Here is a 57671-nt window from a genome sequence, read left to right on the forward strand (position 1 = left end):
CGACGGCAGCGCCGAGGACGAGTCCGAGCGCTATCCGCACAAGGATGACGTGGATTTCCACGGTGAACTCCTAGAGCCAGGTCGCGAATCGACGGATGAACATTCCCTTGGCCACCTGCGTGACGACGCAGTAAGCCGCGAGAGTGAGGACCAACCACGGGAAGTAGTTCCACGGCAGTGAAACCAACCCGAGGGAATGGCCCCAGGACGTGAACGGGAACACCAGCGCGAAGACGCAGGCGGCGCCCGTGCTGAGCAGTACCGGAAGCGAAGCACGCGACTGGATGAATGGGATCTTGCGGGTGCGGATCATGTGAACGATCAGCGTCTGCGAGATCAATGACTCGATGAACCAACCCGATTGGAACAGCGCTGCATGCTCGGGAGAGTTGGCAGCGAACACGAACCACATCAGCGCGAAGGTCGAGATGTCGAAGATCGAACTGATCGGGCCGATGAACACCATGAACCGGCGAAGGCTCTTGGTCTCCCACTTGCGGGGCTTCGCGAGGAAGTCGTCGTCGACGCGGTCCCACGGGATCGTGAGCATCGAGAGATCGTAGATCAGGTTCTGCAACAACAGAACTACGGGAATCATGGGGATGAACGGCAGCAAGGCACTGGCGACGAGCACCGAGAAGACGTTCCCGAAGTTCGACGACGCAGTCATCTTGATGTACTTCTGGATGTTTCCGAAGGTACGACGCCCTTCGATGACTCCTTGTTCGAGTACGCCGAGGTCCTTCTCCAGCAAGATGATGTCCGCGGATTCGCGGGCGATGTCCGCCGCTGTGTCGACGGAGATGCCGACGTCCGCCGCCCGAAGTGCGGGTGCGTCGTTGACACCGTCACCAAGGAAACCAACCGTGTGGCCGACCCGGCGCAGCGATTCGACAATGCGTGCCTTCTGCATCGGATCCGTCTTCGCGAAGACGGTTGTCCGCTGCACCAACTCGTCGAGGGCGTCGTCGTTCAACGCTTCGATCTCGGCGCCGGAGACCACGGTCCCGACATCGATACCGACTTTGCCGCAGACGGTTTCGGCGACCAATTCGTTGTCACCCGTCACTACCTTGACCGCGACTCCGTGGCTCGCGAGGGCTTCGATCGCCCCGGCCGCAGATTCCTTCGGCGGGTCGAGGAAGGCCAGCAGTCCGACCAGGGTCATGCCCTCTTCGTCGGCCGTCGAGTACTCGCGGCGCTGCTCTTCGACGACTGTCTTGGTTGCCACCGCAAGCACTCGCTTGCCCTGACCGTTCAGTTCCGCGACCAGACGGTCGACTCGGGCCAGCCATCCCGGCGTCAATTGGTGGGTCACCCCGTTCAGTTCCACCGATTCACAGACCGAAAGGAGCTCTTCCACTGCACCTTTGGTGACGATCAGATCGGCGTCGCCGTGGTCGACCACCACGGAGAGTCGACGGCGCTTGAAGTCGAAGGGAATCTCGTCCACCAACCCGTGCCGACGCGAGATCTCCTCGACCACTTCGGGACCGGCGGCCTCGATCACCGCGTCGTCGAGAAGACTGCGCAATCCGGTCTGATTCACGGAATTGACTGCCGCTAGCCGCAATACGTCCTCGGACTTGCGTCCGGCAGTATCGAGATGCTCACCGAGAACGATGCGGTCCTCGGTGAGAGTTCCGGTCTTGTCCGTGCACAGAACGTCCATGGCGCCGAAGTTCTGAATCGCGTTGATCTGCTTGACGATCACCTTCTTGCGCGACATGTGGAGCGCACCCTTGGCCAGGTTCGCAGTCACGATGAGCGGCAACATTTCGGGGGTCAACCCCACCGCGGTGGCGACGCCGAAGAGTAGTGCTTGGCTCCAGTCCTTGGTCAGTCCGTTGATGATGAACACCGCGGGAACCATGATCAGCATGAACTTGATCAGCAGGTAGCTGACACTGCGCACCCCGACGTCGAAGCTGGTTTCGGGTCGCTTGGACACCAATTGTGCTGTCATGGAACCGAAGTAGGTTCGCTTGCCGGTGTGCACCGCAACGGCGGTGCCGCTGCCCGACACGACGGAAGTACCCATGAACCCGATGTTCTCGGCTTCGAGCAGCCGATCGACGTCGATCCCCGTCGACGGTTCCGCCGACTTCTCGGCCGGCATCGACTCACCGCTGAGCATCGACTGATTGACCTGTAGATCCTTGGCCCGGATGATGCGGACATCGGCCGGGATCATGTCGCCTGCGGCAAGCTGGACTACATCACCTGGCAGTAGCTGCTCGATCGGAATCTCAGCCGTGACCACGGTGTTGTTGATCTTGCGGGTGGCCGCGACAGTTGTCGTGACCATGGCCTTGAGTGCCTCGGCAGCCCGAGTCGAACGGTATTCCTGCCAGAACCTCAGGGACACACTGACAAAGATCATCAGCCCGAGGGTGATGATGCCCTCGTAGGAGGGACCGTCTTCCGGGTCTGCCCACACCACGTCGGTCCCGACCATGATCAGGGCGAGGAACACCAGGATCAAGATGAACGGATTCTTGAAAGCTTGCGCGAACTGCACGATCGCCGGTGCCGGGCGGTCGTGGCGGACATCGTTGCGCCCGTATTGCCGACGAAGATCGTCGATCTGATCGTCACGAAGGCCGTTGGCCGTCGTAGTCAGATCTGCGAGAACGGTGCGCGTGTCCGAGGCCGAGTAGTCGACCAATTCCTGTGCGCTTTCTTTTGCCAGGACCGTTGAAGGTGTTTGTTGTGCACTGTTTCTCGTGGGCCGTGGCCGCAATGCGAGAACGGAAAATGACATGACGAATCTCCTCGACTGCCAGCGTGCACGGGACAGTGCCAGTGCATGAGGGCAGCAGAATGCGCTGAACGACAACGGAAGTCGTCAGCGGACGCGACAAAGCCGCGCAGATGAAACCGAGGGTGCGAAGGTCAGAGACTGACGAGCAAAATGCCGGGGTGAGCACCGTCGGTAAGAACAGAAGGGTGGGTCGAATATCGACTCGGCGGGTCGTCCACGATGGTCACCTCCTGAAAGTTCGGGGCGTCCGATGACGCCACACAAAGTACATGCGCACAGCACACGCCAGGAGAACCGAATATCGACGTACTCTCGCCTTCGCCGGAAGAAACCGGCATCAAGCTGCGAAAACACCTCCACGTCCGAGTTTTGGCACTGCACGACGTGTCCCGATCAAGACCGGGAAGCCACTTTGGATCACCCCTTAAGCCGGGGAGATCTGTCCTAACCTTGGGCGTCTCTCGACGTCGTGAGATCAGTGGCCTGTGTTCGTGCAGAAGCCTCACCTAACGAGGTACTGCACCCAGAGGGTAGTTCTCAAATCTGTTGCCTGTCAACCGAGCAACTCAGACGGCGGGCAATCCTGCCCGTGCGACGGCGCCGGCGAAGAGTGCCGTCACGGCGGCACCCATCACGCTCTGATCAACTTCTTCCGGATCCACCGAGTGCTCGAGAACGAGCCCGGATATCAAGGCCATCAACGAGATTGCAGTGGTCCGCACATCGAAGGAATCGTCCACTCCCCATTCGCGGGCACGTTCACCGATCAACTCCACGAGTTGACTGCGCAAGTGGCGACGCTCACGTAAGTACGCCTGAGCGATCTGCGGATCACGTCCGGCGAGCACTCCGAATTCGAGGACGAGCAGTGACCACCCCGGGTCGTCGACCATCCACGTTGCAATGGCCTCGCCACCTTTGCCCGCCGCGTCGGCCGGGTTCATCCCGGCGATCTCGGCAAGCACACGGCCGGCCAGTTCGAGAGACCGTTGCGCGAACAGTTCGGCGAACAGATCCTGTTTCGACTCGAAGTTGGAGTAGACAGCCCCCTTGGTGAAGCCCGCTCGGCGAGCAACTTCAGTGAGACGTGCAGCACTGAATCCGCGCTCCGCAAACTCTTCCGCCGCAGCGTCGAGCAATCTTTGTCGCACCACGTCACGTCCGGGGCGGGTTACCGGCGTCCAGTCCGGTTGACGAGATTCAGTCACGATACCTAGAGTATTCAATACCTCGGGTATTGACAAGCTCTTTACTTTCGACAAGATCAGGACTCTTTCGTGACCACTACGCATCCGGCACACGCCGCACCAGACAACAGCTCCACCCACGACGAACACCACCACGACAATCTGCTGGTGAAATACGGCGCACCCAAGGTGATGGCCGCGCTGTTCGTCGGCGTGCTCCTGCTGCAGATGGGCTTCATCCTCAGCTACGTCGCCGCCTTCCATCAGCCGACTCCGCGAGACATCGAAATCGCGGTCATCGCCGATCAGGGCACACCGGACGGCATGGATCAGCAGATCGCCGACAAACTCAACGCCATCGACGGCAGCCCGCTCGACGCTCAGGTGGTCGACAGCACGGCGACCGCTCGCCGCATGATCAACGACCGCGAGATCCAGGGCGCGTTTGTCATCAACCCGGCCGGACCGGACACCCTGATCACCGCGAGCGCGGGAGGCAGCTCCATCGCGACGTCGCTCGAAGCGGTGTTCACGAAGGTCGAGGCGACGCAGGACCGACAGTTCGTCGTCCGCGACGAGATCCCCGTCGGAGCACACGACAACCGCGGACTCTCCGGCTTCTACCTCTCGGTCGGCTGGGTCGTCGGCGGCTATCTCCTTGCGGCAGCCATCGGACTGTTCATCGGTGCGCCGAAGACCCTCCGCCAGGCAAGCGCGCACACGGGCGTGATCGCGATCTACTCGATCATCTCGGGAGCCCTCGGCGCACTCATCACCTCACACGTCCTGGGAACTTTCGCGGGCCACTGGTTCCCACTCTGGATCCTGGGAACAGCCGTGGTGTTCGGCACCGCCATGTTCACACTCGGATTGCGCGCTGCCATCGGCGTTCTGGCAGTCCCGCTGGCTATCGCCGTCTTCGTGATTCTCGGCAATCCCAGTGCGGGAGGCGCATTCGGCTCCAACGTGATTCCCTCGTTCTATGCCGCCATCGGCCGATGGATCACACCCGGCGCCGGCACCGAAGGCGTGCGGAGCATCGTCTACTTCAACAACGTCGGCGTCGGCCAGCCTGCTCTGACGCTTTTCCTGTACGCGCTGATCGGTGCGGTCATGCTGTTCGGCTTCACGATCCGTCGTAACCGAAAGTCCACCGACACGACGCCGACTCCAGCTGTGGCGAACGCCGACTAGTCCTAGTCTGAACTCATGACGAGCCTCCTCCACCCCAACGCCTCGCACGTCGCCGAAACACTGATCTCACGGGGTCACCACGGCGTCATCGTCACGCAGCCCGAAGCCACGCACACCGCGGCCGAGGCAGCGGCGGCCGTCGGGGTGGAGGTAGGCGCGATCACCAAGTCGCTCGTGTTCCTTCTCGACGACGATCCGGTCCTACTGCTGGTCTCCGGCGCACATCAGGTCAATCTGAAAGCCACCGGCGAACGCCTCGAAGGCAAGCTCACGCGGGCGCCGCTGGAAATGGCGAAGTCGGCAACGGGCCAGCCGATCGGTGGGGTCGCTCCGCTCGGGCATCCCACCAACCTGCCCACCTACATCGATACCGCCCTCGAGCAGTACCCCGAATTGTGGGCTGCTGCCGGGCACCCGAACACGGTCTTTCGCACGACGTACTCCGAACTCCTCCGAATCACGGCCGGCCTCGCCGTCGACATGGACTGACGCACTTCAGCCAACCCGGTCCGAACCCACTCAGACGTGCGTCCACCTATAGTTGGACGCACCATGTGCACTGCAACCAGGACCCCGGCCGGTAACCACTGGCGTCGACGACACGTAGATCTGTGCCGCACCGACGCATGTCTGTGTATGCCGAGCGCAGTCACCTCGACCACACCGCACACCTCGAGTTCCAGCCGGAGAGTTCCCGTTGTCTGACAAGCCGAATGCCGTTTCCAGCCACACCACCCCCGACGTCCCCGAAGTAGCAGCGACGCCCGAGTTGTCCACCGGCATCTGCGCCGGTGACTACCGTGCAGCGCTTCGCCGCCACCCCGCCGGTGTCACCGTCGTGACCCTCGATTCGGGTACCGGCCCGGTGGGTTTCACCGCCACCTCGTTCTCGTCCGTCTCCCTCGAGCCGCCGCTCGTCTCGTTCAACATCGCGGAGACGTCGTCGAGCATCAATGCGCTCAAGGCAGCCGAGTCCTTGGTGATCCACCTTCTCGGCGAACATCAGCAACATCTGGCCCAGCGCTTTGCGCGTAGCGCCGATCAGCGTTTTGCAGACGAGTCACTGTGGGCAGTGCTCGACACCGGGGAGCCGGTTCTGCACGGCACCCCCAGCTGGATGCGCGTCAAGGTCGACCAGTTGATCCCTGTTGGCGACCACACGCTGGTCATCGGACTCGTCACGCGGGTTCACGCCGAAGAGGACGACGAATCCGCTGCCGCACCGCTGCTCTACCACGAGGGCAAGTACTACCGCCCCACTCCGTTAGGTCAATAGACAACTGTGCGCCTTTATTAACCGCCCGCGGTTAATAAAGGCGCACAGCAAGTTAGAGCGCTACGTACTTGGTATCGAGATACTCGTCGATACCCTCGGTTCCGCCTTCACGGCCGAAGCCCGATTCCTTCACGCCACCGAACGGCGCCGCAGCATCGGAGATCGCGCCGCGATTGACGCCGACCATGCCGGTGTCCAGCTTGGCCGAGACGCGCATCGCCCGGTCGATGTCGCGGGTGTAGAAGTACGCCACGAGGCCGTACTCGGTGTTGTTCGCAGCCGCGATCGCTTCGTCTTCGGTGTCGAAACCGACCACTGCCGCAACGGGTCCGAAGATCTCTTCCTTCAGCAGGCGCGCATCGGCGGGCACCTGATCCAGAACGGTTGGGGTGAAGAAGAAGCCGGCTCCTTCGGGCGCCGATCCACCGGTGCGAACGCGAGCGCCCTTGGACACGGCGTCGTCGACGAGTCCGGTGACGGTTGCGAGCTGCTTGGTGTTGATCAGCGGGCCGATGTTGGTGCCCTCGGCGTCACCGGCGCCCACCTTCAAGGCCGCAACCTTGGCGGTGAACTTGTCGGTGAACTCCTCGCGCACCGAGTTGGCGACGTAGATGCGGTTGGCCGCGGTGCAGGCCTCGCCGCCGTTACGCATCTTCGCGAGCATTGCGCCGTCGACAGCTGCGTCGATGTCGGCGTCGTCGAAGACGATGAACGGCGCATTGCCACCGAGTTCCATCGACGTGCGGAGCAGCTTGTCAGCGGCATTGCGCACCAACAGCTTTCCGACGCCCGTGGAGCCGGTGAAGGTGACCTTGCGCAGACGCGCATCTTCCATCAGCGGTCCACTGATGGAGGCCGCGTCGGACGTCGGGAGGATCGAGAGCACACCGTCGGGCAGACCGGCATCGGCGAACACCTGACCGAGGAGCTGCATGGTCAGCGGCGTGTCCTCGGCGGGCTTGACGATGATGGTGCAACCGGCAGCCAGCGCCGGTCCGATCTTGCGTGTGCCCATGGCGAGCGGGAAGTTCCACGGGGTGATCGCAAGGACCGGTCCGACGGCTTCCTTGGTGACCAGGATGCGACCGTTGCCGGCCGGAGCCTGCGTGAAACGTCCGCCGATGCGTACTGCTTCCTCGCTGAACCAGCGCAGGAATTCGCCGCCGTAGTTGACCTCACCGCGGCTCTCTGCCAACGACTTACCCATTTCCAGGGTCATCATCAGCGCGAAGTCCTCGGCGCGGGCGTGCAGCAATTCGAAGGCGGTGCGCAGGATCTCGCCGCGTACACGTGCCGGCGTGGCCGCCCAGTCTTCCTGCGCCGCAGCGGCGAGGTCGAGCGCACGGATACCGTCGGCAGCGGCGGCGTCGGCTACCTGGGCGAGTTCCTCACCCGTTGCCGGGTTGTAGACCGCAAAGGTCTTCTCGGCCGGGACGAGCTTGCCGCCGAGCCAGAGACCCTTGGGTACCGAGTCGAGAAGATCCGAGACGTTGGACATGTCAGTTCCCCTGTGCTGCAGTGCGAATAGCGGTCTCGAGGACGGTCAACGCGTCGTCGAGCAGCTCTTCGGAGATGACCAGCGGCGGGAGCAGACGGATGACGTTGCCGTAGGTACCGCAGGTGAGGATCACGACGCCGGCAGCGAGGCATTCGGCGGCGATCTTCTTGGTGATATCGGCGTCCGGCTCCTGCCCACCGGGCTTGACCAGCTCGATGGCGAGCATGGCGCCGCGACCGCGAACGTCACCGATGACGTCGAGTTCCTTTGCCAGTGCGTTCATTCGGCCGACGACGGTCGACTCGATGGTGCGTGCGCGGCCACAGAGGTCGAGCTCGCGCATCTGGTCGATGGACGCCAATGCAGCGGCGCAGGCGACTGGGTTACCGCCGTAGGTGCCACCGAGGCCGCCGGGGTGGACGGCGTCGATGAGCTCGGCGCGGCCCGTGACAGCGGCGAGCGGCATGCCGCCTGCGATGCCCTTGGCGAGAGTGACCAGGTCGGGGACGATGCCCTCGTGATCGCTGGCGAACCAGGCGCCGGTACGAGCGAAGCCTGCCTGAACCTCGTCGGCGATGAAGACGACGCCGTTCTCCTTGGCCCACGCGACGAGCGTCGGGAGGAATCCTTCTGCGGGAACGATGAATCCGCCCTCGCCCTGAATGGGCTCGATGAGGATGGCGGCCGTGTTGGCAGCACCGACCTGCTTCTCGATCATCGTGATGGCGCGCTGTGCGGCCTGCTCACCCGTGATCTTGGAGCCGTCGACGTTGAGGCCCTCGCGGTACGGGTAGGACATCGGGACGCGGTAGACCTCGGGGGCGAACGGACCGAAGCCGCTCTTGTACGGCATGGACTTCGATGTCAGTGCCATCGTGAGGTTGGTGCGGCCGTGGTACGCGTGGTCGAAGACGACGACTGCGTCGCGACCGGTTGCGTGACGGGCGATCTTGACGGCGTTCTCGACGGCTTCTGCGCCGGAGTTGAACAGCACGGAACGCTTCTCGTGGTCACCGGGGGTGAGCTCGGCGAGACGCTCGGCGACCTCGACGTAGCCCTCGTACGGAGCGACCATGAAACAGGTGTGGGTGAAGTGCGCGACCTGATCCTGAACTGCGGACACGACGGCCGGGTTGGAAGCACCGACGCTGGTCACCGCGATACCGGCACCGAGGTCGATCAGCGAGTTGCCGTCGACGTCGACGATGACTCCGCCGTCTGCGTCGGCGACGTAGACCGGGAGGGTGGATGCGACGCCGGCGCCGACGACCTTCTTACGGCGTTCGGCGAGCGCAGCCGAGCGCGGGCCCGGGAACTCCGTGACGATGCGACGCTCCTGCGGAAGCCGGTATTCGATTGCACTCATGTGACCACCCTCTCGGTTGTGTATTGCATTCGAGTATGCGACGCGCGAAGCATCGCAAGCACTGCCGAAATGGATACCCGAAGCTCCAGGGCTACTCCATATCGGCAACGACAGCTAGCCTTGATCAGGTGACGGTTCCGATCTCGTGGCTCTTGCGCCAGAAACACCTCTCGCTGGCTCTGCTCACCGACCGAGCAGCCGCCACCCACCCCGTCACGTTTGCGCAGGCCACAGAGCTGACGGACCCCACCCCGTGGCTTTCCGGCGGCGAATTGGTGCTCACCACCGGGCTGGCACTGGTGGGCGCGGACGCCACCGACTACAGCGAGTACATCGACCGTCTGGCCGCCGCAGAAGTATCGGCTCTGGGTTTCGGGACCGGCCTTTCCCACGAGAGTGTGCCCGCAGACCTGATTGCCGCCGCCCGCAGTCGCGGGCTCCCCCTGCTGGAAGTGCCGTTCACGACCCCGTTCGCGGCGGTCACGCGCGCGGTGATGACCCGTCTGAGCCAGCAGGAATACGAATCGGTACTCCGCGCGGCAGAAGTACAGACACGCATCACCCGCGTTGCGCTGCGCGGAGGCGTGTCTGCCATCGTGCGTGAACTGGCCACGGCCACAAAAACTTCGGTGGCGTTTGTCGGAGATCGGATCACCGCGGTGCATCCGGCAAACCAGAAGTCGTTGATCACCGAGGTTCGCGCGGTCGCGGCGACCACCCGCGATCCCAACGCTCCGGCGTCGATCTCGCAGAGCACACCCGAACGGACGCTGACACTGTCCCCCGTCGGCGTCACCGACAGCTGGCACGGCTACCTCGCAATGGCGGGCGCCGGGCCCCTGAGCAATATCGACAGAGTGTTGCTCGGGCATGCGGTCTCGCTGCTCACTCTCGAACTCGAGAAACCGGTTCGACTACGGGCCGAGCGAACTCGACTCAACGCCATGGCTTTCGGGCTCTTACTCGACGGCCGAATCCCCGAGGACGGTGTGCCGTCGTACTTGGACGAAGCGAGCGACACGCACGGCAATGTCCGTGTCGTCCACGTTCGCGGATCCGGACTCGGCCCTGTTCTTCGCGAACTCGACAACGCTCTCGCGCGAGCAGGCCGGCCGTTGTTCGCGCAATCCGAGGACGGTTCGCTGACCGTCCTCCTTCGCGGAACCGACACAATCGACACTGCCAAAACACTACTGGCGCAGCTCTCCCCCACCGAGGCGAAGACGGTGCGTGCCGGAATCAGCACCCCTCACCGTCTTCTGGACGCACCGCGCGCTCTCGTCCAGGCCCGCGCCGCGGCCAATCTCACGACGGCCACTGCCCGCATTCTCGAGTTCGACGCTCTGAGTGGTTCGACGATTCTGGCATCCGAGCCTGCCCGTGAGGCACTGATCGCAATGGCTGCGGACACCATCCCGGTGCTGACCGAACACGACCAGGCACACGGGACCGCACTGGTCGCGTCTTTGCGCGCCTATCTCGAGGCGAACGGCCAATGGGAATCGGCCGCAGCCGAACTCGGTGTTCATCGGCACACCCTCCGAGGTCGCATCGCACGCATCGAGGAACTGCTGCAATGCGACCTCGGACAGGCCAGGGTCAGAGCCGAACTGCTGCTATCGCTACTCGCCTGGGAGGGTCGCTGAACGCTCCGCGGCGTGTACCGAAGCGAAACTGGACGCACCGCGAACGAGTAGTTCGAGTTCGGTGTCGACCGTGCAGAGACGGGCGGTGTCCAGCGCTCCACTGCGGCTCACGCTCGACATCAAGGCCGTGAACCGGCGCACCGCTTGCGGATTGGCGGCGGTCCACAACTCGACGACCTCCGGAATACCTTCACCGAGCGCTCCGGACACGAGGTCCGCGAAACGCGCCGTCAACCTGGCGTGGACGGCAGCGCTGCCCATGACCTCCCAATGCGAGGCACCGACGGCAACGTCGACGCCCCCGAGAACGTCGCCCAGATCGAGGGTGTCGGAGAGTTCCCGGTAGATCGCAGCCGCGGCCTGAACCGTCGTATTCTCCTGCAACGCAATGTCAGCCAGGGCGAGCGCCCCGAAAGACGCCTCGATGCGGTCGCTGGCCGACAGCCCTTCGGTGAGAGCCCGCACCGGCGCGGCCCATCGATCGATGTCGGCTCGCGGGTTCACGGTGAACCGGCCGGCTGCTCCCGGACGACGCAACACCCAGCTCATCTCGGATTCCAACAACTGCTGCAAGCGATCGAGAGCCTGCAACTGCTCGGTGGCGCGCAGCTCAGAGTTCAAGATCTCGCGCCGAAGTTCCTCGGTGCCGAGCACTTCGCTGACCACTGCGTAGGCCAGAGCCGCTTCCGGACTGTGGACTCCGAGGTGTTCCTCCAGCCGGAACAGCACGCCGGGGCCGACGCGGTTGACCAGTTCGTCGACCACCGAGGTGATGATGATGTCGCGGCCCAACCGATGTGCGCGGATCGCGTCCGGTGCTGCCTCGACGACGGAGAGCGGGAAGTACTGCGGGAGACGATCGGCGAAGATCTGATTGTCCGGGACGGTCGACGCCCCCAATTCCGCCGTCAGCACGTTCTTCGACTGCGCCACCAGCACAGCAAGTTCCGGACGGAGTAGGCCCTGCCCGGCTCGCGCCCTGACCGCCAGCGCCTTGGCGTCCGGCAATGATTCTTCGAGGCGCTTCATCGCGCCCGCCGAGACCAGGTTCTCGATCAACCGTTCGTGCTGATCGAGTAGGGCGGGAGCGCGGTGCTCGGCCAGGCTGATCGCGAGGGTCTGATCTTCACTGGCCTCGAGTACCGATGCGGCTACCTCGTCCTGGGCCGCCGCGAGTAGTTCATTGCGCGAGGTCGCGTCCAACTCTGCGAGTGCGATCTTGATGTTGACCTCACGGTCCGAGGTAGCCACGCCTGCCGCGTTGTCGATGAAGTCGGCGTTGATTCGTCCTCCGCCAGCGGCATATTCGATGCGGGCACGCTGGGTGAAACCCAGGTTGCCGCCCTCACCCACCACGGTTGCACGCAACTCGTCAGCGCTGACGCGAACTGCGTCGTTGGACGGATCGGCCGCGTCGACGTTGCTTTCGGTCGACGCCTTCACGTAGGTACCGACGCCGCCATTCCACAACAGGTCCACCGGAGCGCACAGGATCGCTCGGATCAGTTCCTGCGGAGTCAGCTTCTCCTCGGCGATACCGAGGACCTGACGCGCCTCGAGCGGAAGGCGGATCGACTTAGCGCTACGCGGCCAGACGCCACCACCAGGCGACATCACGGTGCGGTCGAAGTCGTCCCAGGACGAGCGCGGCACGGTGAAGAGGCGAGCGCGTTCGGCAAACGTCGTCTCGGTGTCGGGGTTCGGGTCGATGAAGATGTGGCGGTGATCGAATGCCGCGACCAAACGGATCTTGTGCGAGAGCAACATTCCGTTACCGAACACATCGCCGGACATGTCACCGATGCCCGCGACGGTGAACGGATCGGTGTCGACGTCGAGGTCGCGCTCGGCGAAGTGGCGTCGAACCGCTACCCAGGCGCCGCGAGCGGTGATGCCCATCGCCTTGTGGTCGTAGCCGGCCGAACCGCCGGAAGCAAAAGCGTCGCCGAGCCAGAAACCACGCTCGACGGCGATGCCGTTCGCGACGTCGGAGAACCGTGCGGTCCCCTTGTCCGCCGCCACGACGAGGTAGGAGTCTTCACCGTCGTACTCGATTACTTCTGCCGGGTGCACCGCTGCGCCGTCGACGATGTTGTCCACCACGTCCAGCAAGCCGCGGATGAAGGTGCTGTACGACTCCTGCACCTGCGCCGGGGTCGGTGACGACGTGCCCCGAACCACGAACGCACCCTTGGCTCCCGAGGGAACGATCGGCGAATTCTTCACGCTCTGGGTCTTCATCAGACTCAGAGCCTCGGTGCGGAAGTCCTCGTATCGATCCGACCAACGCAGGCCACCACGGGCGACGGAGGAGCTACGCAGATGCACGCCTTCGACATTGGGTGCGCTGACGTAGATCTCGCGGAAAGGAACTGTCTTCTGCGGGGTGGAGAGCAACTGCGAGTCGATCTTGAACGACGCGTACGGCAGCGGTTCGCCGGCCTCACCGCGCAGGTACCAGTTGGTGCGCAGAGTCGCCTGCAAGAATGAACGCACACCGCGCAAGACGCGATCCTCGTCGAGAGTGTCTGCACCGTCGACTGATTCGTCGATGGCCGCCGCCGCGGTGGCCACGGCCGTCTCACGCGAACCTGCTACTGCGGGATCGAAACGCGCGGTGAAGAGTTCGATTGCCTGCCGTACGAAGAGCGGCTTCGCTGCCAACACTCCGACGATGTAGCTCTCGGACAACCCGATACGAGCCTGAGCGAGGAAACGGCACGCAGCGCGCAGCAACTCTGCGTCGCGCCACGTGATGTCTGCTCGTCCGATCAGACTGGAGAATGCGTCCATACGGGTCTGTCCGGCGATGACGGCTTCGAAGGCGTCCGCCATCTTCTCGAGCGCACTGCCGTCGAAGGTGCTCGGCTCGAAGGTGAAGTAGTGTGCCGAACCCAGAACGGTCGGAAGCGGGCGGTGCGTCGAAACTCGGAGTCCGAGGGACTCGAAGTTCTCGCACAGATCGGAGAGGGAGGGTTCTCCGGACGGCCACAGCACCACACAGGTCAGATCGTCACTGTTCAGGGCATCGCTGTTCAAGTCGTCGCTGTTCAAGTCGTCGCTGTTCAAGTCGTCGCTGTTCAAGTCGTCGCCCTGACGGAAGACGAGTCGCTGGCCCGCTGCTGCCAATTCGGCGACCAGTTCGAGCGCCGGGTCACCGGATCGATCACCGCCCGCGGGTCTCGATTCTGCAGCTGCGGTCTTGGTCGCCGATGATGTGCTCGCCATTGAACACCCTCCTGGAAATTATTGGATCCGAACACTTTCCAGTGTTGCGTGGATCACCGGAAAGAGGTCGTGCCCGATAGGAGTACCAACCCCCATCGGGCACGACATTTCGGCAGTTGCGGTGAGCTCAGTCGCCCAACCTGATCGGAGCGAGCTCCTCGAACACGTCGCCGGGTCCGGGATTCTCGGTAGGCGCAGCGCCGCCGAGATGGTTGACGACGCCCCATACCGCGTTGATCGCGGTCTGGATCGCGCCCTCGGCCCAGCCGGCAGTCCACGACACGTCGTCACCGGCGAGGAAGATTCCCCGATGACGCGGTTCGAGATCATTCTGCACGAAGTGAGAGAACAGGCGCTCCTGGTACCGGTAGTGCCCCGGAAGGTTCGCCTTGAACGCACCCATGAAGTCGCGCTCGGTTTCCCACGACAGCGTCACCGGGCTCGAGATGATGTGGCTGCGGAAGTCCACGCCTGGGTAGATCTCTTCGAGCGACCGCAGCATGATGTTCATGCGCTCGGTGGCGTCGAGCGCCAGCAGCTTCAACGAATCGTCCGACCAGGTGTACGACAAGCAGATCAGGCCTGGCTTGCCCTCGCCCTGATCGAGCAGGTAGGTGCCGCGACTCATACGGTCGGTCAGTGTCATCGACACCGAATCACGGCCGGTCACGGGATCCTTGTCCTTCCAGAACGGGCGGTCGACGAGAACGAACACCTTGGTCGAACCCATGTAGTGAGTTCGCTCGATCGCAGTCCAGTGGTCGATCGGGAACAGATCGTCGTCACACCTGATGTTATTCAGCAGCATCCAACTCTGCACTGTCACAACGGCACTCGCATACGTGCGAATGAAACCTCCGGAGTCCGTCACCGTGATGTTGCCTGGCTCGGTACGCCGGAGTTCGGTGACGCGGGGACGCGTCTCGCCGTCGTTGAGCGAAGCGACCGTCGTACCGGCAGGCCAATGCGCCATGTGCGCCGGGGCGCGGTTCCACAACCGCATCGGCAGCTGCTGCGATCCACCCACGATGCCGCGGTGGTCGTCGTCGGCGGCCGTGATGACCACACGAAGGATTTCGAGGATCGAGTTGGGGTAGTCGGTATCCCAACCACCCGTACCGAATCCGACCTGCCCGAACACTTCCCGCATGTGGAAGGACTTGAAGTGCTTCGACGCGGCGAGGAATCCGTAGAACGTCTGGTCGTCGTAGCGCACCACGAGGTCGTTCCAGATCCGCTTGATCTCTGCGGTGTCGCGGTCACGAATGGCCTGCTGCAACGGAATCAGATCGGCATGCTCTTCGAGAGTGCGCTGCCAGGCCTGCGCCACCTCGGTGTAAATCGGCGGCAGATCCTCGAGAGTGTGCGCGTAGTGGCTCTCACCCTTGAGATCGATGACGGTGCTCGGCGTGACCTCGGCAAGGGGATTCGGGAACTCCTCGGTCTGCAGACCCAGTTCGTTCAGATAGTGGAACAACGTCGTCGACGACGGTGGGAAACGCATTGCGCCCATCTCGGCGACAACCCCGGGGTGCCCGTCGAACTCGACCGACCGCATCCGGCCACCGATCTGATCAGCTTCGTAGACAATCGGTTTGAGACCGACCTTGAGCAACTCGTAGGCCGCGATCATGCCGGAGAGTCCACCACCGATCACGGCAACTTCTGTACCCAGTGCCAGATCGGGCACCGAGCCGAGTCCCGCCGGACTGGAAACGTAGTCGTCGTACGGGAACGGAAAATCCGGTCCGAACATCGTGAGGGGCGGCTGCTTGCCGGGTTCCGAGGAACTGTCCGGAGCTACTGGGATGGTCATCTACGGTTCTCCTTGGAGACAGTCGTGACAGAAAGGTCTGGATACAGATCGAGGCGTCGATCGTCGAGATGCGTGTTGAGGGTGCGCGATTGCGAGACGGTGGCGGCGGCGATATCCGCGAAGAGCAATTCCTGGCCGCCCCCGGCCCGCGCCAACTCGGCACCGTCGGGTGCGATGGCGCACGAGAGACCGCAGTAGGTCAGCTCGGTTTCGGCGCCGCAGCGATTGACGTAGGTGACAAACATCTGACTCTCGTATGCGCGGGCCGGAACCACTTGCTGCGCAATGTGTTCGTACGGAGTCATCAACCCCGTCGGCACGATGAGCCATTCGGTACCGGCGTCGGCATGGGCCCGAACCGCTTCGGGAAATTCCACGTCGTAGCAGATCAACAATCCGCAGCGGATGCCCTCGAAATCGAACCCGACCACCAGGGTCTCACCTGGCCGGAAATGTTCGCGGTCGAGCGTGCCGAACAGGTGTGTCTTGCGGTAGTGCGCAAGCGAAGTGCCATCGCGGTCCACCACCTGCACGCTGTTGTAGACGTCTCCCCCGTCGAGTTCGGGGTAGCCGTAGACGACGGCGATGCCTGCACTGCGAGCAATCTCGGCGACGGAATCGAAGATCGGGCCGTCGGCCGGTTCCGCGCGCAGCGACACCAGTTCGCCGATGTCGTAGCCGGTTGCGGACATCTCCGGCGTCAGCAGGATCTTCGCACCGGATGCCGCAGCCTCGCGGGCAGCGGTGTCGATTGCAGCGAGGTTGAACTCCACCGACGCAAAGGTGTCCGGGGTGGTGAGCGGACCTTGGAACAGGCCAACTCGAACTGAATCGACATGCATGGTGCGCTCCTTCAGGAGTTCCGTGACGCCAATTTTCGACGGTGTGTGTGACGGGGACAACTACCAGCGTGACGGGTGCCGCCAATCATGTCAACTCTTGTTTCCTAAGAATCAACATTCACGGATTCGTGTCTCACGAAGGCGACGCGCGTGGCCCTTCCGGCAATGCCGGATTCAAGACCCACAGAACCTTCGCCAGAACCGAGCCTTCGGCCTGAAAACTATGGTTGTGCGTCGGCGTGAATGTGAAGGAATCGCCCGCCGCAAGCACGACGTCTTCGGCATCGACGGCCTCACCGTTCGGATCCGTCCGACCGCCCTCGAACGAGACCCGCAAGCCGCCCTCCAGCACGTGCACGAAGTTCACGTCGATCGGCAGACTGTAGAACTCCTGACCACTTCCGCCGCCTGGTTCCAGCTCGCCGAGCAGCACCTGAATTCGACGCTCGTTGGTAGGCGTGAGCAGGTACTCCGTCATCTTTTCGCCACCGAAGCTGATTTGCGGCATGGCGTCGGCGCGGACTACTTCACCGGCGGACGCATTCTCGAACAGGGATCCGACGGGGATCTCGAGCACCGCGCACACCTTGATCAGGGTCGCCACCGACGCGTTGACGTGATCGCGCTCGAGTTTCGAGAGATACCCCTTCGTCACACCACAGGCCTCGGCCAGGTCGTCGAGGGTCAACCGCTTCGATTGACGTGCCGCCTTGAGCCTCGCCCCGATACGCGGTCCGACCGGCTCGACCGCTTCCTTCGCCTTGGCCACTGAACCCACTCCTTCACGACCGCCGTGTCCCTTTCAGGAAACAGGGGTTGACAACCGAGCCTCTTGAAGAAACCATACTTGCTCAGAGAGCTACATCACTGAAGGGCGCCCGGTGTGCGCCGAATCGAGAGCAGGGACCTCTGCACATGGCTACCAACAACCCCGGATCGTTCATCGGACCCGTCGACGCCACGCGCGTCCCCCGCTACGCCGAGCCGACCACTTTTGCGCGTCTGCCGCGCCTCGATGAGGTCTCGCGCGCCGACGTGACAATCCTCGGCATCCCCTTCGATTCGGGTGTCAGCTACCGACCCGGCGCTCGGTTCGGTCCGGGGCACATCCGCGCTGCGTCGAAGCTGCTGCGTCCGTACAACCCCGCGCTGAAGGTCTCGCCCTTCGCCAACCAGCAGGTAGCCGATTTCGGCGACATCGGCGTCAACCCCTTCGACATTCAGGAAGCACTCACGACGGTTCAGTCCGCCGTCACCGACCTGCGCGCCGACGGTTCCTCCGTGCTCACGCTCGGCGGCGACCACACCATCGCACTTCCGATCCTGCGCTCACTGGCCCGCGATCACGGCCCGATCGCCGTCCTGCACTTCGACGCTCACCTCGACACCTGGGACACCTACTTCGGTCAGCCTTTCACCCACGGCACCCCCTTCCGCCGCGCCAGCGAAGAAGGCCTGATCGACATGGAGCGTTCGCAGCACATCGGTATCCGTGGACCGCTCTACAGCGAGAAAGACCTCGAAGACGACCGCGTCCTCGGCTTCCAGGTGATCCGCAGTGACGACTACGAGGTCGACGGCGTCGCCAGCATCGTCGAGCGCATGCGTAAGCGCCTCGACGGTGGCCCGGTGTACGTCTCCGTCGACATCGACGTGCTCGATCCCGCACACGCTCCGGGTACCGGAACACCCGAAGCGGGCGGCATGACCTCTCGCGAATTGTTGAACACACTGCGCGGGTTGGTGGGACTCAACGTGGTCGGCGCCGACATCGTCGAGGTAGCGCCGGCGTACGACCACGCCGAGATCACCGGTATCGCAGCGGCTCACGTCGCTTACGAGTTGCTGTCGGTGCTCGCACTCAATCGCTGAAGCAGCACAACGGTATCCGTGGTGTGATGCATCTCGGGGTTCGCGGGAAGATCACGTTCCCGCGACTCCGAGACCAACACCTTCCAACCATCGGTGAACAGCGACTCCACGTATTCGGGTGTATGCAGCATTGCCCGATGATGTTCGGTGGGCGACTCGTGGGGCGAGTGGCCCACGATCAGCAAATGCCCGCCCGGCGCGACCAGATCTCCGAGAGCACGGAACAATTCCCCGCGCGCGGGTTCGAGCATGTGGAAGAACTGCGCGGACACCAGATCGAACGATCGACCCTGCGGATCCCACTTCGTCAGGTCGGCTTCCAGCCATTCGATGTCGACGCCCTCGCCCTCGACGTGAGCCTGGGCGCGACTGAGCGCTACCGACGATATGTCGGTGCCGGTGACCTTCCACCCGCGACGTGCCAACCACAAAGCGTCGGCGCCTTCGCCGCAACCGACGTCGAGTGCAGTGCCCGGTTCGAGGTCGGAGGCTTCGGCAATCAACTGTGGGTTGGGATTTCCGCTCCAGCGCGCGGGACGTTCCTCGTACAGCGAGTTCCAGAACTGTGCGTCCGCCTTGGCGTACGGATTCTCGGCGGTTTCAGAGTTTTCGTGGTGATTGTGGTGTTCGTGGCTCATGCACCCAGGATGAACGACCTTCCACAACTCACGCAACCATCTTTGCCGAAACAGCAACTTCTCCATTTCGACGCTCTGCTAACGTCACGCTTCGTGGCAGGTGGATTTCCCGTGTTTCGTCTCTACTGCAACTCAGAGGGCTCACACGTTTTGTGTTGTGCGCATTTCCCCGAGTTCAGCGGTTCGAACGCGGACGAAGAGTTCACCACTCAGCAGAGTTTCGACCGCGCAGTCGAGAAGATGCTGCGCGAGGCGTCCTTCGAACCGACAACCCTGACGTTGGTGGGCGAGCAACAGGGATATCCAGTCGGAGACCACCTGTTCGATGCGACGGTTCCGCGAACCGGCAGAGTCTCCTTTGCCTTTCAAGAAGCCGGACCGCCGTGGATCGTTCTCGGCCTCGATGTTTCTTCTGAAAAATTCTGGTCCGAGATCGACGAAGACGAAGATCTCCTCGCCCTCGGCCCGATCTCTCCGTTGACGTCGGTCCCTGCCGTTGTACTCACTGCAACCGGGTGGCCACGGCAAAATGACCTCGACTCACCGTGACCTGAACTGGTTCATCACCCCGGTTCTCGTGAGATCGAACAAAAATCGGCATGATTTTCGTGAAGATCGACCGAGATGCCCGTCACGTCCTACGCCAAGATTTAGCGGTCACACTCGACCGCGCCCTCTCGAATTTCGCTCGGGCCCTGGCTCCTTCACGGAGGCACAATGAAACACCGCTCTTATCCGGCACTTGCAACGGCCGCGGGGCTCGCACTCGTGTTGTCGGCTTGCAGCTCGGGAGGCACGTCCTCGGGCTCCGACGGCGGTGAACCTCTGACAGACGGAACCTTCCGTTATGCGTTGCAAGCCGATCCGGGTGCACTCAACCCGATCATGTCCGGCTCCGCGGCAACCGCTGACATCTCGAGGCTGGCCTACGACTCCCTGGTCTACCAGGATCCGGACACCAGTGAATTCAAACCGTGGTTGGCAGAGAAATGGGAAGAGACGCCGACCTCCGCATCCTTCACCATCCGCGAGGGAGTGACCTGTACCGACGGGTCGACGCTGAACGCGCAGACCGTCGCGAACAACATCAACTTCGTGGCCGATCCGGCCAACGGTTCACAACAACGCGGCACTACGGTCCCCGTAGGCGCTTCGGCCACTGCCGATCCCGCGACCCGCACCATCACGGTCACCACTCCGGCGCCGAGCCCCTTCCTCCTCCTCACGGTCAGTCGCCTCCCGATCATGTGCGACGCCGGACTCGCGGACCCGACCGCCTCGAACAAGAAGTCTCTCGGTTCCGGGATGTTCGAAGTCACCGAAGTCGCCGCCAACGACCACTACACGTTCGAGCGTCGTGACGGCTACAACTGGGGCCCCGACGACACCACCTCCGACACACCAGGTGTCCCCAAGACCGTCATCGCTGTCATGGCACCCAATGTCAGCACCGCCGCAAACCAGCTTCTCTCCGGCGAACTTAACGCATCTCCGATCGCCGGTCCGGACAAGGACCGGATCGAAGCCGCCAATTTCGCCTCGATCAATCGCCCGATGCCGTCCGGTCAGATGTACTTCAACCAGATCGCGAACAATCCCACCAGCGATCCCGCCGTTCGCAAAGCACTCATCCAGGGAGTCAATCTCGACGATCTGGCAGAAGTTATCACTGCCGGCCAGGGCACCCGCGCAACAAGTCTCGTCGGTGTAGAGCCCCGCGCCTGCGTGTACGACTCCGTCACCGGCAACATTCCGGACTACGACGTCAGCGCAGCGAAGGCAACCTTGGACGCGGCCGGCTGGACCGCCGGGTCGGACGGAAAACGAAGCAAAGACGGAAACCCGTTGACACTCCGCCTCTTCTACGCAGGAGGCGAAGAGGCTCGCAGCGCAGCAGCCGAACTCGCTCAATCTGCATGGTCGGATCTCGGCGCAAACGTCGAGGTAACGGGAGCCGACCAGACCAAAGTTGTCGACGTCATGCTCAGCGGTAAAGACAACAATCAGTGGGACATCGCATGGATCCAGATCAACAATTCGATTCCCAGCGGGTTCACCCCGTTCTTCACCGGACCTGCTCCGGCAGCCGGTAAGAATTTCTCTTCGATCAACAACCCCGCCTACGAAGCAGCGGTGGCCAAGGCTTCCGGGTTGACCGGCGACGCAGCGTGCGCAGAGTGGGCAGACGCCGAGTCGCAGATCACCAAGACGGTGTCCGCGGTGCCGTTCGCGAATACGAACATGAGCTTCTACTTCAACAAGGCCGGGCTCGCATTCGGTAAGTCCTTCATCGGGTCTGCACTGCGTCTCTACCAGTAGTCCGATCGATCGATACCCTGTGGCAACGAGATATGTCAGATCAGTGCGATCTGACGTATCTCGTTGCCACACCTATCGTCTCGTTGTCCAGCTCGACGTAGGTCAGCTGAGGAATCGTGGACGCAAGTTCCGTGAAAGCCCATTTCGCAACGTTCTCGAATGACGGACGGAAATCGAAAATCTCCGGCCAGATACCGCTCGCCAATCGCTCGGCGCACCGATCGACAGACTCGTCGAGAGCGTCCGTGTCGACAAACCATCCACGTTCTCCGAGTTGGTCGTCCTCGAACGAGAACCCGACTCGCATCGTCACGCGAAATCCCTCGACGGGCATCAGCGGCGGCAAATTCTTTGCGTCCCGCACGGGTGCCGGAAGCCCTTGCCTCACAGCGAATGTACGACGGATCTCGATGCTGAACATGACGACCACGGTATCAATGTTCGTCGAGCACAGTTCTACGAGCGAACGAGCCTCGCAATCGCGTCGGTCGCTTCCTTCACCTTTGCCTCCGCCTCGGGACCACCGTCAACGGCAGCTTTGACGACGCAGTGGCTGATGTGGTCCTCGAGCAGCCCCATGGCCACCGCGTGGAGAGCCTTGGTCATCGCCGAAACCTGCGTGAGAATGTCGATGCAGTACTTGTCCTCGTCGACCATGCGCTGCAGGCCGCGGGCTTGACCCTCGATGCGACGCAGGCGCCCTAGGTAGTCGTCCTTGGCGGTGATGTAGCCGTGGGAATCACCCGTGCAGCACACATCGCCGGTCGTATCATTGCCCGGGGCACTGCTTGGAGCGTTGCCCACTTCTGTCGCTTCCGACATTCGATGTCCTCCTGTTCGTCAACGCGTGACTTCGCAACAATTCTCGTTACCGGGGCGATGTGCGGATACTCTTCGAATTCCGTTGTCTTGCAGAGCAATCACTGCGCACATCGCCACGCATTTCGCTACTGCACGAACAGATGGGTGCATGGTGATCGCCCATGCCCGTTTTCCCGTTGCTGCGAAACTCATTCGGTCTCAGTGCCCGTGGTGCGAGCGGCTCGAGTGTTCGGCCCCAGGCGTGGTCGCATTGTCGGCAGTCAGAGTGAATTCCGCCGTACGCACCACTTCGCCATGTTTGAAGTCCAGGAACAACCGGTAGTCCTCAGCGCTCGGCATGTTGGCGTAGAAGGTGATTGCCGGTCCAGCCGGCGTGACACCGTCACCCGGATGACCATCCGGATGCACATGGAGATAGGCGAGGTCGGAGGCACGCAACGCGACCAGATGCCCGTACGCGGCAAGGTAGGGCTGCAAGTCTGTGACCGGGATTCCGTCACGACTGACCGAGAGCGTGAGCTTCGATGTCTGGCCGGCATGGGCCGCGCCTTCGAGAGAGACGGTATAGCCGTCGACCGTCGTGACGGCAGCAGCGGCGGGCAACGGCCGAGGATCATAGGACCCGGCGACGCGTGCATCCGCACTCAGCGTCATTCCGTCACCCCCGTCCGGGGTGAAGTCAGCGAAGACTCGGTAGTCTCCCGCGTGATCGAAATCGACTGACACACGCCAGTTTCCGTTCTCGTCCAATTCGGGATGCACGTGCTGGAATCCGGTCAGGTCCAGACCGACCACGATCAGATGCAACTGCTTGTCGTGGGTGTCGGTGTACCTGGTCAACGGAGTTCCAACCGAATCCAGGATCCGGAACTGCAAGGGGACATGGCTGCCGACGGCCGCCTCCGACGTTGCCAATTCCAGTGCGTAGCCGTTGCCGCTGAACATCTTGCCCTCCAAAGTTTGGGTCGGCAGCACTTCCGTTGCCGTCTGCGTCGGGTTCGACACTCCTTGAATTCGAACCTGTTGCAATTTGTACCATACCCCCCTAGGGTATGCAACGAACTACTCGAACACCATGAATTCACTCGAAGGAGATCCGATGCGCATCTACGCAGAGCGCCGGCCGAATGAGTTCCAAGAACAGCATTTCCCCGCGCACCTCAACGAAGCGCTGCGCCGATGTCGCCCAGGCTCGCTTTCGACACCCCCTGACCACACGAGCATCACCTATACCCCGTAGAGGTAAGGAACTCAGAATGTCCACACAACCGAAATCCACCCGTAAGTGGTGGGCGTTGGCGTTGATCGCCGCCGCTCAGTTCATGGTCATCATGGACACCTCGATCATCGGTGTCGCTCTCCCCCAGATGCAGAGCGATCTCGGCTTTTCCCAGGAAGGCCTGACCTGGGTCTTCAATGCGTACGTCATCGCATTCGGCGGGCTACTCCTCCTCGGCGGCCGCCTGTCCGACCTGTTCGGCGCCCGCAGAGTGTTCTCCGCTGGTTGGCTGATCCTGCTGATCGGTTCCGTTGTCGCCGGTGCCGCCGGTAACGTTGCCGTCGAACTTGCGGGCCGCGCCGTTCAGGGTGCCGGTGCCGCACTCATCGCACCATCGGCGCTCACCTTGCTGATGATGCTGTTCGGCAGCACGCAGAAAGAGATGACCAAGGCGCTGTCCATCTACGGCGCTGCCGCCCCGGCAGGCGGTACGGCCGGAGTGTTCCTCGGCGGCGTCATCACCGAATACACCAGCTGGCCTTGGGTGTTTTACCTCAACATTCCCATCGCCGTCATCGCGCTGATCGCTACTCCCCTCCTGATGCCGAACGCACCGGCACGTACCGGGTCGATCGACTTCCTCGGCGCACTCGCTGTCACCGCAGGTCTTGCTGTCGGAGTCTTCGGCATCGTCAGAGCACCTGATGTCGGATGGGGATCCGGGCAGACGTGGCTGGCGCTCGCCGTTTCGGCCGCTCTGTTGGGTGCATTCGTGTTGATCCAGTCCAAGCGTCGGGAACCTCTGGTGCGTCTGGGAATCTTCAAGGCGCCCAACCTCGGTGCCGCGAACATCGCTCAGCTCGTCCTCGGCGCTGCCTGGATACCGATGTGGTTCTTCCTGAACCTGTACCTGCAGCAAGTGCTCGGATACAGCGCCTTCCCGGCCGGTGCGGCGCTGCTGCCGATGACGATCTTCGTCATGCTCGGCATGGTCGTCGTGGCACCACGGGCCATGGCACGCTTCGGTGCAAAAGCGATGATCGTGACCGGATTGCTGGTACTGGGAATCGGTTTGGGTTGGATGTCGTTGATCCGGCCCACCGGCAACTTCTGGGTCGACGTACTGCCGGCGTCGCTCGTGGCTGCGGCAGGTATGACGCTGGCGTTCATTCCCTCACTCGGTACGGCGATTTCGGCTGCACGCCCGGAAGAGGGCGGATTGGCTTCCGGCATCGTCAACGTCAGCTACCAGGTCGGCTCGGCTGTCGGCCTCGCGGTGATGACCGCGATCGCAGCAGTGTTCGGCGCTGATCAACTCGGTGACCTGACGGAGTTGACGAACGGTTTCTCCGCCGTGTTCCTGGGAGCAGCCGCCATCGCAGTGGTGGGCGCAGCAATCACCGCGGTCGTGATGCGGTCGACCAAGGTCGACGATCCTCGAACCGTTCAATCCACCGTCAATTCTTGACCAACTCCGGTGGTGGGTTCGGCCGGCTGTCACCAGCCGAACCCACCACCGGCGGAACCACTTAGGACTCGTTATGTCGCGCCTTGCATCTCTCACACCCGCCACCGCTGTCGGTGCATCTAAAGACCTTCTCGCCGAACTCGTCAACCGTCATGGACAGGTCGGTGACATGGTCGCGACGATGGCTCATTCGCCCGCCGTACTGGGTGGCTATCTGCAACTCAGCCGGGCAATGAAGCGAGCGAAACTGAGCCGCAAGATCACCGAGCGAATCTCGATCGCCGTGCAGGTCCAGCAAGGTTGCGCTGTTTGCCTCGAAGCCCACGTTGCCGCCGCGCACGCCAACGGCGTCGAGGCGGACGAGATCGAGCGTGCCCGCGCGGGCACGTCCGCCGATCCCGCAATCGCGGCAATGATCGACCTCGGACTTCGCGTCTATCGGGAGCCTGCCTCGATTTCAGACGAACACATCGCGGGCCTTCGAGCGCACGGCTACGGTGATCGCGAGATCGCTGACGTCGTCGGAATCGTCGCCCTCAATGTCCTGACCGGAGCTTTCAATCTTGTCGCGGGAGTGAAACCAGATGAACCGGACCGCTAGGACCGCACCGGAACGGAACAGCATGCGTCTGTTCTTGATTCGCGACTATCGCCTGCTCTTCAGCGCCCAGATCATCGCGCTGTTCGGCACCGGATTGGCGACGGTTGCGCTGGGTCTACTCGCCTACGAACTCGCTGGGCCGAGCGCCGGAGCTGTGCTGGCCACCGCGCTGACGATCAAGATGTCCCTGTACGTCGTGATCGCTCCACTCGCGGCGGCGTACGTCGACCGGTTGCCGAGACGGGGTTTCCTCGTTGCCCTCGACGCCCTTCGTGCAGCGGTCGTGATCGCATTGCCCTTCGTCAGCGAGATCTGGCACATCTACGTGCTGGTAGGCGTTCTCCAAGCTGCGTCGGCAGCGTTCACTCCCACGTTCCAAGCGGTCATCCCTGACATCGTGACCGACGAGGCCGATTTCACCCGCGCACTGTCTGCATCGCAGGTCGCTTACACTATGGAAAGCCTGCTCAGCCCTGTTCTTGCCGCAGTCGCACTGTCCTTCATGACATTCAACCTGTTGTTCGTCGCCACCTCCGTGGGCTTTGCGGTCTCGGCACTGCTCGTGCTGGCCACCCGAATCCCCAACGCTCGCCGGAGTACTCACCGCAAGGCGTGGGATCGGATCGCGTCGGGGGTGCGAATCTTCGTGACCACACCGCGACTGCGCGGCATCATGGCACTCAATCTCGTGGTGGCAGCAGCCGGTTCGATCGTCGTGGTCAACACCGTCAACTACGTCCGCGACGAGCTCGGTGGAACCCAATCCGACGTGGCGTGGATGCTTGCCGCGTCAGGCACCGGCACGTTGGTGACCGCGCTGCTTCTTCCACGCGTTCTCGACAGAACCGCTGAACGCACTGTGATGACAGCAGGTTCCGTTGTCCTGGTCGTCAGTGCCAGCGCGGCAGCAGCCCTCGCCGTGGCCGGTGTATTCACGTGGATGCTCACTGCCGCAGTGTGGGCACTCGTCGGCGCCGGGATGGCCATGATCGTCACGCCGACCGGAAAAGTACTTCGGCGCTCCGTCGAGCCCGCAGGTATACCGGAGGTATTCGCAGCCCAGTTCTCCCTGTCACACCTCGCCTGGCTTGTCACCTATCCGATCGCCGGATGGGTTGGTTCGAGCGCGGGATTTGCGGTCACCTGGAGCATCCTTGCAGCGCTTGCCGCAGTGGGAGCCGTTGCAGGATTTGCACTTTGGCCTCGGGAGACAGTTGCTGAATTGCCCGTACAAGCGACGTACGAAACCACGCGAGGCGAATGCACCTTGGCGGCCACCCAGTGCGCATGCGCTCGCACCGTCTGATGTCGACGGTCTGCCCGAACCCCGATTGGGCCTCAACGAAAGTGGTGGTGCAGCCATCGCCTGCACCACCACTTTTCACTCAGCTCACGTCAGCGTACTTCCGCGGATTTGCGTCGAATCGAGGACCACAACCCTTGCAGCAAAACCAGTACCGATTACCTTCGTAGTCACGGAACAGGCCTTCCGCTTCGGCACGCGCCTTTTCGATCACACTGCCGGGCATGACCCGACATTCGACGAGTTCACTACTGCCAGAGTTGAGTAGGTCTTTCCCACCGGTCGGCATCGCCGTACCGACAGTGCCTACAGCGCCATTGGCGTCGGCCTTCGGGGTATTTCCACAGCCACAACTACTCATTGGGATTCCTGTTCTTTTGCTGGACGGATGTGGCCCGGAAAGCGAGCCCGACACAACCACCAATATACCCCCTATAGGTATATTGAAGATAACTTGAAGGTCTGCGCGTACAGCATCTCGACACATAAACCATTGCAGGAGAACGAATAATGCGTCCCCAGTCTCGGATCACCTACAGCATCATGACACAAGAAGCATTATACCTACTGGGGGTATAGGGTAGGTCTGGCATCGGCCATCCATGTCCGCGAGGTCGTCGACGAAGAGGCGCAATGAAGAACTGGAAAGCAATCGGCAGCAGCCGATTCGCCGTAGTTGGAGCTTTGCTGTTGGTCGGCGCGCTCTGGGGAAGCTCGTTCCCCCTCGTTGCGGTGGCAGCACCAACACTCGGCGCCGTCGGCACGACGCACGGCCGCTTCATTGTTGCAGCGTTGGTTCTCGCACTGATAACGGCTTCCAGCAGATCGACCTGGCGCGCGGTCGGTCACCGGTTTCCTGCATTCCTACTGCTGGCAGCCCTCAACGTCGCTGGGCCCCTGACGCTTGTCGCAACTGCGATCGTCGGCCTCAACTCGTCGACGGCGTCGATCCTGAATGCCACGACGCCGATGTTCACCGTATTCGTCGCCGCTTTCTGGCTTCGACAAAAGATCACCTGGCGAAAACTCTCGGGGGTCGCGATCGGCATCGTCGGCGTCTCGGTGCTCGTCGGTGGAATTCCTTCAGCGATCGACAGTCACGCAATGCTGGCCATTGGCGCATCTTTGACCGCGGCGCTGCTGTACGCAGTCGGAGGTGTCTACGCACGAAAGTCGTTCCAGGACACTCCGCCGATGACACTGGCCCTCGGACAACAACTTGCCGCGGTTGCCCTATTGGTTCCCGTGTCCGCCGTCGCTCCCCCACCGGGGCCCATAACCGTCGGTCCACTCATCGCCGTGGCAGCCCTGGGGCTGGGGGCTACCGCCGGTGGCTACCTGGTCTACTTCTGGATAATTCGTCAGGCGGGTCCAGTCGCGGCATCGGCCGTCACTCTTCTCGTTCCGATTTCGGCATCAGCCATCGGAGTGCTGTGGTTGAACGAGCCTGTTACCTTCGCGCTCGTTGGCGGTCTTGTCATCATTCTTGCCGGAGTGGGCTTGCTCCTGGATCTTCCGCCGACGCGAGATCCATTGCGCAGGGTTGCCCCGGGGCGGGCGGCTAGCGCGGACAAACGGCCGGTCAGCGGCTGATCGGAGCCGTCCAAAGTCCGACCAGCGCGTCGACGAGGTCGGTCGTGAAGTCCTCCCATGACGTGACCGCTTCCGGCCCCTCTTCGGCAAGCGTGCGCTCACGCTCGGCGAACATGTGCACGATCGCATTGCGTCCGATGTCCGCGCGGGCGCGTCGAACACTCATCGGCATGTCGGCCAGACAGTCAGAGAGTCCCCGAAGCGTCTCCTGCAGGGTGGGCGAGGCCAATACCTCGTCGTAGACGATTTTCCGCAGGACCGGGTCGGTGAGAATCTGTGCACTGAACCGCGCGTACCAAGTCGGGCCACCCATTTCGGCGTAGTGATCGGTCGACGCCCGAACCAGACACGAAATCCAGTCACGAACGTTTGTGGACCCTTCGATCTCACGCAGCAGTTCGCCACGCTTCTTCTCGACCTGCTGGGAATGCTTGTTCACGATCGCGCGGACCAGATCGGTCTTGGTCCCGAAGTGGTATCCGACGGCTGCATTGTTGCCCTGACCTGCCGCTTCACTCACCTGGCGGTTCGAAACCGCGAAGACTCCGTGCTCGGCGAACAGCTGCTCGGCGACGGCGAGAATGCGGTCTCGGGTTGCAGCAGAGCGCGCGGAATTTGCGGCGCCGCCGACGTCGGCCGACGCGTCCTCAGTCCTCGTAGTCATGGACACCATCATCCTCGACCATCCGAAGCTGCTCGGCACCGGAGATATTCGTCACGATCGGAGGCGCACCCTTCCGTTAAGTCAGTCACTTGATTTAACTTTAGTTCAATCAACTGACTTAAACCATTATTCGTTCTTCCTCCGATGGAGTTACCGCAATGTCGTCAACCACTTCTCCACCACCGACAACGCCGCCACAGACAACGAAGTCGCCAGCCACCACCGCAGTGGTGGCTGTTCTGGCGTTTTCCGGCATCGTCGTCTCGCTCATGCAGACGCTGGTCATCCCGATCATCCCGCATCTGCCCGAGTACCTGAACGCGCCGGCGTCCGATACCGCGTGGGCTGTGACCGCCACGTTGCTCGCCGCCGCCGTCGCCGTCCCGACCATGGGCCGCTTGGGCGACATGTTCGGCAAACGCCGTCTGCTCCTGATCAGCATGGCGCTGTTGGTAACCGGTTCCGTGGTCGGAGCCCTCAGTTCAAGCGTTATCCCCCTCGTTGCCGGCCGAATCCTGCAAGGCCTTGCTGCCGGTGTCATTCCGCTGGGTATCAGTGTGATGCGCGACGTGCTTCCACCCAAGAAGCTCGCCGGCGCTGTTGCGATGATGAGCGCTTCGCTGGGAGTCGGTGGCGCTCTGGGGCTTCCGATCGCGGCTTTGATCGCCGAGTACGCCGACTGGCACGTCCTGTTCTGGGCGTCAGCCGTGCTCGGCGCGCTTGCGGCCGTTCTTGTTGTCGTCCTGGTCCCCGAATCGGCGGTTCGCACAGGAGGCACGTTCGATTTCGGCGGAGCAATCTCACTCTCAGCCGCCCTCATCGCTCTTCTACTCGCAATTTCCAAGGGTGGCGACTGGGGTTGGACGAGCACGCTCACGCTTTCCCTGTTCGGCGCCGCGATCCTGATATTCGGATTCTGGGCATGGTGGGAACTACGCACCCCCAAGCCGCTGGTGGATCTACGCGTATCCATCCGCCGCCAGGTGCTCTTCACCAACCTCGCATCCATCGTGTTCGGATTCGCGATGTTCGCCGCCAGCATGGTCTTTCCCCAGGTAGTCCAGCTGCCTGAAATCACTGGTTACGGCCTCGGCGGTTCGATGCTCACCGCAGGTCTGGTCATGGCTCCCTCCGGCATCATCATGATGCTGATCTCTCCGCTGTCCTCACGCATCACCAATTCGCACGGCCCCAAGGTGACGCTCATGCTCGGCGCCATTGTGGTCGCAATCGGTTACGGCATCGGCATTTTCGCCATGCACTCGATTTGGGAACTGATCGTGATCGCAGTAATCATCGGCGCCGGTACCGGTATGGCTTACGGCGCAATGCCCGCTCTCATCATGGGGGCTGTTCCTCCGTCCGAGACCGGAGCGGCCAACAGCTTCAACACTCTGATGCGCTCCCTCGGTACATCATTCGCCAGCGCCATCGCGGGTGTCGTCATCGCCCAGATGACCATGTCCGTCGGTGGGGCAACGCTGCCGTCGGAGAACGCTTTCCGCGTCGTCATGGCCCTCGCTGCCGGATCCGCCGTCATCGCACTCGTCCTGGCCGGTTTCCTCCCTCGGTTCAACGGCTCGAACTCCCGCAAGGAGATTGGTAGCCAGCACACCGATACGTCCCCGACCACGTCGAAGGAATCCGTCCCGACGCACTGAGCAAGTGCGCAACACACACAGCACGGCCCCGGCGGAGTCCAACTCCGCCGGGGCCGACGCGTTTCACACATTTTGCGGTTGATACACCTGCAGACGACCGTTTCGTGACATGCTCCGTTGAGATGGGTGCTCGTTCGATACTCGGGGAAAGGATGCCGCGATCGCCGCTCCTCGTGCTGACGTCGCCCTTGCCGTCGCCGCTGCTGCCGTCCTGGGCATAGGCGTCGGTGTTCTTCTTGCCGATGTCGTCGCCGGCCTGGCTGCAGGTGCCGGTGCTGCAGTGGTATTTCGGTTTGCACTTCGGATGATCAATACCCGAAAGTGAGCGTTTGCCGAGGGTCCTACTTCAGGACACGGATCGCCGAGCCCGGAAGGATTCCGCTCGACGGCGGGTAGATCGACGTTGCGCCGTTGAAGAACATGTGAGCGGGAGTCGTGGATACCGGCAGCAGGTCGATGTCGTTGAACAACGCGCGCTCACTTTCCTCCCAGACCTTGCAGGACTCGTCACCGGGAAGAAGCGAAGCCTCAGTGGACAATTCGATGTACTTCTTGTTGTCGAGGGAAGCGAAGTTCACTCCTTCAGGTTTGGGCGGGCCGGTGAAGTACTTGGCAAAGATGCTCGGCGTATCACTCCCCAGCGTCAAACCGATGGAAACGTCCCACGACGACAGGTCGGTGGTGCTGAATGTGTTGGCAATGACGAAACTGTAGTCGCCGCCGGTCAGTTTCACCTTCGCGCCCAGTCCTTCCCACTGTGTTGCTACGTATTCCGCGGCGGCGGAGTTCGTATCGCGCGAGTTGTTGAAAATTACGTTGAGGGCAAGCGGTCGCCCGTCCTTCGTCAGGACGCCGTCGGACCCCGCCTTCCAACCTGCGTCGGACAGCGTTTTCTTTGCTGCATCGACGTCGAAATCGGGGATCGTCCCTTCGACACTGTTGTAGTCGCAGGCAAGGGGTTCCGAAACCGCGAGGGCGCGTGCACGGGTTCCTTTACCGCCGGTGGTGATCTCGGTGTAGTCGTCCAGGTCTACTGCCTGCACGAGGGCCTGCCGTACAGCACGGTCTGCCGTGGGTAGGGCCGCGAAATGATTGAAGATGAACTCGCCGGACAACGTGGTGTAGGTCTTCGAATCCAGACCCGCTGCCAAGACTCGTTCCTCGTCCGAACCGGTCACCGCCGCGGCATTCACTCCGCCGGTGAGAACAAGATTCGCCGTCGTACTCGGATCGGTGACAATCTTGATCGTCACTGTCTTCGGCACCCCGAGAGTGTCGGAAGTAGTCTCACCGTTCGGACTCCAGGTGTAACCGTCGCGGCGTTCCATCGTGATGTGATCGTTGGGAACAACTTCGGTGACCTTGAACAGACCCGTTCCGTTACTACTCGAACGGATACTGGCCGGGTCTTCGAGCGTCGCAGCGCACGGAAGCCGCATCGAGCCTATTCGGGAGAGCAAGAAGGGTGCCGGTTCGGCTGTAGTGACCGTCAGTTCGTCACCGTTCGCGGACGCGACCGTCGACGACGGCACGGTGGATCCTCGTAGCGGTGAAGCGTTTTCAGGGTCCATGACCCAGTTGATGTCATCGGCTGCGGTCTGTGCGGTGAAGGAAGTGCCGTCGGCACAAGTGACGCCCTTCTTGAGCACGAACTTCAGCGTGTTTCCTTCTTCACGCCAACTCTCCGCCAGATACGGACGCACCGTGCGGGTTTGCGCATCGATGTCGATCAACGAATCGTACGAGTACGCGTTCACGATCTGAGTCGACGTAAGGTTGGTGATCAGAGGGTGCAGATTTCCGGGATCGGCGTTGATGACAGTCGTGAAACTGCCGTCCTTTGCATACTCACCGACCGAACCTTCGGGGCCGGATACGCCGCCACACCCGGCCAGAGTGAATACGCCAACGCTGATAACTGCTGTCGCGGAGACAGAACGGGCTTTCATACGAGCCGCCATCTACTAGGAGTTGCCATGGCGACAATCGTGCGGGACTGACGTGGTCTGTATCTCGTTGAAGTTCCCCATACAGTCGGCCGTACTCTGTTCGATTGTCACTATCGACCGGGCAATCGCAGGCGCTAAGTGCGACGCCATCGTTGACGACTAAGTACGACGCTGCCGTTGACGGTGATTCGCGACGTTGATTCGGTTGCCGCACAACGCCGGCATGCAGTAGCGGCGTCGCCCTCCCCGGCTTGTATCGACAAACACCCCGTTGCACGTCGGCGACGCGCATGGGCGGAATCGTTCGTACCCCAATGTGCGCAGAGTCCCCAGCAACGAGTAGCCGATCAACAACGCAAGCTCACCCGTGAGATCGATTCTTCTGTCCGGTACCGCATTCCATCGATAGTCGTACTGGGCATCAGGCACGAGTCGAACGTGATGCGGGACAGTCTGCAGGAGTTGATCAGTGCGATCAACGAGCTCATCAGAAGTCGGAGCATCGAGAATCGAACGAATCTCCTCTCTGAGTGCCTGCACGTCGGCAAGTTCACCGCTGGTAAGCCGACGCCCGTTGCGGAGCGCATCCGGCGAGAGTCCATGTTCACCCAGTAGATCGTGAAGCGCCTGGGGGTCAGCCAACGCGTCACCTGCCTCCACCCAGACCCGGGGCGAGGTGTTGACCAGGTCGGTCGCGAACGACGCACCGACGACGTAATCGTCTAAAACTACTTGCATCCCTTACCGCCCTGCCTTACCGTAATTGAATAACCCAACTTTACACCTTACGGAGGCAGCGGGATGGAACATTGCGCAGACCACAGACTGCCCGAGATACTCCGAGACACTCATCACCGATTGCGCCGCGCCGGCACCGTGGCATCGGAGACGCCTGTCGTCGCTGCCGATCTCTACTGGTCGATCGGCGCGCTCGCCCAGTGCCTGACCGCGATGGACGAGGTCATTTCACAACTTGGAATCAATGCCCGAAAGCAGTTGCGAGCTGGAAAGTTCGACGTCCAGAGCGGACCGTTCGAAGGAGAGCCCGACGCCGCCTTACTCACCGCAGTTCTTGCGCTCGCCAGAGCATCGAGTAGTTGCGAACCGGTTCAGGCGGCAATCGGCAACGCCCAGATCGCGGTGAGTGATCTCGTCGTCGCAAGGTCCACCAGTGCCTGACGCCCGGGCGGGCCACCCGCTCCAGTAGAGACTGTATGGTTGGTTTTCGGCATCCGCCGAGAGCGTCGAACAGCAGGGACCGGGTTTTCACTGTGAGTACAGGGACATCAACGATCTACGAGGACAGGACCGTCCGGATCGACGATCAGGGCGTCACGATCCGCCACTATTACTTCCCGTTTGTCAGCAAGTTCATTCCGTACTCACAGATCGAATCCGTCGACCTCGGAGTCATGTCATGGCTGAGTGGGCGCCTACGAATTTGGGGAACAACAGATTTCAGCTCGTGGTACAGCCTGGATCTTTCACGACCGTGGAAGGAGACTGCGGTGGTACTCACCCTCGCCGGCCGCGGAGCACCTTCGTTCAGCCCCAAGGACGCAGATCGCGTCGAGACCGAAATCCGCAGTCGCATCGGATCGCACGCCGCAAACTGACTAGCGAAACTCGGATTCGACGGTAATGATGTCACTCCAGTCGGTGCGACCGAACAACCGCGACAGTGCAGTGAACAGAACTTCCGGGTCGATGACGCTCTCTGCTGAGTGCACACCGACCCGATCCCGAATCGTTCCGTCGGCCAGCCGCGACACCACCTGAGCAAGGCCGAGCGCCAAGGGGATTCCGGTTGCACCGGCCATGTCCGACAGTAACTCCGATACCGGTGAATCGTCAGCGATCCGTGCCACGACGCGCATCTCTCGACCTTCGCGCACCCCGGTCGCCGAGGCGAAAAACAACGGCAAGGATCCATGACCGGCACGCGTGAGCATTCGAGGCGCAGCACGGATCATCCGCCGGAGCGAGGGCTTGCCCAATTCTTCAGCAGCCGAGTCGAGATCGATTCTCCCCTTGTCGATATCTGAGCGGAGAACGTCGAGGAACGCCACGGTTTCCGGTGTGATCACCATCAGATTTGCCGAATGCCCTGCAGGATTGATGGTCCGATGAAACATCACCGGCTCCGGATGCCCGACCACGTAAGCGTTCCCCCGACGTCCGCCGGGCAGTTCGAGTGCGATGGAACGCAACGGTTCTTCGTTGACGATTCGCCCCGCACGAACCACTGGAACCGTGCCGCTGATCTGCTGCATCCAGTGAACGGCCGCTGCACTCAATGTGTCCACCGACTCGTCCTCGCCCTCGACATCAACCGGCCAGGCTGTATACAGATCGTCGACCACGTCCAATCGCGAGACTGCCATCGCGGCCAGGAGGTTACTCATCCCGGGACTTGCGCCCATGCCGACTACCGCACAGATTCCGGCTCCCCTCGCGGCACAGTCCAATTCCAGCATGTCGACGGCCGGCTCCCAGTCGTCGCAGATGTCGAGATAGTGAGTCCCGGTCTCGATCGCTGCCTGGAGAATGCCGACGCCGAAACGGAAGAACGGTCCGACCGTATTGACGACCACGTCTGCGCCGTCAAGCAATTCACGTAGCGTGCGACCGTCCGTGACGTCGATGCTGCGCGCCTCGACTTCCGCTGACGCCTGCGCCAGTTCAACTGAAAGACGCTTCGCAGCATCGATATCGCGATCGGCGACTACTACCTTGCCGATTCCCGGCAATGTTGCGGCCAGACGAACTGCTGCCGAGCCCATGGCACCGGCACCACCCAGTGCGACAACCGTGATTCCGTCAGCCATGAATTCCCTCCAAAAATGCAGTCTGATCCGCTAGATAGCCGGGAGCGAAGATCGAACGGGGAGCAAGAACGGCCACCAGAGCCGACATCAATTCCGAGTCTTCGAGGTCCTTCTCCACAATCGAGTGAGTGGCGTCGGGGTACTTCTTGACCACCAGTTGCCCTGGCGAGTCGAGTAATTCGCGGTACACCCTTTCGGTATCAGCCACGTCGACGTTGACGTCTTGTCCGCCGATGATCAAGAGCACCGGAACCTTCACGGTTTCGAGATCGGCTCGCGCATCCGATCGGTAGTTCTTTCGGATGAAGTTCCACCGGTCTTCGGCGAGACCGTCGGCCTCGCCGGAGGCCACGAGATCGTCGTACGATGCATCACGGGCCAACTGATCCAAGTTCCTCGCACGATCGACCCGCGCTTTCTCGAACTCGTCGGCCGACGCATTTCTCTCGGAAAGTTCGGCTAGGGTATTGAATTCGCCTTGTTGGAGCCAGTTGATCGCGGGACCCACGGCAATGACGAACGCTACGTCCGGGTCGAGGTTCACCACCTTGGGCATCACCCACCCTGCCTGGCTTGCACCCCACAGACCGATACGAGACGGATCGATATCCGAACGTCCCCGCGCCCACTCGATTGCCGCTTCCGTTTCTGCCGCGCGATCGTCCATGCTCTGGTCGAGCCAATTGCCCGGTGCCCCATTCACCCCCGGCTTGTCCCAGGAGAGTGACGCGTACCCCGCCTTTGCGAACGCCTCCCACACCGGTCGATAGAACGTCTCATGTGTTGCATCGACCGGGCCGTCTCCGTGGACGAAAACCACGAGCCCGAAGGGACCGTCACCGTGTTCGGGCAGTGCAAGGACTCCCTGGAGCGGCACCGATCCCCCGGTGATCGTCACTTTTTCCTCACGGATGTCATAGGTGTTCTGGTACAGCGTCCAGCCCACCAGAGTCGCGATCAGAACAACGACCACCGCCAGGGAGGTACCCACCCACCTGCGTAAACGAGGCTTACTCTTGCCCCCGCTCATCGATTCCGCTGCCATCTTCCCGTCCTAACGTACGAATTTGAAACGATCGTATTGCATTCGATAGTACAGTTGTGGGCGAAGATGTCGAGAAGCGAGGAAAGGACATGGCGATGACCGACAGGGACGTCGATGTACCCACGAGGATCTTGATCGAGGGACTACTGCGCACGGACGGAACTGTCGACGGACGCACCCTTTATGCCACCGCCGACGCCCTCGACAAAACTGATCAACAGGTTCGGCTGTGCATCAAGCGGTTGGTCACCGAGGGGAAGTTCACTCAGGAAGGTCGCGGGCGGCAGGCCACGCTACGAGCAACGCCGAAAGCCGTGCGCGAGATGGAACCCGACGTCGAATTCGTTCGGCTGGCCTATCAACAAGACCGCGACACTGTGACGCCGTGGGACGGGTATTGGCACCTGGCCGGGTTCGCAATTCCGGAGTCGTCACGGAAAGCGCGAGATGCGCTGCGCACCAGGGTCGTTTACCTCGGCGGCGCGCTCGTCCAGGGCGGTCTGTACGTCTCGCCGCACGCCTGGGAACCGTATATTCGCGATGCGGCCGCCGAACTCGACGTCGAACAGCACCTGTCTTCTCTCACCACTCGAGATCTGAAAGTGGGCATGCTCGTAGACCCCGTGAAGATTGCCGCGCAGTTGTGGCCACTGGACCAGATCGCTGACGGATACGAACGGCTGCTCGACGTAGCGACCGCACGCCTGCACAAACTGCAGAACGGTTCCGGTACCGATGCTGTCACGATGACCATCGAGCTCGCGGCGGAATTCACGCGAGCCATGGAACCGGATCCGCTGTTGCCGCCGGAACTACTGCCCACCAACTGGATCGGCACGAGGGCTCGGTCGATCACTGCGCAATGCTGGACGCTTCTGGCACAGGTGGACGGTGCCGACGAATTACCGTCGCTGTTCCACCTGTACGCAGATGCAATCGGTGACGATCAGGACGCAAGCGTGCGCTGACGGGGCGGCAGTCCGAAACGCCCGAGAACCTCGTCGACTGCGGTGGACGGTGTGACAAGTCCGCGATCCTGAAGCCACGGAATGGTGCTGTCCACCAGATGCTCGAGCGTGCGAGGCAATGCGAGAGGCAGCAACGTAACGCCGTCGGCGACCTCGGCAGCTCGGATATCGGCGATCAAACTGCCGAGACCGGAAGGCGTTCCGACGTAGTGAAGCGAAACGGGAACCCGCGGCGCCGTCAACGCGCTGTCCAACTGTGCAAGCTCTTTACGGGCGGAGCGAGCCTCCGGCGCGATCAGAATCTCGAGATCGACCAGTACTGCGACGCTGTCGGGATCGCGTCCTTCTTCGGCGACAGCAGCGCGTATCCGTGCACGTTCGAGCTGTGCCTCACGCAGGTCCGCAGCGCGAATCCGAACCACATTGGTAGGGAATGAAGCTAAATCGAGAGCCTTTTCGCCCTCGGTGAGGTCCACCCAGTAGTCGCCGCCGATGATGGGCAGGTTGCCGGGTGCGCCCTCAGCTGCCGGATGGTGACCGGATCCGGTCAACTCGACCGCTACGTGCAGCGAATGCGAAGCGCGTGAAGACATGTGAGACCTCCGAAAATCAGAAAAGTATGGGATGAGCGAGACGAATCGTCAGCTCGAACACATTCCTGACGAGGTGCGGCACAGATCGACATGGCGACGGCACCACTGACCGAGAGTGATGCTCACTCTCGAAGGGGTGGCGGGGAAATCCGCTGGTGCCATGGCTGCCATGCTAGTTGTCCGTTCGAGTTTTCGGGGACCGAGCTCAGCTCAGACGCACTCGGCTGCGCCGGCGTTGTCGTCTGCGGCTCCGAGGAAGGGGCGGGTCTCGGGCACGGGGTTCCACGCACCGGCAGTCTTGGCGTAGTTCCAATCACGCTGATTCGAAACCAGGATGTTCACGGCGTCTACCAACCGCGTCACGTCGTCCGAGCTGCTACCGAGGCCGAGGCTGGCGCGAACTGCACCGCCGGAGAGGCCGAGGCGTGCGAGAACCGGGTGTGCGCAGAAGCGACCGTCGCGAACTCCGATGCCGTGCTCGGCGGAGAGGAATGCGGCGATTTCGCCCGCTTCGAATCCGTCGACGGTGAAGGTGACGATTCCGACGGCGTCCGGTGCGTCATTCCACAGTCGCACGAGCGAGACGCCCTCGATGGCGGACAATCCGTCGGTGAGCTGGGCCGTGAGTGCCTTCTCGTGCTCGGCGATGACGTCGAAGTCCAGCGCGTGCAGGGTTTCGCATGCGGTCGCGATGGCTGCCGCACCGAGAACGTTGGGGGAACCTGCCTCGTGGCGGGCAGGCGCGCAGGCCCACTCCGTGGACTCGATGGTCACCTCACGCACGGCGCCGCCGCCGGCGAGGTACGGCTGAGCTTCGTCGAGCCAGTCACGGCGTCCGACCAGAACACCCGCGCCGAAGGGCGCATAGAGCTTGTGACCGGAGAAAGCGATGTAGTCGACCCCGCATTCCTGCAGGTCGATGCGACGGTGAGGAGCCAGCTGAGCTGCGTCGACGAGGATACGTGCGCCGCAACGATGAGCGATGTCAGCCAAGCGTGCAATCGGCAGGATCTCGCCGGTCACGTTGGAGGCACCGGTGATTGCGAGCAGCGCTGCAGGCTTGGTGCACAGTTCACCGATCAGACGCTCGATCGTCTCTTCGATGGTGTCTGCAGCGGTGACGATACGAGCGTCGTTCCACGGCAACAGGTTTGCGTGATGCTCGACATCGAGGACGACGGTGCTGCCGGGGACGCACTGCGCAAGCAGGTTCAGCGAATCGGTGGTGTTCCGGGTGAAGACGACAACCTGATCGTCGGCACAGTTCACGAAACGAGCAACGGATTCACGAGCGTTCTCGTAGGTGAGCGTGGAGATCCGAGACGCGTAGCCGGCACCGCGGTGGACGCTGGCGTATGTCGGCAGCAACTCGGCGATACGGTCGGTGACCTGGGCCAATGCCGGCGCACTCGCGGCGTAGTCGAAGTTGGCGTAGGAGCATTCGCCGCCCTGAACCAACGGAACCTGCAGGTCAGCACCCGAAACCTTGGCAATCGCGGTGGTGCGGCAGGTGTCGGCACTCAATACAGCAGTCATCGAAGACAATCCTCACGTTCAAGGACTCGTTCGTCGGGTGATGGCCCCGGAAGAGTCCGCGCTTGCCGCATTCGTTTTCGAACGCAGCCGGGTCGTCACCCGGAGCACCCCACCGCGGAGGAGGGTTGCCGACCAGCAAGCCGGGGCTGAACACTGGTACTCGTGACCTGGCAACGAGGATGGCAGGAACCTCCCGTGCTTGTCAAGACGAAGCCGCGAAGATCTCCGTCAGGGCGCGATGGTCCGGCAAGCAAGGTGGAGCGCGAGTCTCGTTTCCGGATCTGCGAGATCCACCGAGAGAAGGCGCTGAATTCTATCGATCCGACTCGATACGGTGTTGCGGTGCAAGCCCATTCGGGTTGCGGTGTGAGCCAGAGACGATTCTTCGTCGAGGTACGTCGACAGAGTCTCGAGCAACTCTCCATTCGAATCGCGTAGCGGCGCGAGCAGTGCCGCGGCTGCGGGCTGAAACGTGTCGGTTCGCGTCCACGCCAGCAGCAACTGCGCCAGACCCAGGCGGTCCACGTGCAGGAAGCGGCCTGTCTGCGACCTCGAACCCGCGAGCCGAGCGGCATCCCCGGCCTCAGACAGCGACGCACCGATTCCAGCCGGACCGTCGTGTGCGCGTCCCACACCGACCCAGGTCTCCATCGTGGGTTCCAACCTCGCCTGAGCTGCACGGATGCTCTCGGCGATCCGGGTGATCGACTCCGGTCGCGGCTCGCCCGGCAGAGTGGTCCACGCTGCCCAGCCGTCAGCCTGTTCCACGACATTGGCGTCGATTCCCTCGGCGGCGAGGGCGTCTGCGACCTCACTGCGCCTGGCCACCAGGTCGACCTCACCGACCGCCAGGACTTTGATGCCGATATGCCATCCGTCCAGTGCCCAACCCGCGTCGAGTGCGCGCCGGAGCAGTCCGGGTGTGGCGTCTGCTGACGTGTCGATCAGTTCACCGAGTAGCGCGCTACGCCGGCGCGCTTCACGCTCGTCGACCATGCGTGCAACGGCCAGTCGGTGCCCGGCAGCCAACGAGGCCACGTCGAGAACCACTGAGAGAGAAGCCTCTTCGACGCTTTGACGCACCGGGAGCAGCACCGCCAGCCAGGGCTCTCGGGCTGCGCCGGACATCACCGGGCACGCAATCAGGACCCCGCCGGAGTCCAATTCAACAGTGGTGGGCGCCCCGCGGCCCGACAACATACCGGCGGCTGCTCGATCAGCGTCGGACAACAAATCGGCGCCGGTCAGCGGGCGTCCGGACGCGTCCAGGAGGATGAACGAACGCTGAAATGTGTTCAGCAGCACCGACAGAAGATTCTCGACGCTTCCGCCGGCCCGCTGGCCCGCGTGTGTCGCCCGCAGTACCGCGTCGGCCATCACCGCCCGCGAATTCGAGAGAAGATCACGAAGATCCACGCTGAACTGCCACGGGTCGGATACTCCGAGCACCACCAGTCCGAGGCGATCGGCAAGCAACGAGAGATTCGCATCCTCCGCCGCAGTGCTGTGTACCGCGAGCACCCGGCAGCCGGTCGCCGCCGTGCGTCGAAGGAGAGCGTCGAATCTCCACTCCCCGACGTCGATTCGATCGAGAATCACCAGAACTGATCCTGCACCCGCCGCACCCGACACGGCCTCGGCTGACTGTGCCGATTCCCCGGTGAGCGCTCCCACTGTCGTCACGACGGGATCACCTTCGCCGGCAAGTCGATACAACCCGACAAAGATCGGGTTGTTCAGCAACGCCGAAACACTCGCGCTCATTGCGCCTCCATCAGCACTGCGTCGTGGTCGATCCCGAAGGCCCGCGGGCCGACAACTTTCAACCTGCTCACATCTTCCGCCCACCACTGAGGGCCGGGCAGAACCAACACGGCCACATCTTGCCCCTGGTGCACTGATTCGCACGAGACGAAGGCACCGGTCCGGACGTCGAGCAACGTCACGATGTCCGGACATGTCGCAATCATCTCGCCGTCCGACGCGACGGTCAGGAACTCACTTTCGAATTCGACTCGTATCACCGCAGAATCGTGTTCGAGAATCACGTTGCCCCGACGATCGCCGGCGTTCGGGCGACTACGACGCACCGCACGCACCCGGCCTGTCCCCATTACTCGCCCCCCGGAGCTTTCGGCGATCTCCCGCCAACTGCCGAGTGCCCCGATGTGCTGACCCAGTTCATATGCTCGGGACAGAGTTCCCGGAATGCACGCCTCCTGCACAGTCCGCGCATCGATCGACGCGATCGCCAGAGCACCCCAACCGCTGGTTCTCCCGATCAACGACCGCACTGCTACCTCGGCGCCCAGCACATCCACTCCGTCGACGACGGTAATGAGGCCGCCAGGCTGGGCGAGGGTGACCGGGCACAATTCCAACCCGGCTGCGGCGAGAGAGAAGTGATCGAGCCGCGGCATCGCTCGACCGAGCAGGTCCGCGTCGACCACGGGAATTCCCAACGCCAACGCCGCCGCAATGCCGGAGAGAGCGTTGAGTCCACCGCCTTCGAAAGTCATCACCGCGGTCGGACGCTTACCAGTCCACCGCGTCAAAGCTGCTGCAGTGTCGGCAAACTCATGCCCGGAGGGCAGTTGCTCTTCCAAAGCCAGGGCCGATCCGACGATTCCCACCGGCATGATCATCGCCCCGGACGGCAACTGGTCCGGCGCGATGACTTCTACCGACGTTGACGTCATCAGTGGACGCAGCATTTCCACGAACAGGCGTGGATCGCCGCCCCCACCGCAGCCCAAGACCACCGCCCCCGCTGCGATCGCGTCGAGGTCGGCCTCCCGGACCGCGTGCAGCCTGCTCACGGCTCGCTATTCTGCCAGTACAGGTTGCTCGAGTGTCTCCACCGGCAGGAACGGGCGATCGAGTCCGAAGCTTGCCGGGCCGAAGACCGCCAGTGCCTCCGGTGTTCTCATGATCGGCGGAGTCGCGATCCCGATGACCGCAACTCGCTGCCCGTACCGCAATCCCTCGGTGGTGATGGGCTCGGCAGTGTCGGCCTCGACGATGCAGATAAGGTCTGGCACGATCGCCACCATTACTCCGGATTGCACGGCGATCAGATTTTCGTTCTGGAATTGAACTTCCAGCTCTTCGTCTCCGACGCCGGCGATCCGCACCGAACCTCGAGCGAACCCCTCATCGGTTCGCCGGTCGACATCGATCACCTTGCCGTGAAAGAGAACTCGCCCGTATCCGTAAAGCGTGTCGGAGAGACCGTCCACCAGCGCCTGAACCGGGTCCACCCGCTGCTCACGTGAAAGCCTGATGGACCGACCGATGGCCAAGGCCAACGACAGAGTCCGTGGGATCGCCGTCCGCTTCACATCTGCACCCGTCATCGAGTACTGCGCGATATGCGCCATCCCACCGAACCTCGACGTCACCCCGCGAGCGAGGCCCTCCAATCTGGCGTTGTCGCTGCCGGTGTCGAAGATCGCCACCTCGTCGTGCTCGTTCGCCATGGCGAGCGGACTCGCCGAAATCCCGTACACCGAGAAGGTTTCCATCTCGAGCTGAGGAAAGGCTCGTCCCATCCCGTCGGCGTCGACAACCGGCAGTCCGCGCCGCGCTGCCACCAGCAACGGAATCATCGAATTGATCCCGCCGCACTCCATCGGCATCGTGGCATCTGCAGTTCGCCCCGTGTGCTTCTCCAATGTGATCAGCGCCAGGTCGGGTTCGGTTCCGCGCGGCATCTTCTCGACCACGACGGTCGGTGCACCCATCTGCGCGACGGGGATCACCCACGCGTCGTCGTCGAGCTCCGCCGGATCCAGAATCGTGATTTCACCGGCTTCCCCGAGCGCCTGCGTGACCAACATCTTGCCGACGAACGGATCTCCCCCGCCGCCGGTCCCCAACAAAGCTGCGCCCCTGGCGAGGTCGTCGAGGTCTGCCGTTCGTAGTGTCCAACTCATCGTGAGCCTTCCTGACCGGTGGAGACCAGACCACTGTGCCTTGCCAGATCGCCACTGTGCAGTGCCAAGTCACCGACTGCCTTCACTCGAATACGTGTTGCGTTGCCCGGCAGATACGGAATCGGGACCTCGTCGAACTCCACGATCTGCACCGACTCGGGCCGTGCGCCTGCTGCGACTGCCCGATCGATCGCCTCTTGGCGAGCGTCGTCGGCAAGAATCTGCCTGCGCCCGTCCCGTACCGCTTCGACTCGATCTACCTCACCACTGACCTGCGCGATCGCAGCGCCGATCGCATTGGCAACGTCGAAGCGCTCAGGACGAATCACCGTTCCCAGGCCGGGAAGTTCGTGCTTCAGCAAAACCGATCCCCCGCCAACCGCCACAACGGGAAGTGGATCCGACGTGGTCCGCATCTGTTCCACGGCGTCGGCGACCCGGCGCGAGATCCGGTCGAGTGCCGTCGACACCAGACCGCGGTTGAGGTGCGCCACCGCACTGCGATCTCCGACGTCGGCCAAGCCTGCCGCGACGGCTATGTCGGTGGCCGTCAACGTGTCACCGCCGAATACGAGTGCCCGTGAACCCAATTCGTATCCCACAGATTCGGGTCCGACTGTGAGTCCGTCCGCATCCACCAGCGAACCACCACCGATACCGATCGAGAAGACGTCCGGCATACGGAAATTGGTCCGTACCCCCGCGACCGTCACCTCCGTGGTGGCTTCTCTGGGGAAACCGTTGGTCAGTACGCCCACGTCGGTTGTGGTGCCCCCGATGTCGATCACCGCACAGCTGGCCAGACCGGACAGAACAGCGGCGCCTCGCATGGAGTTGGTCGGTCCCGACGCGAAAGTCGCCACCGGATAACGCCTTGCGTACTCGATGTCCATCAAGGTTCCGTCGTTCTGGCTCAGATACAGCGGTGCGGCGATGCCGTGCTCGACCAAAGAACTGGCAAGACCGTCGACGATGTGATCGGCAAGCTCGCGCAGCGCAGCGTTGATGATGGTCGCGTTCTCCCGCTGGAGTAGACCCACTCGACCGATCTCGTGAGAGAGCGAAACTGCGACGTCCGGACCGAGTTCCTGACGCACGATCTCCGCTGCCGCCGCTTCGCATTCGAGATTGACCGGAGAGAACACCGACGATATTGCGACCGAACGAGTACCGCTGCGAGCCATGTCGGCGGCATGGCGACGAATCTCGTCGGGATCCAGCGGTGAGATACGACGACCGTCGAACTCGTGCCCACCGTGAGCGAGGTAGTGCCTTCCTTGCACAGCGGAGACCAGGTCTCGCGGCCACCCCACCATCGGCGGAAGCGCTGCGGTCGCCGGAAGCCCCAATCGCAGAGCCGCCGTTGGTGCAAGTCCTCGCTGCTCGATAAGGGCGTTGAGAAAGTGCGTCGTGCCGATCATCACTGCTTGAACAGCGCTGGGAGAGAACGAGTACTGCTGCTGCAGCGCCGTCAGAGCTCCGCCGATTCCGCCGGTGATGTCCTTGCTGGTCGAGTGTTTTACATGCCCGATGACGGTGGTCCCGTCCATCAGGACCGCATCGGTGTTTGTACCACCGACGTCGATTCCGATTCGCATCGCGAACTCCCTTCTACAGTGTTTGCAGTGCTAGTGCGTGAGCGCCGATGTTCCCGAAGGCTCTTGCGGCGCTTCGGTTGTGGTGCGTCCGACCCCGCGAATCAGGCCGAGTCGACCCGCGACGACGTAGAGAACGAATGCCGAGGCCACCGCGTTGATGGACGGCAAACCGAAGGTGCTGTAATGCCCGATCAGCGCCGAGACGATCCAGATCACCAACGTGGCAGGTACCCAAGTGGGCGCCGAGTTCGGGAGGGTACCCGCGGCTCGACTCTCTTCCAGGTCCTTGCGCCAGGTCTTGACGATGAAGTACTCCGCCACCATGATTCCGGCGATCGGCGGGAATCCGACGCCTAACAGGATCAGGAAGTCGGTGAACGAGTTCAGGATTCCGGCAGCCGCGAGGATCGAACCGGTCACGCCGACCACAGCGGTGACGACGGCGCGATTGATGCGTCGCCCGAACACGACGTCGATGAAGTTCACGATGCCGAGCCCCGAGCTGTACAGATTCCAGTCGTTGATCTTGAAAGTTCCGAGAACAATGATGAGAACGCCGACCCAGCCGACCGACGACAGGATGATCGTGGCGATATCGGAACTGCGAACGGCATGTGCAAGAAGAACACCGGTCAATCCGATCACGTATTCGCCTAATGTGATTCCGACGAGTGTCTGCTTCACGACGTCACCCGCCGTGCGATTGAATCGCGTCATGTCGGGTGTGATCACTGCTCCGGCAATGAAACCGCCTGCGACGATGGTGGTTCCGGCGAGGAAGCTGAGCTCCGGTCCGGCTGGAGCAGATGCCATCAGATCGGACAGCGAGTGATTACGCAGTTCGGCGATGACGGCCCAACCCACCAGAAGCAAGAACAGGGGAACGGTGATGTTTGCGATCAGTTGCATGGAGCCGAACCCGCGAAGGACTATCGCGGTGATCAGAAGGCCGAAGACCAGAGCCCACGCCCACTGCGGCAGAAACGGCATGATTCCGTGCAAACCTGATGCAGAGACAGCAGATTGGATGCCGAACCAACCGATCAGGCTGACTCCGATCACCAAGCCGATCACCGCGGAACCCGCGTGCCCGAATCCACACCAGCGTGCGACCACCGACGTGTTGAGCCCTTCACGAACCCCGATGATGCCGATGAAAATACAGACAACCTCGAGAATCACCGCCCCGACTGTCAATGCCCAGAAGGCATTCCAGAACGTCATGCCGTAGCCGAGCGTCGCACCGAGCAGGAACTGTGCGAGTGCCGATACCTGACCGAATCGCTGTACTGCCACCGAGAACCACGAATACCGTGCTTCGTCGGGAACGCGGGTGAGCGCGTAGTCGTCACCGTCGGACACTTCACCGCCGGCGGCGGTCGTTGATGTGTTTTTCATGACGGACTCCTCGAATAGTTGGGAAGTGTTCTCGGAGAAGACGGTACGAATGTGGTCGGGGTCACGCCTATGGGCGAATTGGCGTTTCTTCGTGTTACGACAATGCATTTCGCACAGTCGTCATTTCACACAGTCGTCAAATGGCACGGGTCTAGCGCAACGCGTACCCGCCGTCGGGGTACAGCGTGGAACCCGTTGTGTACGTGTTGGTGAAGAGATAGAACACCGCTTGTGCGATCTCGTCTTCGTTCCCGACGCGGCCGAGCACGTTGTTCTCCGCACTCCAGGTGAACGCCGCCTCCCGAACCTCCGCCGGACGCTGAGCCCACAGATGCCCGTCGATGGTTCCGGGAGCAACGGTGTTGACGCGAATCGGCGACAGCTCGACCGCCAGTCCCCGTCCGAGCCCCTCGATTGCCGCATTGGCCGCAACGTAGGCCGCGGCAGCCGCGGGTGGCCGCACACTGGCAGCACCGGACATGAGGACCACCGATGCGGTGGGTGTCAGCTTGTCGAGCGCAGCGTGCACGACGCGGTACTGCCCCCAGAACTTGGAGGTGAACGGCGACGCCGCTTCCTCGACGCTCTGTTCGCGGAACGAGCCGACCTGGTAATCGGCAGCCGTGGTGAAGAGAGCGTCGACGCTGGGGATGTTGGTGAAGAACGCTTTCACCGAGTCGTCGTCGGAGGTGTCGACTGTGAACCAGTGCGCCGCCTCACCCAGCTGCGTGGCCGCTGCTTCCAGCTTGGATGTGGTTCGGCCACCGAGAACTACCTGCGCGCCGGCGTCGACGGCAAGCTGCGCCACCCGCAGCCCGATGCCTGTTCCGCCACCGATCAGTACGACGGTCTTGCCTGAGAGAGGAGAAGGTGTCGTTGTCATTTAGCGACTGTAAGGCTCACCGAATTGTCCCGACATGTGCAGAATGCACAGATTTCACTACGCCACGGTGCTAAGTATCCAGACTAAGCCGGTAGAGACTGCCGCCCCCAGGGATCTCACTTGACTGAGTTTGCTGCGTCGAAACTGCCGTCACATGCACTCCTCCTTCGAGTTCGCTTGTAACAAAACAACTCCCACGACCGAAAATGTCGGTGAACCACAACCGCGAAGGGAAGTAACGAATATGGGATCAGCAGATGTCATGGCCTGGCTCGCCGAGGGTTACCTCGCCGGCGACCCGATTCGCTATCCGCTCTACGTCGGATCGATGTTCCTCGCGATGCCGTTCCAGTTGATCGGCGTAATTCTGGGTCACCCCTTCTGAGTCGCCCCTATTGAGTCACCCCTTCCGAATCGTCACATCAGGCCAGGGCGGTCGACGTAGAACGGCCAGGGTTGCGATCACCGCGGCCGCCAACCCGATGAACTCCCCCATCAAAGCCGCCCTGGTGTGATCGACGGCCGGTGACCACGACGGCTCACCCTCGTGGATCGAGAACACTCCCACTGGCACCGGTATCGGGTCGCCCCGCCACCGCCGGTGTAGACGCGAAACCGTGATGATCGTCGATCCGTCGCTGGTCTGATGCGGTTCACCGAAGATCATCGAGGTCCCGGAATCCGCTCGAAGTCGCTCCACCGCATCACGAATCTCCATGATCACCATGTTCGCACCGAAACAGCAGCCCCGTGCGAGTATCGATCGATGGCCGAGTGGTGGGTACCGAGCAGGCGCGTCGAGCGATGGGGCCAGACGATTGGCCTCGTCCTGCTCGTAGTCGTAATCGGTCCGAGCACCATCCATACAGTGGCCACGGAACCGACAACCGGTAATTGGGTTCGCCTGGCAATCTGGCTTTTCGCGACGGTCGGATTTGCCTACGGCACCGTCCAAGCCTGGCGAACCAGGAACAATCCTCAACCGGCGTGGGGGGGAAGGGACAACTGCCCCCACCGAAATCCCCGCCGACGACGTCCGTAGCGCACTCGCGTCGACTGACGACCGCATTCCGGCAATCAAGGCACTACGCGAACTGCATCCGGGCTTGGGCCTGAAGGATGCGATGGATCTGATCGACGCTCAGCGGGGCGAACAGGGCCCGCATCACTGATAGTTGCGACCATCACAATCACAGTTAGGTATCGACACCTGACCGCCACGATCGGGCAAGCACGCCAGGAGTTAACCACCTGACAGACAGGCTGTTTCGCCGAGTTTGACAAATGTGGTCAATCGGTGAGCGTCGACTCGACCGATTCAACTCACCGTACCAATCGAATTCGCCGTTCAGCATTCCACTCATGGCCCAATGCCACTATGACCCAACGATTTACAACCGGAACTACGGCATCCAGTGAGAACTTTCGCGACAGTGCAGCATCTTTCGTCCAGTTGAGTTGACCGAAACTTGACGTTACGTTGAATTTCAAAGCAATAGCCCGGTCTTGACCTGCGATGGTGTGAGCGAAACGCCCACCTACGCGTGACACGTGGCCGCCCTGATGGGCGCTGTGAATGCCTGAACGTTCGAGGAGTGGAATGACTGCGGTCAAAACTGCGTGGCGTGAACTACGGAAACCCGTGTTCATCCCCGCGTCGATAGTGATCTTTGCCCTGATCGCCTTTGCCGTGATCTACGCGGGAACCGCCGCGGATGCTTTCGAAACACTCAACAACGTGATCAGCGACGGCGTCGGCTGGTGGTACATCCTCTCGGCCACCGGTTTCGTGATCTTCGCGCTGTACTGCGGAATCAGCCGCATCGGCAACATCCGATTGGGACGTGACGACGAGCAGCCCGAGTTCGGGATGCTCTCGTGGTTCGCGATGCTCTTCAGCGCCGGCATGGGCATCGGGCTCGTGTTCTACGGAGTAGCCGAACCACTTTCGCACTACGTGACCCCACCCGTCGCCGGGCAGATCGCCGGATCCACGGACGCCGCAGCCAATCAAGCCATGGAACTGACGCTGTTCCACTGGGGCTTGCATGCATGGGCGATCTACGTCGTCGTCGGCCTTGGTCTGGCGTACATGACCTACCGAAAGGGTCGCCCGCTGTCGATCCGTTGGCTGCTCGAGCCGCTCCTCGGACGGGCTCGCATCGAAGGAAAGATCGGCCACGCCATCGACGTCGTCGCCATCGTCGGCACGCTGTTCGGTGTCGCGACGTCGCTGGGCTTCGGTGTCCAGCAGATCTCGGCCGGCCTCGACTACCTCGGCTGGGTGGAGACCGACAACTGGTTGGTCATCACCATCATCGTCATCGTGACGGGCATGGCGACCTTCTCGGTCGTCTCCGGTGTCACGAAGGGCCTCAAGTGGCTCTCCAACATCAACATGATGCTCGCTGCCGCGCTGGCACTGTTCGTCCTGATTCTGGGACCGACGCTGTTCCTCATGCAGTCGTGGGTGCAGAACCTCGGCGGATACGTCCAGGCCTTGCCCGAACTGATGCTGCGCACGTCCCCGTTCGCCGAAGACGGCTGGCAGGGCGCATGGACCATCTTCTACTGGGGTTGGTGGATGAGCTGGGCACCGTTCGTCGGCATGTTCATCGCGCGCATCTCACGCGGCCGCACCATCCGCGAATTCGTCTTCGGTGTGCTGCTGGCCCCGACGCTGGTTGGTTCGTTGTGGTTCACGATCTTCGGTAACTCCGGCATTCTGCGTCAGCGCAACGAGGGCACGATGCTCGACGCATCCGGCGCAGTGGACACCAACACGTCACTGTTCACGCTTCTCGACGGACTTCCGCTCGGAACGATTTCGAGTGTTCTCGCGATCGTCGTGATCGTGTTCTTCTTCGTCACGTCCGCGGACTCCGGCTCGATCGTCATCGACATCCTCGCGACCGGTGGCAGCTTGGAGACCTCCAAGATCACGCGTGTCTACTGGACGTTCCTCTCCGGTGCCGCGGCCGCAGTTCTCCTCATCGTGGGTGGCAGTGGATCGCTCACGGCGCTGCAAACCGTTGCCATCGCCACGGCGGTACCGTTCTCGGTCATCATGGTGCTGGCATGTCTGTCGATGCTGAAGGCGTTCCGATACGAGGTCGCGTCGGCACCACGCTACCTGCGGGTTTCTACAAATGCCTCGGCATCGACCGACGTTCCGCAACCCACCGAAAAGCGGCTCCGCGATCTGAAGATCTCGTCGACCTTCGCCGGGCTCACCCCGTCACAAAGCGGAATCATGACGGATCCCTCCGACGCCCACATGCTCGTCGCGGTCCACGAAGTTCCCGCCCATGCGGTCAACATCGACCCGGATACCGGCGCCGTCGACTTCTCCGAGGAATCGAAGGTCGTCGATCCGCTGGGCGGAGAGGTGTTCGACACACCCGAGTTCGCCGACTCTGCAGAAGGCCACGCGCAAGCCGCCAGTACGGACTGACCGGCACGTTCGGCATGTTGCATTAGGCATATCTGTTCACCAACTCGCAAACTTGTCATGAGACTTTCAACTCGACAGTTCGCAGGACTCTAAGTTTCGTGAGTAGAACAGGACCAACGGGTTTGCCACTCCAGTCGCAGTCGGAGACGGAACAATCTTTCGGGATTCCGTCCGTATTCCTACGGTCGGCGCATGCACCTGCGCCGCGCACGCTCATCGACATCGTGCGGGCCTCAGCCGAGGCCAACCCGGAAGCACCTGCCATCGACGACGGCGACACCACACTGTCGTACTCGGAGTTGCTCGACGAGATCGCGCTCGGTGCGCGCTGGCTCGGTGATGCCGGCGTCGGCGCAGGTGACCGCGTCGGAATCAGGATGCCGTCAGGTTCGCGTTCGCTGTACGTGGCGATCCTGTCGATCCTCGCTGCGGGCGCCGCGTACGTGCCCGTCGACGCCGACGATCCGGAAGAGCGCGCCGAGTTGGTGTTCGGCGAGGCGCAGGTAGCGGCGATCATCACCGGCGACGGAATCCAGCCGGGGACGGCGCCGAAGCGGCTCGAACATCCACCGGTTCGCGAACCCGAACCCGAGGACGACGCCTGGATCATCTTCACCTCAGGATCGACGGGCACCCCCAAGGGCGTCGCGGTCACTCACCTCAATGCCGCAGCCTTCGTCGACGCCGAGGCGCGCATGTTCCTCCAGGACGAGCCCATCGGGCCTGGTGACCGCGTCCTCGCGGGGCTCTCCGTGGCATTCGACGCGTCCTGCGAGGAGATGTGGCTCGCGTGGCGCCACGGCGCCTGCCTCGTCCCGGCTCCTCGTTCGCTGGTTCGCAGCGGCATGGACCTCGGCCCGTGGCTGGTCTCGCGTGACGTCAGCATCGTCTCCACTGTGCCGACGCTTGCGTCTCTGTGGCCGGCCGAGGCCCTCGAAGCCGTTCGACTCCTGATCTTCGGCGGCGAAGCCTGCCCACCCGAACTGGCCGAACGCCTGGCCGTCGAGGGCCGCGAGGTCTGGAACACTTACGGCCCCACCGAGGCAACCGTCGTCGCCTGCGGCGCACTGATGGACGGCAAGAGCCCCGTCAGCATCGGCCTCCCCCTCGACGGCTGGGACCTTGCCGTCGTCGACGCCCAGAGCAATCCCGTCGCGGTCGGCGAGGTGGGCGAGCTGGTGATCGGCGGCGTCGGCCTCGCCCGTTACCTCGACCCCGCGAAGGACGCCGAGAAGTACGCGTCGATGCCCTCACTCGGGTGGGAACGCGCCTACCGAAGCGGCGACCTGGTCCGGCTCGAGACCACCGGCCTGATGTTCCAGGGCCGCGCAGACGATCAGGTCAAGCTCGGCGGCAGGCGCATCGAACTCGGTGAGGTCGACAACGCCTTGCAGAATCTGCCGGGTGTGAGCGGCGCTGCCGCAGCCGTGAAGAAGACGGCAGCCGGCAACCAGCTCCTCGTCGGGTACATCGCCAGCACGGATCCCGACTTCGATCTCAAGGCCGCTCATGCACTGCTCAGCGAGCAGCTACCAGCAGCCCTCGTGCCGCGTCTGGCGTTGATGGACGAACTTCCGACGCGTACGTCAGGCAAGGTCGACCGCAATGCGCTGCCGTGGCCGTTGCCCGGCGCCGGTGAAGATGCCGGGGCCGCGTTGGGCCTCGACGGCACCGCCGCCTGGGTTGCCGGTCTGTGGGGATCGATCCTGGGAGCCCAGATCACCGGACTCGACGACGACTTCTTCGAAGTGGGCGGCGGATCCCTCTCTGCTGCTCAGTTGGTGACCGCCCTGCGCGAGCGGTTCCCCGAAGTGACCGTCGCACAGCTCTACGACCATCCACGGTTGGGATCGCTCGCCGAATATCTCGACGAATTGGCACCCACCGAAACTGTGGAGCCGCGCATCGTCGCTCCAACACCCTTGAAAACTCAGCTGGCGCAGATCGCCGTCACCGTTCCACTCACGACGCTCACCGGACTGCAGTGGGTGACGTGGCTGGCGATCGCGAACAACGTCCTCGGCTGGTTCGTCGACGTCAGCTGGGCGCCCACGGTCTCGTGGTGGTGGATCCTGTTGGCGTTCATCGTGTTCATCACGCCGATCGGCCGTATGACCATCGCCGTCGTCGGGGCGCGCCTGCTCCTACGCAAGTTGGAACCAGGAACGTACCCGCGAGGTGGTAGTGAACACCTGCGTCTGTGGATAGCGCTGCGACTCACCGAAGCCAGTGGCGCAGCCAACCTTTCGGGCGCACCGTGGATGCTCTACTACGCCCGCGCCCTCGGCGCCGACATCGGCAGCGGCGTCGATCTCCACACACTTCCTCCCATCACCGGCATGCTCGAACTCGGTGACGGCTGCTCCGTCGAACCCGAAGTCGACCTCTCGGGCCACTGGATCGACGGCGACGTCATTCACATCGGCGAGATCAAGATCGGCGACGGCGCCTCCGTCGGTTCACGCTCGACGCTTCTGCCCGGCGCGCGTATCGGTCGGGACGCCGTCGTCGAACCCGGATCTGCGGTGTTCGGCCGAGTAAAGGCAAACCAGCAGTGGGCCGGCTCCCCCGCCACCAAGGTCGGGAAAGCGAATCATCCTTGGCCGGCCGAACATCCGAAGCGCGCACCCGGCTGGGTGCCGGTATACGGCGTCACCTCGGTCTTCCTGGCCGGTATGCCGATCTTCGCTCTGATGGCCGGAATCGCGTTGATAGGTTGGTGGATCCGCGACACCGACACGCTCGCGAGCGCAGTGCTCCAATCGCTGATCATGCTTCCCGTCGCGACCATCCTGAGTTTGCTCGTCTTCGCAGTCGTCACACTGGTGGCCGTTCGTCTTCTCTCGATCGGGCTGACCCCCGGCTACCACCCTGTCCGCAGCCGCATCGGCTGGCAGGTGTGGGCGACCGAACGCCTGCTCGACTCGGCCAGAACCTTCCTCTTCCCGCTCTACGCGAGCCTGCTGACGCCGGGATGGCTCCGCCTCCTCGGCGCCAAGATCGGCAAGAACGTCGAAGCATCCACCGTGCTCCTCCTTCCCAAGTTCACGACGGTCGCCGACGGCGCATTCCTCGCCGACGACACCATGGTTGCGAGCTACGGCCTCGGCGGCGGCTGGATGCACATCGAACAGGCGAAGATCGGCAAGCGTGCGTTCCTCGGCAACTCCGGTATGACCGCACCCGGTCGACGCGTCCCCAAGAACGGTCTCGTGGCGGTTCTGTCGGCCACCCCGTCCAAGGCCAAGTCCGGATCATCGTGGCTGGGTAGTCCACCGGTACGTCTGAGAAGGGCTGCCGGGGACACCGACGCCGCCCGCACGTTCAATCCGCCGATGCGACTCAAGATCGCCCGCGGAGTGGTCGAAACCTGCCGACTGATCCCCGTGATGGTCACGTTCGGCATCGGTCTCGGTGTTCTGTTTGCACTCGAAGCACTGGTCGGCGCCGTCGGATTCTGGTTCGCGGCTCTGTTGAGCGGCGTAATTCTGCTCGTCGCCGGAGCAGTGGCTGGCGCCATCACCATCGCCGCCAAGTGGATCGTCGTCGGACGCATCGCCAAGGTCGAGCATCCGCTGTGGAGTTCGTTCGTCTGGCGCAACGAGGTAGCCGACGCGTTCGTCGAAACCGTCGCAGCGCCGTGGTTCGCTCGCGCAGCGACTGGTACTGCCGTACTCAACATCTTCTTGCGTGGGCTCGGGGCCAAGATCGGCAAGGGCGTTTGGTGTGAGTCGTACTGGCTACCCGAGGCAGATCTTGTGACTTTGGGCGACGGAGCGACAGTGGAACGGGGGTGCGTCGTGCAAACTCATCTCTTCCATGATCGGATCATGTCCATGGACACCGTCACCTTGGGAGCAGGAGCAACGCTGGGACCGCATTGTGTCGCGCTACCCGCAGCCGGCATCGGCGCGGGAGCGACGGTAGGGCCTGCATCTCTGGTGATGCGAGGTGACACCGTTCCGCCCTCCACCCGCTGGCAGGGCAATCCGATTGCACCGTGGGTGGCGTCGTGAAGCCGAACAGAATGCTCGAAGAGCCGCTCGATCCGTACCTGCCACACAACGGCAACCGCGGTTACCGCGTGTCTCGGTACGAACTGGAACTGACGTACAAGGTCTTCAGTAACCGTCTCGCCGGCAAGGCAGTCATCACCGCTGTCACCACCGAGAGCCGATCCAAGTTCAGCTTCGACCTCGCGCAGAACCTGCAGGTGTCCAAGGTGTCCGTCAACGGTGCCCGCGGCACCAAGTACGCGCACTTGAACAACAAGCTGATCCTCACGCCGTCTACCAAGATCCCCGCGGGCGGTGCCCTGTCGGTCACCATCGCGTACAGCGGCAACCCCGAGCCGATCAAGAGCCTGTGGGGCGAAGTCGGCTGGGAGGAACTCGACGAAGGAACTTTGGTCGCAAGTCAGCCCAACGGCGCGGCGTCCTGGTTCCCGTGCGACGACCATCCGATTTCCAAAGCGTCGTACCGCATCTCGATCACCACCGATTCCCCGTTCTATGCCCTCGCCAACGGCAAGCTGATCCGCAAGCAGACCCGTGCGAGTCAGACGACGTGGGTCTACGAGCAGACCGAACCGATGGCAACCTACCTGGCGACGATTCAGATCGGTCAATACGAGCACCGACAGGTGAGCGCCGGGCCGGTACCGGTCTTCGCCGTTCACCCACCTCGGCTGCGCGCAGCGTTCGACGTCGACTTCGGGCGCCAACCCCAGATGCTGGAGGTCTTCGGAAAGCTGTTCGGCCCGTATCCCTTTGCCGACTACACCGCTGTGGTCACCGACGACGAACTCGAAATCCCCATCGAAGCGCAGGGACTCTCGATCTTCGGAGCCAACCACTGCACGGGTAGGCGCGGTTCCGAACGTCTTGTCGCACACGAGCTTGCCCATCAATGGTTCGGCAACAGCCTCACTCTCGGGCAGTGGTGCGACATCTGGCTACACGAAGGCTTTGCCTGTTACGCGGAGTGGATCTGGTCCGAGAATTCCGGTGGCCCATCCTCGAACCAACTCGCGACCAACGCCTATCAAGGGCTCGGGCGTAAATCTCAGGACTTGATCGTCGCCAATCCCGGGCCTGCCCTGATGTTCGACGATCGAATCTACAAGCGGGGCGCGTTGACTCTGCACGCCCTGCGCGGCGTTCTCGGAGACGAGAAATTCTTCGAACTGATCCGCCAGTGGACCACGAAGCATCGGCACAGCACGGTCAGCACCGAGCAATTCACCGATCTCGCTTCACGTTTCACCGACACCCCACTGCGCCCTCTCTGGGATGCTTGGCTGAATCAACGCCCGCTACCTCGGCTTTGACGCTTTCCCCCAGCCGTAGCACCACGCCGAAACATTCCGAATGCGCCGATTAGCTTTGTCTTACCTTTACTATAGAGGTGGGCCGAGGGACGACCCCGACAACACAATTCTCAGGGCACGTTTCCTCGACAGGTAGATCGGGGGATCGATGTTTGTTGTATTCACAATATGTTTCGTGATCGGGGTTGTCGCCCTGATCGGAGCCTTTGCCGTCGGCGAGGTTGCAGATCTGGGCGGCGGCCACGCAGACGGGCTGCCATTTCTGAGCCTGACAACTTTGGCCACAGCACTTTTCGGCTTCGGCGCCGGCGGCGTAGCTGCCACTCTCGCGGACGCTCCGAGGCTGGTAGCGGTGATTGCAGCACTCGCACTCGCCGCCGTTCTCGTTGTCGTCACGCGCGGCCTTCTTCTCCCCTATCTCCTTAAGCAACAAGATAATTCGCACATCGGGCGCGCTTCATACCACGGATTGTTGGGCACGGTCACCCTCACCATCGCAGCCGAAGGTTGGGGAGAAGTCTCGTTCGTCGACGCCGAAGGCAATCGCGTCCAGGCCAAGGCCGTCAGTGCACAGCCGATGGCGCTCACCACCGGCACCACCGTCTACATCGCCGATGTAGACGATCAATACCTTCACGTCGTCACGGTTGACGACGCGATCTAAGGACTCGATACATGCTGCCAATCATCATCATTGCGGTTGTAGTCGCAGTAATCATCTTCATCGTTCTCCCCGCGATCTACGTGAAGAACTACGTCAAGGTCCCGCCGAACGAAGTGGCGGTCTTCACCGGACGAGGCAAGCCGAAGGTCGTCCGCGGCGGTGCCCGGTTCAAGATTCCCGGAATCGAACGCGTCGACATCATGTCGCTCGAGCCGTTCAACGTCAGCATCAATCTCAAGAATGCGCTCTCCAACGACGGTGTTCCGGTCAACGTCGAGGCAGTCGGCCTGGTGCGAATCGGTTCCGCCGACGAAGCGGTTCAGACAGCGGTGCAACGATTCCTGACTTCCGACCTGGACGAACTCCAGCAGCAGATCAACGAAATCCTCGCGGGCAGTCTGCGCGGAATCACCGCGACCATGACGGTCGAGGATCTGAACTCCAACCGCGATTCGCTTGCGCGCAGTGTGGTCGAGGAGGCAGGCGGCGACCTCGCCCGCATCGGCATGGAAGT

General features: G+C 62.4%; 50 protein-coding genes and 2 riboswitches (2 of these 52 only partly in view). Of the genes, 22 read left to right on the top strand and 28 right to left on the bottom strand.

Annotated features, from left to right (window positions below; all coding sequences use genetic code 11):
* From CPI83_RS25940 to CPI83_RS25950, 3 genes are all read right to left on the bottom strand, one after another.
* Nucleotides 1–61, bottom strand: the 5' end (the start) of a protein-coding gene (locus CPI83_RS25940; RefSeq protein ID WP_003941187.1) for an MgtC/SapB family protein. Its footprint begins 644 nt before the window's first position; the window shows 61 of its 705 coding nt (coding positions 1–61); it begins with the start codon at nt 59–61; its stop codon lies beyond the left edge, outside the window.
* A gap of 9 nt (nt 62–70) precedes the next feature.
* Nucleotides 71–2764 (bottom strand): magnesium-translocating P-type ATPase, encoded by a 2694-nt coding sequence (gene mgtA, locus CPI83_RS25945; RefSeq protein WP_097387938.1) that lies wholly within the window; start codon nt 2762–2764, stop codon nt 71–73.
* A gap of 347 nt (nt 2765–3111) precedes the next feature.
* Nucleotides 3112–3285, bottom strand: a riboswitch (M-box (ykoK) riboswitch).
* Nucleotides 3286–3330: 45 nt separating this feature from the next.
* The gene (locus CPI83_RS25950) at nt 3331–3915 is read right to left on the bottom strand and encodes a TetR/AcrR family transcriptional regulator (protein ID WP_029254386.1); all 585 of its coding nucleotides are present in this window, start codon (nt 3913–3915) and stop codon (nt 3331–3333) included.
* 126 nt (nt 3916–4041) lie between these two features.
* Between CPI83_RS25950 and CPI83_RS25955 the strand changes: the two genes are divergently transcribed.
* The 3 genes from CPI83_RS25955 to dszD all read left to right on the top strand — a co-directional run bounded on the left by CPI83_RS25955 (nt 4042) and on the right by dszD (nt 6421).
* Entirely contained in the window at nt 4042–5145 is a 1104-nt protein-coding gene (locus CPI83_RS25955; protein WP_003941129.1) for a membrane protein, read from the top strand.
* 15 nt (nt 5146–5160) lie between these two features.
* Nucleotides 5161–5634 (top strand): YbaK/EbsC family protein, encoded by a 474-nt coding sequence (locus tag CPI83_RS25960; RefSeq protein WP_019746727.1) that lies wholly within the window; start codon nt 5161–5163, stop codon nt 5632–5634.
* 208 nt (nt 5635–5842) lie between these two features.
* Complete coding sequence (dszD, locus tag CPI83_RS25965) at nt 5843–6421, top strand: NADH:FMN oxidoreductase DszD (protein WP_003941189.1); 579 nt, start codon at nt 5843–5845, stop codon at nt 6419–6421.
* A 52-nt stretch (nt 6422–6473) separates the two neighbouring features.
* Here the strand turns inward: dszD and CPI83_RS25970 are convergent, their stop codons facing one another.
* A complete protein-coding gene (locus CPI83_RS25970; RefSeq protein ID WP_097387939.1) occupies nt 6474–7919 on the bottom strand; it encodes an NAD-dependent succinate-semialdehyde dehydrogenase in 1446 nt (481 codons plus the stop codon).
* Between the two features lies 1 nt (nt 7920).
* Nucleotides 7921–9285 carry a 4-aminobutyrate--2-oxoglutarate transaminase gene (gene gabT, locus CPI83_RS25975; protein ID WP_007727077.1) on the bottom strand — a complete coding sequence of 455 codons (1365 nt, stop codon included), beginning with the start codon at nt 9283–9285 and terminating at the stop codon, nt 7921–7923.
* Between the two features lie 128 nt (nt 9286–9413).
* Here gabT and CPI83_RS25980 point away from each other — a divergent pair, with 128 nt between their 5' ends.
* Nucleotides 9414–10931 (top strand): PucR family transcriptional regulator, encoded by a 1518-nt coding sequence (locus CPI83_RS25980; RefSeq protein WP_019746725.1) that lies wholly within the window; start codon nt 9414–9416, stop codon nt 10929–10931.
* Here the strand turns inward: CPI83_RS25980 and CPI83_RS25985 are convergent.
* The 4 genes from CPI83_RS25985 to CPI83_RS26000 all read right to left on the bottom strand — a co-directional run bounded on the left by CPI83_RS25985 (nt 10908) and on the right by CPI83_RS26000 (nt 17586).
* On the bottom strand, nt 10908–14159 hold the full coding sequence (locus tag CPI83_RS25985) for an NAD-glutamate dehydrogenase domain-containing protein (protein ID WP_097387940.1): 3252 nt from the start codon (nt 14157–14159) through the stop codon (nt 10908–10910). The genes CPI83_RS25980 and CPI83_RS25985 overlap by 24 nt on opposite strands.
* A 127-nt stretch (nt 14160–14286) precedes the next feature.
* On the bottom strand, nt 14287–15975 hold the full coding sequence (locus CPI83_RS25990) for an NAD(P)/FAD-dependent oxidoreductase (RefSeq protein ID WP_097387941.1): 1689 nt from the start codon (nt 15973–15975) through the stop codon (nt 14287–14289).
* A complete protein-coding gene (locus CPI83_RS25995) occupies nt 15972–16817 on the bottom strand; it encodes a carbon-nitrogen hydrolase family protein (protein WP_021342734.1) in 846 nt (281 codons plus the stop codon). Before CPI83_RS25995 ends, CPI83_RS25990 begins: the two co-directional genes overlap by 4 nt.
* 133 nt (nt 16818–16950) lie before the next feature.
* Nucleotides 16951–17586: a helix-turn-helix domain-containing protein gene (locus CPI83_RS26000; RefSeq protein ID WP_020968310.1), complete on the bottom strand. Its 636-nt coding sequence runs from the start codon at nt 17584–17586 to the stop codon at nt 16951–16953.
* A 146-nt stretch (nt 17587–17732) separates the two neighbouring features.
* Between CPI83_RS26000 and speB the strand changes: the two genes are divergently transcribed.
* Nucleotides 17733–18689 (top strand): agmatinase, encoded by a 957-nt coding sequence (gene speB / locus CPI83_RS26005; RefSeq protein WP_003941134.1) that lies wholly within the window; start codon nt 17733–17735, stop codon nt 18687–18689.
* Here speB and CPI83_RS26010 read toward each other — a convergent pair.
* Complete coding sequence (locus CPI83_RS26010) at nt 18653–19327, bottom strand: class I SAM-dependent methyltransferase (protein WP_030534841.1); 675 nt, start codon at nt 19325–19327, stop codon at nt 18653–18655. The two genes, speB and CPI83_RS26010, sit on opposite strands and share 37 nt — an antisense overlap.
* Nucleotides 19328–19438: 111 nt before the next feature.
* On the opposite strand from CPI83_RS26010, the gene CPI83_RS26015 reads away from it, so the two are divergent.
* Both CPI83_RS26015 and CPI83_RS26020 read left to right on the top strand, forming a co-directional pair.
* Nucleotides 19439–19876: a hypothetical protein gene (locus CPI83_RS26015; RefSeq protein ID WP_030534842.1), complete on the top strand. Its 438-nt coding sequence runs from the start codon at nt 19439–19441 to the stop codon at nt 19874–19876.
* Nucleotides 19877–20044: 168 nt separating this feature from the next.
* Entirely contained in the window at nt 20045–21646 is a 1602-nt protein-coding gene (locus CPI83_RS26020; RefSeq protein WP_029254380.1) for an ABC transporter substrate-binding protein, read from the top strand.
* 40 nt (nt 21647–21686) lie between these two features.
* On the opposite strand, the gene CPI83_RS26025 is transcribed toward CPI83_RS26020, so the two are convergent.
* From CPI83_RS26025 to CPI83_RS26035, 3 genes are all read right to left on the bottom strand, one after another.
* Nucleotides 21687–22067, bottom strand: coding sequence for a 6-carboxytetrahydropterin synthase (locus CPI83_RS26025; protein WP_097388252.1), 381 nt, complete (start codon nt 22065–22067; stop codon nt 21687–21689).
* 35 nt (nt 22068–22102) lie between these two features.
* Nucleotides 22103–22468, bottom strand: coding sequence for a metal-sensitive transcriptional regulator (locus CPI83_RS26030; protein ID WP_020968305.1), 366 nt, complete (start codon nt 22466–22468; stop codon nt 22103–22105).
* Nucleotides 22469–22666: 198 nt separating this feature from the next.
* Complete coding sequence (locus CPI83_RS26035; RefSeq protein WP_097387942.1) at nt 22667–23473, bottom strand: hypothetical protein; 807 nt, start codon at nt 23471–23473, stop codon at nt 22667–22669.
* Between the two features lie 251 nt (nt 23474–23724).
* Here CPI83_RS26035 and CPI83_RS26040 point away from each other — a divergent pair, with 251 nt between their 5' ends.
* The 3 genes from CPI83_RS26040 to CPI83_RS26050 all read left to right on the top strand — a co-directional run bounded on the left by CPI83_RS26040 (nt 23725) and on the right by CPI83_RS26050 (nt 27062).
* A complete protein-coding gene (locus CPI83_RS26040) occupies nt 23725–25155 on the top strand; it encodes an MFS transporter (protein WP_020968303.1) in 1431 nt (476 codons plus the stop codon).
* Nucleotides 25156–25228: 73 nt separating this feature from the next.
* Nucleotides 25229–25756 (top strand): carboxymuconolactone decarboxylase family protein, encoded by a 528-nt coding sequence (locus CPI83_RS26045; protein WP_097387943.1) that lies wholly within the window; start codon nt 25229–25231, stop codon nt 25754–25756.
* Nucleotides 25740–27062 carry an MFS transporter gene (locus tag CPI83_RS26050; protein ID WP_198586322.1) on the top strand — a complete coding sequence of 441 codons (1323 nt, stop codon included), beginning with the start codon at nt 25740–25742 and terminating at the stop codon, nt 27060–27062. Before CPI83_RS26045 ends, CPI83_RS26050 begins: the two co-directional genes overlap by 17 nt.
* A 79-nt stretch (nt 27063–27141) precedes the next feature.
* Here the strand turns inward: CPI83_RS26050 and CPI83_RS26055 are convergent, their stop codons facing one another.
* Nucleotides 27142–27546, bottom strand: a complete 405-nt coding sequence (locus CPI83_RS26055) for a YHS domain-containing protein (protein ID WP_308260921.1) — start codon at nt 27544–27546, stop codon at nt 27142–27144.
* Nucleotides 27547–27692: 146 nt separating this feature from the next.
* Between CPI83_RS26055 and CPI83_RS26060 the strand changes: the two genes are divergently transcribed.
* Nucleotides 27693–28652, top strand: coding sequence for a DMT family transporter (locus tag CPI83_RS26060; RefSeq protein ID WP_070796419.1), 960 nt, complete (start codon nt 27693–27695; stop codon nt 28650–28652).
* On the opposite strand, the gene CPI83_RS26065 is transcribed toward CPI83_RS26060, so the two are convergent.
* Entirely contained in the window at nt 28642–29316 is a 675-nt protein-coding gene (locus tag CPI83_RS26065) for a TetR/AcrR family transcriptional regulator (protein ID WP_070796459.1), read from the bottom strand. The genes CPI83_RS26060 and CPI83_RS26065 overlap by 11 nt on opposite strands.
* 158 nt (nt 29317–29474) lie before the next feature.
* Here CPI83_RS26065 and CPI83_RS26070 point away from each other — a divergent pair, with 158 nt between their 5' ends.
* The gene (locus tag CPI83_RS26070) at nt 29475–30977 is read left to right on the top strand and encodes an MFS transporter (RefSeq protein WP_019746694.1); all 1503 of its coding nucleotides are present in this window, start codon (nt 29475–29477) and stop codon (nt 30975–30977) included.
* A 341-nt stretch (nt 30978–31318) separates the two neighbouring features.
* Here the strand turns inward: CPI83_RS26070 and CPI83_RS26075 are convergent, their stop codons facing one another.
* Complete coding sequence (locus CPI83_RS26075; protein WP_097388253.1) at nt 31319–32926, bottom strand: ABC transporter substrate-binding protein; 1608 nt, start codon at nt 32924–32926, stop codon at nt 31319–31321.
* A 159-nt stretch (nt 32927–33085) separates the two neighbouring features.
* Nucleotides 33086–33664, bottom strand: a complete 579-nt coding sequence (locus CPI83_RS26080; RefSeq protein WP_097387945.1) for a CGNR zinc finger domain-containing protein — start codon at nt 33662–33664, stop codon at nt 33086–33088.
* Nucleotides 33665–33727: 63 nt separating this feature from the next.
* On the opposite strand from CPI83_RS26080, the gene CPI83_RS26085 reads away from it, so the two are divergent.
* Nucleotides 33728–34105, top strand: a complete 378-nt coding sequence (locus tag CPI83_RS26085; protein ID WP_097387946.1) for a hypothetical protein — start codon at nt 33728–33730, stop codon at nt 34103–34105.
* A 92-nt stretch (nt 34106–34197) separates the two neighbouring features.
* Nucleotides 34198–34542, top strand: coding sequence for a hypothetical protein (locus CPI83_RS26090; RefSeq protein ID WP_021342721.1), 345 nt, complete (start codon nt 34198–34200; stop codon nt 34540–34542).
* Here the strand turns inward: CPI83_RS26090 and CPI83_RS26095 are convergent, their stop codons facing one another.
* Both CPI83_RS26095 and CPI83_RS26100 read right to left on the bottom strand, forming a co-directional pair.
* Nucleotides 34543–35754 carry a saccharopine dehydrogenase NADP-binding domain-containing protein gene (locus CPI83_RS26095; RefSeq protein WP_097387947.1) on the bottom strand — a complete coding sequence of 404 codons (1212 nt, stop codon included), beginning with the start codon at nt 35752–35754 and terminating at the stop codon, nt 34543–34545. It lies immediately after the preceding gene.
* Nucleotides 35747–36799: an alpha/beta fold hydrolase gene (locus CPI83_RS26100; protein WP_097387948.1), complete on the bottom strand. Its 1053-nt coding sequence runs from the start codon at nt 36797–36799 to the stop codon at nt 35747–35749. Before CPI83_RS26100 ends, CPI83_RS26095 begins: the two co-directional genes overlap by 8 nt.
* A gap of 89 nt (nt 36800–36888) precedes the next feature.
* Here CPI83_RS26100 and CPI83_RS26105 point away from each other — a divergent pair, with 89 nt between their 5' ends.
* Nucleotides 36889–37767 carry a DNA-binding transcriptional regulator gene (locus tag CPI83_RS26105; RefSeq protein ID WP_030534854.1) on the top strand — a complete coding sequence of 293 codons (879 nt, stop codon included), beginning with the start codon at nt 36889–36891 and terminating at the stop codon, nt 37765–37767.
* Here CPI83_RS26105 and CPI83_RS26110 read toward each other — a convergent pair.
* The 8 genes from CPI83_RS26110 to CPI83_RS26145 all read right to left on the bottom strand — a co-directional run bounded on the left by CPI83_RS26110 (nt 37746) and on the right by CPI83_RS26145 (nt 47710).
* Nucleotides 37746–38360, bottom strand: coding sequence for a hypothetical protein (locus CPI83_RS26110; RefSeq protein WP_020906017.1), 615 nt, complete (start codon nt 38358–38360; stop codon nt 37746–37748). The two genes, CPI83_RS26105 and CPI83_RS26110, sit on opposite strands and share 22 nt — an antisense overlap.
* Nucleotides 38361–38570: 210 nt before the next feature.
* Nucleotides 38571–39896 (bottom strand): aminotransferase class V-fold PLP-dependent enzyme, encoded by a 1326-nt coding sequence (locus CPI83_RS26115; RefSeq protein ID WP_019746685.1) that lies wholly within the window; start codon nt 39894–39896, stop codon nt 38571–38573.
* Nucleotides 39897–39949: 53 nt separating this feature from the next.
* Nucleotides 39950–40064: riboswitch (SAM riboswitch) on the bottom strand.
* 60 nt (nt 40065–40124) lie between these two features.
* Nucleotides 40125–41660 carry a helix-turn-helix domain-containing protein gene (locus CPI83_RS26120; RefSeq protein ID WP_020906015.1) on the bottom strand — a complete coding sequence of 512 codons (1536 nt, stop codon included), beginning with the start codon at nt 41658–41660 and terminating at the stop codon, nt 40125–40127.
* Nucleotides 41657–42715, bottom strand: a complete 1059-nt coding sequence (locus tag CPI83_RS26125; protein ID WP_097387949.1) for a DUF917 domain-containing protein — start codon at nt 42713–42715, stop codon at nt 41657–41659. Before CPI83_RS26125 ends, CPI83_RS26120 begins: the two co-directional genes overlap by 4 nt.
* Before the next feature lie 6 nt (nt 42716–42721).
* A complete protein-coding gene (locus tag CPI83_RS26130; RefSeq protein ID WP_097387950.1) occupies nt 42722–43831 on the bottom strand; it encodes a DUF917 domain-containing protein in 1110 nt (369 codons plus the stop codon).
* Nucleotides 43828–45429: a hydantoinase/oxoprolinase family protein gene (locus CPI83_RS26135; RefSeq protein ID WP_097387951.1), complete on the bottom strand. Its 1602-nt coding sequence runs from the start codon at nt 45427–45429 to the stop codon at nt 43828–43830. The genes CPI83_RS26130 and CPI83_RS26135 overlap by 4 nt, the downstream gene beginning before the upstream one ends.
* A 30-nt stretch (nt 45430–45459) precedes the next feature.
* A complete protein-coding gene (locus tag CPI83_RS26140; protein WP_019746680.1) occupies nt 45460–46827 on the bottom strand; it encodes a cytosine permease in 1368 nt (455 codons plus the stop codon).
* A gap of 151 nt (nt 46828–46978) precedes the next feature.
* Nucleotides 46979–47710 carry an SDR family oxidoreductase gene (locus tag CPI83_RS26145; protein ID WP_021333722.1) on the bottom strand — a complete coding sequence of 244 codons (732 nt, stop codon included), beginning with the start codon at nt 47708–47710 and terminating at the stop codon, nt 46979–46981.
* Nucleotides 47711–47954: 244 nt separating this feature from the next.
* Here CPI83_RS26145 and CPI83_RS31085 point away from each other — a divergent pair, with 244 nt between their 5' ends.
* Entirely contained in the window at nt 47955–48095 is a 141-nt protein-coding gene (locus tag CPI83_RS31085; RefSeq protein WP_003941170.1) for a hypothetical protein, read from the top strand.
* A 15-nt stretch (nt 48096–48110) separates the two neighbouring features.
* Here CPI83_RS31085 and CPI83_RS26150 read toward each other — a convergent pair whose 3' ends face one another.
* Entirely contained in the window at nt 48111–48437 is a 327-nt protein-coding gene (locus tag CPI83_RS26150) for a hypothetical protein (protein WP_019746678.1), read from the bottom strand.
* A 208-nt stretch (nt 48438–48645) separates the two neighbouring features.
* Between CPI83_RS26150 and CPI83_RS31265 the strand changes: the two genes are divergently transcribed.
* The 6 genes from CPI83_RS31265 to CPI83_RS26180 form a co-directional block, all read left to right on the top strand.
* On the top strand, nt 48646–48882 hold the full coding sequence (locus CPI83_RS31265; protein WP_232816811.1) for a ribosomal protein L7/L12: 237 nt from the start codon (nt 48646–48648) through the stop codon (nt 48880–48882).
* Between the two features lie 428 nt (nt 48883–49310).
* The gene (locus tag CPI83_RS26160; protein WP_007727149.1) at nt 49311–51164 is read left to right on the top strand and encodes a BCCT family transporter; all 1854 of its coding nucleotides are present in this window, start codon (nt 49311–49313) and stop codon (nt 51162–51164) included.
* A 122-nt stretch (nt 51165–51286) separates the two neighbouring features.
* Nucleotides 51287–55180, top strand: a complete 3894-nt coding sequence (locus tag CPI83_RS26165) for a Pls/PosA family non-ribosomal peptide synthetase (RefSeq protein WP_003941141.1) — start codon at nt 51287–51289, stop codon at nt 55178–55180.
* An 11-nt stretch (nt 55181–55191) separates the two neighbouring features.
* On the top strand, nt 55192–56493 hold the full coding sequence (locus tag CPI83_RS26170; RefSeq protein WP_044480251.1) for a M1 family metallopeptidase: 1302 nt from the start codon (nt 55192–55194) through the stop codon (nt 56491–56493).
* A 148-nt stretch (nt 56494–56641) separates the two neighbouring features.
* On the top strand, nt 56642–57157 hold the full coding sequence (locus CPI83_RS26175) for a hypothetical protein (RefSeq protein WP_020968283.1): 516 nt from the start codon (nt 56642–56644) through the stop codon (nt 57155–57157).
* 11 nt (nt 57158–57168) lie between these two features.
* Nucleotides 57169–57671: the start of a flotillin family protein gene (locus CPI83_RS26180; RefSeq protein WP_020906004.1), read on the top strand. Its footprint extends 1069 nt past the window's final position; only the first 503 of its 1572 coding nucleotides appear in the window; it begins with the start codon at nt 57169–57171; its stop codon lies off the right edge, out of view.

The organism is Rhodococcus sp. H-CA8f (assembly GCF_002501585.1).
Lineage (GTDB): Bacteria > Actinomycetota > Actinomycetes > Mycobacteriales > Mycobacteriaceae > Rhodococcus_F > Rhodococcus_F erythropolis.

Coding starts and splice junctions, on each gene's coding strand:
- CPI83_RS26130 (WP_097387950.1), bottom strand. CDS start 43,831: ATGAGTTGGACACTACGAACGGCAGACCTCGACGACCTCGCCAGGGGC.
- CPI83_RS26120 (WP_020906015.1), bottom strand. CDS start 41,660: ATGAGCGCGAGTGTTTCGGCGTTGCTGAACAACCCGATCTTTGTCGGG.
- CPI83_RS25990 (WP_097387941.1), bottom strand. CDS start 15,975: ATGACCATCCCAGTAGCTCCGGACAGTTCCTCGGAACCCGGCAAGCAG.
- CPI83_RS26040 (WP_020968303.1), top strand. CDS start 23,725: ATGTCCACACAACCGAAATCCACCCGTAAGTGGTGGGCGTTGGCGTTG.
- CPI83_RS26160 (WP_007727149.1), top strand. CDS start 49,311: ATGACTGCGGTCAAAACTGCGTGGCGTGAACTACGGAAACCCGTGTTC.
- CPI83_RS26055 (WP_308260921.1), bottom strand. CDS start 27,546: ATGTGTCGAGATGCTGTACGCGCAGACCTTCAAGTTATCTTCAATATA.
- CPI83_RS26170 (WP_044480251.1), top strand. CDS start 55,192: ATGCTCGAAGAGCCGCTCGATCCGTACCTGCCACACAACGGCAACCGC.
- CPI83_RS26140 (WP_019746680.1), bottom strand. CDS start 46,827: ATGAAAAACACATCAACGACCGCCGCCGGCGGTGAAGTGTCCGACGGT.
- CPI83_RS26100 (WP_097387948.1), bottom strand. CDS start 36,799: ATGGCAGCGGAATCGATGAGCGGGGGCAAGAGTAAGCCTCGTTTACGC.
- CPI83_RS26075 (WP_097388253.1), bottom strand. CDS start 32,926: ATGAAAGCCCGTTCTGTCTCCGCGACAGCAGTTATCAGCGTTGGCGTA.
- CPI83_RS26010 (WP_030534841.1), bottom strand. CDS start 19,327: ATGAGCCACGAACACCACAATCACCACGAAAACTCTGAAACCGCCGAG.
- CPI83_RS25985 (WP_097387940.1), bottom strand. CDS start 14,159: ATGGCGAGCACATCATCGGCGACCAAGACCGCAGCTGCAGAATCGAGA.
- CPI83_RS26070 (WP_019746694.1), top strand. CDS start 29,475: ATGTCGTCAACCACTTCTCCACCACCGACAACGCCGCCACAGACAACG.
- CPI83_RS26105 (WP_030534854.1), top strand. CDS start 36,889: ATGGCGATGACCGACAGGGACGTCGATGTACCCACGAGGATCTTGATC.
- speB (WP_003941134.1), top strand. CDS start 17,733: ATGGCTACCAACAACCCCGGATCGTTCATCGGACCCGTCGACGCCACG.
- CPI83_RS26145 (WP_021333722.1), bottom strand. CDS start 47,710: ATGACAACGACACCTTCTCCTCTCTCAGGCAAGACCGTCGTACTGATC.
- CPI83_RS25995 (WP_021342734.1), bottom strand. CDS start 16,817: ATGCATGTCGATTCAGTTCGAGTTGGCCTGTTCCAAGGTCCGCTCACC.
- CPI83_RS26030 (WP_020968305.1), bottom strand. CDS start 22,468: ATGTCGGAAGCGACAGAAGTGGGCAACGCTCCAAGCAGTGCCCCGGGC.
- CPI83_RS25960 (WP_019746727.1), top strand. CDS start 5,161: ATGACGAGCCTCCTCCACCCCAACGCCTCGCACGTCGCCGAAACACTG.
- CPI83_RS26020 (WP_029254380.1), top strand. CDS start 20,045: ATGAAACACCGCTCTTATCCGGCACTTGCAACGGCCGCGGGGCTCGCA.
- CPI83_RS25970 (WP_097387939.1), bottom strand. CDS start 7,919: ATGTCCAACGTCTCGGATCTTCTCGACTCGGTACCCAAGGGTCTCTGG.
- CPI83_RS26095 (WP_097387947.1), bottom strand. CDS start 35,754: ATGGCTGACGGAATCACGGTTGTCGCACTGGGTGGTGCCGGTGCCATG.
- CPI83_RS26080 (WP_097387945.1), bottom strand. CDS start 33,664: ATGCAAGTAGTTTTAGACGATTACGTCGTCGGTGCGTCGTTCGCGACC.
- CPI83_RS26115 (WP_019746685.1), bottom strand. CDS start 39,896: ATGACTGCTGTATTGAGTGCCGACACCTGCCGCACCACCGCGATTGCC.
- CPI83_RS26175 (WP_020968283.1), top strand. CDS start 56,642: ATGTTTGTTGTATTCACAATATGTTTCGTGATCGGGGTTGTCGCCCTG.
- CPI83_RS26065 (WP_070796459.1), bottom strand. CDS start 29,316: ATGACTACGAGGACTGAGGACGCGTCGGCCGACGTCGGCGGCGCCGCA.
- CPI83_RS31085 (WP_003941170.1), top strand. CDS start 47,955: ATGGGATCAGCAGATGTCATGGCCTGGCTCGCCGAGGGTTACCTCGCC.
- CPI83_RS26045 (WP_097387943.1), top strand. CDS start 25,229: ATGTCGCGCCTTGCATCTCTCACACCCGCCACCGCTGTCGGTGCATCT.
- CPI83_RS26150 (WP_019746678.1), bottom strand. CDS start 48,437: ATGGTGATCATGGAGATTCGTGATGCGGTGGAGCGACTTCGAGCGGAT.
- CPI83_RS26135 (WP_097387951.1), bottom strand. CDS start 45,429: ATGCGAATCGGAATCGACGTCGGTGGTACAAACACCGATGCGGTCCTG.
- gabT (WP_007727077.1), bottom strand. CDS start 9,285: ATGAGTGCAATCGAATACCGGCTTCCGCAGGAGCGTCGCATCGTCACG.
- CPI83_RS26060 (WP_070796419.1), top strand. CDS start 27,693: ATGAAGAACTGGAAAGCAATCGGCAGCAGCCGATTCGCCGTAGTTGGA.
- CPI83_RS26110 (WP_020906017.1), bottom strand. CDS start 38,360: ATGTCTTCACGCGCTTCGCATTCGCTGCACGTAGCGGTCGAGTTGACC.
- CPI83_RS26050 (WP_198586322.1), top strand. CDS start 25,740: ATGAACCGGACCGCTAGGACCGCACCGGAACGGAACAGCATGCGTCTG.
- CPI83_RS26085 (WP_097387946.1), top strand. CDS start 33,728: ATGGAACATTGCGCAGACCACAGACTGCCCGAGATACTCCGAGACACT.
- mgtA (WP_097387938.1), bottom strand. CDS start 2,764: ATGTCATTTTCCGTTCTCGCATTGCGGCCACGGCCCACGAGAAACAGT.
- CPI83_RS26025 (WP_097388252.1), bottom strand. CDS start 22,067: ATGTTCAGCATCGAGATCCGTCGTACATTCGCTGTGAGGCAAGGGCTT.